The 57,076-nt window shown below is 72.7% G+C and carries 50 protein-coding genes (2 of these 50 cut by a window edge); 22 read left to right on the top strand and 28 right to left on the bottom strand.

Going from position 1 to position 57,076, the window contains the following annotated elements:
• The 11 genes from ASG88_RS21135 to ASG88_RS21085 all read left to right on the top strand — a co-directional run.
• On the top strand, positions 1–1,411 hold the 3' portion of the coding sequence (locus ASG88_RS21135; protein ID WP_056889430.1) for an FAD-dependent oxidoreductase. It extends 617 nt beyond the left edge of the window; only the last 1,411 of its 2,028 coding nucleotides appear in the window; its start codon lies beyond the left edge, outside the window; its stop codon occupies positions 1,409–1,411.
• Positions 1,408–2,787, top strand: a complete 1,380-nt coding sequence (locus ASG88_RS21130; RefSeq protein ID WP_056889429.1) for a class I SAM-dependent methyltransferase — start codon at positions 1,408–1,410, stop codon at positions 2,785–2,787. The genes ASG88_RS21135 and ASG88_RS21130 overlap by 4 nt, the downstream gene beginning before the upstream one ends.
• Positions 2,787–4,097 carry an SAM-dependent methyltransferase gene (locus ASG88_RS21125; protein WP_056889428.1) on the top strand — a complete coding sequence of 437 codons (1,311 nt, stop codon included), beginning with the start codon at positions 2,787–2,789 and terminating at the stop codon, positions 4,095–4,097. The genes ASG88_RS21130 and ASG88_RS21125 overlap by 1 nt, the downstream gene beginning before the upstream one ends.
• Positions 4,091–4,855: a DUF1295 domain-containing protein gene (locus tag ASG88_RS21120; protein WP_056889427.1), complete on the top strand. Its 765-nt coding sequence runs from the start codon at positions 4,091–4,093 to the stop codon at positions 4,853–4,855. The genes ASG88_RS21125 and ASG88_RS21120 overlap by 7 nt, the downstream gene beginning before the upstream one ends.
• 319 nt (positions 4,856–5,174) lie before the next feature.
• Positions 5,175–5,789, top strand: coding sequence for an RNA polymerase sigma factor (locus tag ASG88_RS21115; RefSeq protein WP_082600870.1), 615 nt, complete (start codon positions 5,175–5,177; stop codon positions 5,787–5,789).
• Entirely contained in the window at positions 5,786–6,700 is a 915-nt protein-coding gene (locus ASG88_RS21110) for a hypothetical protein (protein ID WP_056889426.1), read from the top strand. Before ASG88_RS21115 ends, ASG88_RS21110 begins: the two co-directional genes overlap by 4 nt.
• A 70-nt stretch (positions 6,701–6,770) precedes the next feature.
• Positions 6,771–7,343: a protein-L-isoaspartate O-methyltransferase family protein gene (locus ASG88_RS21105; protein WP_268791811.1), complete on the top strand. Its 573-nt coding sequence runs from the start codon at positions 6,771–6,773 to the stop codon at positions 7,341–7,343.
• A gap of 153 nt (positions 7,344–7,496) precedes the next feature.
• Complete coding sequence (locus ASG88_RS21100; protein WP_157559874.1) at positions 7,497–8,423, top strand: hypothetical protein; 927 nt, start codon at positions 7,497–7,499, stop codon at positions 8,421–8,423.
• Positions 8,420–9,382 (top strand): hypothetical protein, encoded by a 963-nt coding sequence (locus ASG88_RS21095; RefSeq protein WP_056889423.1) that lies wholly within the window; start codon positions 8,420–8,422, stop codon positions 9,380–9,382. Before ASG88_RS21100 ends, ASG88_RS21095 begins: the two co-directional genes overlap by 4 nt.
• A gap of 10 nt (positions 9,383–9,392) precedes the next feature.
• A complete protein-coding gene (locus ASG88_RS21090) occupies positions 9,393–9,839 on the top strand; it encodes a helix-turn-helix domain-containing protein (protein ID WP_235534948.1) in 447 nt (148 codons plus the stop codon).
• 10 nt (positions 9,840–9,849) lie between these two features.
• A complete protein-coding gene (locus ASG88_RS21085; RefSeq protein ID WP_056889422.1) occupies positions 9,850–10,308 on the top strand; it encodes a VOC family protein in 459 nt (152 codons plus the stop codon).
• Positions 10,309–10,340: 32 nt separating this feature from the next.
• On the opposite strand, the gene ASG88_RS21080 is transcribed toward ASG88_RS21085, so the two are convergent.
• Together ASG88_RS21080 and ASG88_RS21075 are read right to left on the bottom strand one after the other, a co-directional pair.
• Positions 10,341–10,715: an MmcQ/YjbR family DNA-binding protein gene (locus ASG88_RS21080; protein WP_056889421.1), complete on the bottom strand. Its 375-nt coding sequence runs from the start codon at positions 10,713–10,715 to the stop codon at positions 10,341–10,343.
• Positions 10,716–10,724: 9 nt separating this feature from the next.
• Positions 10,725–11,414, bottom strand: coding sequence for a winged helix-turn-helix transcriptional regulator (locus ASG88_RS21075; protein WP_056889420.1), 690 nt, complete (start codon positions 11,412–11,414; stop codon positions 10,725–10,727).
• 114 nt (positions 11,415–11,528) lie between these two features.
• On the opposite strand from ASG88_RS21075, the gene ASG88_RS21070 reads away from it, so the two are divergent.
• A complete protein-coding gene (locus ASG88_RS21070; protein ID WP_056889419.1) occupies positions 11,529–12,929 on the top strand; it encodes an FAD-binding oxidoreductase in 1,401 nt (466 codons plus the stop codon).
• Between the two features lie 27 nt (positions 12,930–12,956).
• Here ASG88_RS21070 and ASG88_RS21065 read toward each other — a convergent pair whose 3' ends face one another.
• Together ASG88_RS21065 and ASG88_RS21060 are read right to left on the bottom strand one after the other, a co-directional pair.
• Complete coding sequence (locus tag ASG88_RS21065) at positions 12,957–13,391, bottom strand: hypothetical protein (protein ID WP_157559873.1); 435 nt, start codon at positions 13,389–13,391, stop codon at positions 12,957–12,959.
• Positions 13,392–13,480: 89 nt separating this feature from the next.
• Positions 13,481–18,100, bottom strand: coding sequence for a S8 family serine peptidase (locus ASG88_RS21060; protein ID WP_157559872.1), 4,620 nt, complete (start codon positions 18,098–18,100; stop codon positions 13,481–13,483).
• Between the two features lie 406 nt (positions 18,101–18,506).
• Between ASG88_RS21060 and ASG88_RS21055 the strand changes: the two genes are divergently transcribed.
• Positions 18,507–18,764 (top strand): hypothetical protein, encoded by a 258-nt coding sequence (locus ASG88_RS21055; RefSeq protein ID WP_056889416.1) that lies wholly within the window; start codon positions 18,507–18,509, stop codon positions 18,762–18,764.
• 17 nt (positions 18,765–18,781) lie between these two features.
• Here ASG88_RS21055 and ASG88_RS21050 read toward each other — a convergent pair whose 3' ends face one another.
• The 12 genes from ASG88_RS21050 to ASG88_RS23655 all read right to left on the bottom strand — a co-directional run bounded on the left by ASG88_RS21050 (position 18,782) and on the right by ASG88_RS23655 (position 34,267).
• Positions 18,782–19,957, bottom strand: coding sequence for an acyl-CoA dehydrogenase family protein (locus tag ASG88_RS21050; RefSeq protein WP_200956537.1), 1,176 nt, complete (start codon positions 19,955–19,957; stop codon positions 18,782–18,784).
• On the bottom strand, positions 19,954–21,939 hold the full coding sequence (locus ASG88_RS21045) for a biotin carboxylase N-terminal domain-containing protein (RefSeq protein ID WP_056889415.1): 1,986 nt from the start codon (positions 21,937–21,939) through the stop codon (positions 19,954–19,956). Before ASG88_RS21045 ends, ASG88_RS21050 begins: the two co-directional genes overlap by 4 nt.
• The gene (locus ASG88_RS21040; RefSeq protein ID WP_056889414.1) at positions 21,936–23,603 is read right to left on the bottom strand and encodes an acyl-CoA carboxylase subunit beta; all 1,668 of its coding nucleotides are present in this window, start codon (positions 23,601–23,603) and stop codon (positions 21,936–21,938) included. Before ASG88_RS21040 ends, ASG88_RS21045 begins: the two co-directional genes overlap by 4 nt.
• Positions 23,600–24,085 (bottom strand): SRPBCC family protein, encoded by a 486-nt coding sequence (locus tag ASG88_RS21035; RefSeq protein ID WP_056889413.1) that lies wholly within the window; start codon positions 24,083–24,085, stop codon positions 23,600–23,602. The genes ASG88_RS21040 and ASG88_RS21035 overlap by 4 nt, the downstream gene beginning before the upstream one ends.
• Positions 24,082–25,215 carry an acyl-CoA dehydrogenase family protein gene (locus ASG88_RS21030; RefSeq protein WP_235534947.1) on the bottom strand — a complete coding sequence of 378 codons (1,134 nt, stop codon included), beginning with the start codon at positions 25,213–25,215 and terminating at the stop codon, positions 24,082–24,084. Before ASG88_RS21030 ends, ASG88_RS21035 begins: the two co-directional genes overlap by 4 nt.
• 60 nt (positions 25,216–25,275) lie before the next feature.
• Positions 25,276–27,036, bottom strand: a complete 1,761-nt coding sequence (locus ASG88_RS21025; RefSeq protein WP_200956536.1) for an acyclic terpene utilization AtuA family protein — start codon at positions 27,034–27,036, stop codon at positions 25,276–25,278.
• Positions 27,033–27,827 carry a TIGR03084 family metal-binding protein gene (locus ASG88_RS21020; RefSeq protein ID WP_056889411.1) on the bottom strand — a complete coding sequence of 265 codons (795 nt, stop codon included), beginning with the start codon at positions 27,825–27,827 and terminating at the stop codon, positions 27,033–27,035. The genes ASG88_RS21025 and ASG88_RS21020 overlap by 4 nt, the downstream gene beginning before the upstream one ends.
• Positions 27,828–27,951: 124 nt before the next feature.
• The gene (locus ASG88_RS21015) at positions 27,952–28,632 is read right to left on the bottom strand and encodes a TetR/AcrR family transcriptional regulator (protein WP_321163839.1); all 681 of its coding nucleotides are present in this window, start codon (positions 28,630–28,632) and stop codon (positions 27,952–27,954) included.
• An 87-nt stretch (positions 28,633–28,719) separates the two neighbouring features.
• Positions 28,720–29,943, bottom strand: a complete 1,224-nt coding sequence (locus ASG88_RS21010) for a BTAD domain-containing putative transcriptional regulator (protein ID WP_056889410.1) — start codon at positions 29,941–29,943, stop codon at positions 28,720–28,722.
• Between the two features lie 273 nt (positions 29,944–30,216).
• Positions 30,217–32,904: an FtsX-like permease family protein gene (locus ASG88_RS21005; protein ID WP_056889409.1), complete on the bottom strand. Its 2,688-nt coding sequence runs from the start codon at positions 32,902–32,904 to the stop codon at positions 30,217–30,219.
• Positions 32,901–33,626 carry an ABC transporter ATP-binding protein gene (locus ASG88_RS23660; protein WP_056889408.1) on the bottom strand — a complete coding sequence of 242 codons (726 nt, stop codon included), beginning with the start codon at positions 33,624–33,626 and terminating at the stop codon, positions 32,901–32,903. Before ASG88_RS23660 ends, ASG88_RS21005 begins: the two co-directional genes overlap by 4 nt.
• A complete protein-coding gene (locus ASG88_RS23655) occupies positions 33,623–34,267 on the bottom strand; it encodes a PadR family transcriptional regulator (protein WP_056889407.1) in 645 nt (214 codons plus the stop codon). Before ASG88_RS23655 ends, ASG88_RS23660 begins: the two co-directional genes overlap by 4 nt.
• Positions 34,268–34,472: 205 nt before the next feature.
• On the opposite strand from ASG88_RS23655, the gene ASG88_RS20990 reads away from it, so the two are divergent.
• Both ASG88_RS20990 and ASG88_RS20985 read left to right on the top strand, forming a co-directional pair.
• Positions 34,473–35,117 (top strand): RDD family protein, encoded by a 645-nt coding sequence (locus ASG88_RS20990; RefSeq protein ID WP_056889406.1) that lies wholly within the window; start codon positions 34,473–34,475, stop codon positions 35,115–35,117.
• 74 nt (positions 35,118–35,191) lie between these two features.
• Positions 35,192–35,746 carry a hypothetical protein gene (locus tag ASG88_RS20985; RefSeq protein WP_056889405.1) on the top strand — a complete coding sequence of 185 codons (555 nt, stop codon included), beginning with the start codon at positions 35,192–35,194 and terminating at the stop codon, positions 35,744–35,746.
• A 16-nt stretch (positions 35,747–35,762) separates the two neighbouring features.
• Here the strand turns inward: ASG88_RS20985 and ASG88_RS20980 are convergent, their stop codons facing one another.
• Both ASG88_RS20980 and ASG88_RS20975 read right to left on the bottom strand, forming a co-directional pair.
• Positions 35,763–37,283 (bottom strand): hypothetical protein, encoded by a 1,521-nt coding sequence (locus tag ASG88_RS20980; protein WP_056889404.1) that lies wholly within the window; start codon positions 37,281–37,283, stop codon positions 35,763–35,765.
• Positions 37,258–37,968, bottom strand: a complete 711-nt coding sequence (locus tag ASG88_RS20975) for an ABC transporter ATP-binding protein (protein ID WP_056889403.1) — start codon at positions 37,966–37,968, stop codon at positions 37,258–37,260. Before ASG88_RS20975 ends, ASG88_RS20980 begins: the two co-directional genes overlap by 26 nt.
• A gap of 201 nt (positions 37,969–38,169) precedes the next feature.
• Here ASG88_RS20975 and ASG88_RS20970 point away from each other — a divergent pair, with 201 nt between their 5' ends.
• Genes ASG88_RS20970 through ASG88_RS20955 form a run of 4 tightly spaced genes read left to right on the top strand, consistent with a single transcriptional unit; the run spans position 38,170 to position 42,103 of the window.
• Positions 38,170–39,315 (top strand): RNA polymerase sigma factor, encoded by a 1,146-nt coding sequence (locus ASG88_RS20970; protein WP_056889402.1) that lies wholly within the window; start codon positions 38,170–38,172, stop codon positions 39,313–39,315.
• Positions 39,312–39,872: a SigE family RNA polymerase sigma factor gene (locus tag ASG88_RS20965; RefSeq protein ID WP_235534946.1), complete on the top strand. Its 561-nt coding sequence runs from the start codon at positions 39,312–39,314 to the stop codon at positions 39,870–39,872. Before ASG88_RS20970 ends, ASG88_RS20965 begins: the two co-directional genes overlap by 4 nt.
• Positions 39,865–40,713: a hypothetical protein gene (locus tag ASG88_RS20960; RefSeq protein WP_157559871.1), complete on the top strand. Its 849-nt coding sequence runs from the start codon at positions 39,865–39,867 to the stop codon at positions 40,711–40,713. Before ASG88_RS20965 ends, ASG88_RS20960 begins: the two co-directional genes overlap by 8 nt.
• 10 nt (positions 40,714–40,723) lie before the next feature.
• Positions 40,724–42,103, top strand: coding sequence for an RNA polymerase sigma factor (locus tag ASG88_RS20955; protein ID WP_056889400.1), 1,380 nt, complete (start codon positions 40,724–40,726; stop codon positions 42,101–42,103).
• Between the two features lie 71 nt (positions 42,104–42,174).
• On the opposite strand, the gene ASG88_RS20950 is transcribed toward ASG88_RS20955, so the two are convergent.
• Both ASG88_RS20950 and ASG88_RS20945 read right to left on the bottom strand, forming a co-directional pair.
• Positions 42,175–44,397 carry a 3-hydroxyacyl-CoA dehydrogenase NAD-binding domain-containing protein gene (locus ASG88_RS20950; RefSeq protein ID WP_056889399.1) on the bottom strand — a complete coding sequence of 741 codons (2,223 nt, stop codon included), beginning with the start codon at positions 44,395–44,397 and terminating at the stop codon, positions 42,175–42,177.
• A gap of 21 nt (positions 44,398–44,418) precedes the next feature.
• Positions 44,419–45,630, bottom strand: a complete 1,212-nt coding sequence (locus ASG88_RS20945; protein WP_056889398.1) for an acetyl-CoA C-acetyltransferase — start codon at positions 45,628–45,630, stop codon at positions 44,419–44,421.
• 110 nt (positions 45,631–45,740) lie between these two features.
• On the opposite strand from ASG88_RS20945, the gene ASG88_RS20940 reads away from it, so the two are divergent.
• Together ASG88_RS20940 and ASG88_RS20935 are read left to right on the top strand one after the other, a co-directional pair.
• Positions 45,741–46,367, top strand: coding sequence for a helix-turn-helix domain-containing protein (locus tag ASG88_RS20940; protein WP_056889397.1), 627 nt, complete (start codon positions 45,741–45,743; stop codon positions 46,365–46,367).
• Positions 46,368–46,469: 102 nt separating this feature from the next.
• The gene (locus tag ASG88_RS20935) at positions 46,470–47,786 is read left to right on the top strand and encodes a cation:proton antiporter (protein WP_056889396.1); all 1,317 of its coding nucleotides are present in this window, start codon (positions 46,470–46,472) and stop codon (positions 47,784–47,786) included.
• Here ASG88_RS20935 and ASG88_RS20930 read toward each other — a convergent pair.
• A complete protein-coding gene (locus ASG88_RS20930) occupies positions 47,779–48,414 on the bottom strand; it encodes an alpha/beta hydrolase (RefSeq protein ID WP_056889395.1) in 636 nt (211 codons plus the stop codon). The genes ASG88_RS20935 and ASG88_RS20930 overlap by 8 nt on opposite strands.
• Positions 48,411–48,929 (bottom strand): VOC family protein, encoded by a 519-nt coding sequence (locus tag ASG88_RS20925; protein WP_056889394.1) that lies wholly within the window; start codon positions 48,927–48,929, stop codon positions 48,411–48,413. Before ASG88_RS20925 ends, ASG88_RS20930 begins: the two co-directional genes overlap by 4 nt.
• A gap of 92 nt (positions 48,930–49,021) precedes the next feature.
• Between ASG88_RS20925 and ASG88_RS20920 the strand changes: the two genes are divergently transcribed.
• Positions 49,022–49,924, top strand: coding sequence for an NAD(P)H-binding protein (locus ASG88_RS20920; protein ID WP_056889393.1), 903 nt, complete (start codon positions 49,022–49,024; stop codon positions 49,922–49,924).
• A 28-nt stretch (positions 49,925–49,952) separates the two neighbouring features.
• Here ASG88_RS20920 and ASG88_RS20915 read toward each other — a convergent pair whose 3' ends face one another.
• The 6 genes from ASG88_RS20915 to ASG88_RS20890 all read right to left on the bottom strand — a co-directional run.
• Positions 49,953–50,639, bottom strand: coding sequence for a CPBP family intramembrane glutamic endopeptidase (locus ASG88_RS20915; protein WP_157559870.1), 687 nt, complete (start codon positions 50,637–50,639; stop codon positions 49,953–49,955).
• Between the two features lie 35 nt (positions 50,640–50,674).
• Positions 50,675–52,183, bottom strand: coding sequence for a DEAD/DEAH box helicase (locus tag ASG88_RS20910; protein ID WP_056889391.1), 1,509 nt, complete (start codon positions 52,181–52,183; stop codon positions 50,675–50,677).
• 832 nt (positions 52,184–53,015) lie between these two features.
• Positions 53,016–54,050 carry a LacI family DNA-binding transcriptional regulator gene (locus ASG88_RS20905; RefSeq protein WP_056889390.1) on the bottom strand — a complete coding sequence of 345 codons (1,035 nt, stop codon included), beginning with the start codon at positions 54,048–54,050 and terminating at the stop codon, positions 53,016–53,018.
• 5 nt (positions 54,051–54,055) lie between these two features.
• Positions 54,056–55,561 (bottom strand): GH1 family beta-glucosidase, encoded by a 1,506-nt coding sequence (locus ASG88_RS20900; RefSeq protein WP_082600850.1) that lies wholly within the window; start codon positions 55,559–55,561, stop codon positions 54,056–54,058.
• Entirely contained in the window at positions 55,558–56,376 is an 819-nt protein-coding gene (locus tag ASG88_RS20895; protein ID WP_082600849.1) for a carbohydrate ABC transporter permease, read from the bottom strand. The genes ASG88_RS20900 and ASG88_RS20895 overlap by 4 nt, the downstream gene beginning before the upstream one ends.
• Positions 56,373–57,076 carry the 3' portion of a carbohydrate ABC transporter permease gene (locus tag ASG88_RS20890; RefSeq protein ID WP_235534945.1) on the bottom strand. Its footprint extends 295 nt past the window's final position, so only the last 704 of its 999 coding nucleotides appear in the window; the start codon falls outside the window, past its right edge — the gene reads right to left on this strand; it ends in the stop codon at positions 56,373–56,375. The genes ASG88_RS20895 and ASG88_RS20890 overlap by 4 nt, the downstream gene beginning before the upstream one ends.

The following is a 57,076-nucleotide window of genomic DNA, read 5'->3' as shown; positions in this document are numbered from 1 at the left end:
CCACGGCATGCTCGGCATCTTCGGCTCGCCCGAGTGGCGCACCGTCACCGGCGGCTCGGGCACCTACGTCGCGGCCGTCGCGGAGCACCTGCCGGAGATCCGGCTGGGCACCAAGGTCACGTCCGTGGTCGAGACGACCCACGGCGTCGACGTGACGGACGGCAACGGCGTCACCACGTCGTACGACGCCGTCGTGGTCGCCACGCACCCGTCGCAGGCGCTGAGCATGCTCGAGTCCCCCACCGCGCTCCAGCGCGAGGTCCTCGGCGCGATCCCCTACTCGCCCAACACCGCCCTGCTGCACACCGACACCTCGCTGCTGCCGGGTGCGAAGGCCGCACGCTCGTCGTGGAACTTCCAGCGCCCGGTCGACGAGACCGGTGCGGTGACCGTGACCTACGACCTCACCCGCCTGCAGCGGCTGCCCACCGACACGCACTACCTCGTGACCCTCGGCGGCGAGCACCTCGTCGACCCGGCCACCGTGATCGACCGGATGGAGTACGAGCACCCGCTGTACACCCCCGAGTCCGTCGCCGCGCAGGGTCGCCTGCCGGAGATCGACACCGACCGGATCGCCTTCGCCGGCGCCTACCACGGCTGGGGCTTCCACGAGGACGGCGCGCGCTCCGGGCTGGCCGCGGCCACCCGGCTCGGGCTGCCGTGGGTGCGCCCCGCGCAGGCCGCCCCCGTCCGGCCCGGCCGCTTCGAGACCACGATCCGGCACACGCGTCGTACGCCGTTCACGCGCAGCTTCGAGCACCGCTCGACCTTCTGGGTCGTCGACCTCGACGACCTGCCCGACCACGGCCTGCTCGCCCGCTTCGAGGCGCGCGACCACCTCGGCGACGCGGGCGGGACGCTGCGCGGCAACGTCGAGTCGTTCCTCGCCGACAACGGCGTGACCCTCGGCCCCGGAGCCGGCTCCGGCCGGATCCTGATGGCCGCGCACCCGCGGTCGCTGGGCCACTGCTTCAACCCGATCAGCGTGTTCTGGTGCTTCGACGAGACGGGTGCCCAGGCGGCCGTCGTGGTCGAGGTGCACAACACGTACGGCGACCGGCACGCCTACCTCGTCCACCCCGACGAGCAGGGCCGGGCCCGCACCGACAAGGCGATGTACGTCTCGCCCTTCCACGGCGTCGACGGCTGGTACGACGTCGCCGTGCCGGTGCCGACCGACCGGCTGCACATCGCCGTCACCCTGCGCGACCACGACGACAGCGAGACCTCCACCGCCGCGGCCTTCAGCGCCTCGCTCACCGGCACCCGCTCCGACGTCCCGATCCGCCGCACCCTCGGTGCGGCCCTGCGCGGCAGCGCGCTCATCCGCGTCCACGGCATCTGGCTGTGGGCCCGCCGCCTGCCCGTCCGTCCCCGTCCGACCCACCACCAGGAAGGTGTCCGATGACGCTCGACAACTCGCCCGCCACCGGGACATCCAGGCCCACCCACGCCGAGCAGGCCCGCGCCGTCGCCGACCGCCTCCCCGATCTCGAGCCCCTGCGCAGCGGGCCCCGCACCGCCGTGTCGGCCGCGGTCGCCCGCAAGCTCTTCCGCGCCGCCGTACGCCGCCTCGCGGTCACCGTGGTCGAGGAGCCCACCGGGCTGACCTTCGGCCAGGGCGGCCCGGTCATGCGGGTGCACCGCCCCGACGAGTTCTACGCCCGGCTCGGTCGCGACGGACTCATCGGCTTCGGGGAGTCCTACCTGACCGGCGCCTGGGACGCCGACGACGTGGCCGGCTTCCTCACCGTGCCCGCGGCCCGGATCGCCACACTGGTCCCCGGCTCCCTGCAGAAGCTGCGTGCGCTGGTCACCCACCGCACCCCGAGCCACCAGGTGAGCACCGAGGACAACAGCCAGGCCAACATCTCGCACCACTACGACCTGTCCAACGACCTCTTCTCCCTCTTCCTCGACGAGACGCTCAGCTACTCCTCCGCCCTCTTCGACACCTCGCTGGTGGAGACGCGCGACACCGACGCCGACACCGACCACTTCCTGGTCGCGGCCCCGCCGGAGGGCGCCGAGGTCGGCGACCCCCGCCACCACACGCCCGACTTCGCCGAGGCACAGGGACGCAAGATCGAGCGCCTCCTCGACGAGGCCGGCGTCACCGACGGCTCCCGGGTCCTCGAGATCGGCACCGGCTGGGGCGAGCTGGCCATCCGCGCCGCCCGCCGGGGCGCGTCCGTCCACTCGATCACCCTGTCGGTGGAGCAGCTCGAGCTCGCCGAGCAGCGCGTCGGCGAGGCCGGCCTCACCGACCGGGTGCGGATCGAGCTCCTCGACTACCGCGCCCTCGGCGAGGACGGGGCGACGTACGACGCCGTGGTCTCCGTCGAGATGATCGAGGCGGTCGGGCACGAGTTCTGGGGGACCTACTTCCAGACCATCGACCGGGTGCTGGCGCCGGGCGGCCGGGTGGCCATCCAGGCCATCACCATGCCCCACGACCGCATGCTGGCCACCCGCGGGACGCAGACCTGGATCAACAAGTACATCTTCCCCGGCGGCTTCCTGCCGAGCACCGAGGTCATCGACCAGATCACCCGCGACGAGACCGGGCTGCGCCTCACCGGCCGGCTCTCGATGGGCAGCCACTACGCCGAGACCCTGCGCCGGTGGGACGAGACGTTCCTCGCCCGCCGCGAGGACGTGCTCGACCTGGGCTTCGACGACCTCTTCATGCGGATCTGGCACTTCTACCTCGCCTACTCCCGCGCCGGCTTCGCCAGCGGCTACATCGACGTCCAGCAGCTGACCTTCGGTCGGGAGGCCTGATGACCACGACGGCCACCCCCACGCAGACGACGACCGGGATCGCGCAGCGCCTCGCCGAGGCCGCGCGCCCCTTCCTCGCCGGCGACCTGCCGGTCCGCCTCCAGGTCTGGGACGGTTCGGTCGCCGGCCCCGAGGACGCCCCACTGGTCGTGCTCCGCTCGCCCGACGCGCTGCGACGGCTGCTCTGGCACCCGGGTGAGCTCGGCGCCGCGCAGGCCTACGTCACCGGTGAGCTCGACGTCCCCGAGCAGGACGGCTGGGACCTCGACTCCGCCCTGACCCACGCCTTCGCCGTGGGCGCCGAGCGCGGACTGTCCGGCCCGCGCCTCTCGCCCCGCGCGCTCGTCGACGCCCTGCGCACCGCCTCCGGGCTCGGTGTGCTGAGCCGCCCGCCCGCACCGCCCGCCTCCCAGGCCCAGATCAAGGGCCGGCTGCACACGCTGGGGCGCGACCGGTCCGCGATCAGCCACCACTACGACCTCTCCAACGAGTTCTACTCGTTGATCCTCGAGCCGCAGATGGCCTACAGCTGCGGCTACCACGCCACCCCGGACACCCCGCTCGAGGAGGCGCAGCGCGCCAAGCTCGACCTCGTCTGCACCAAGCTCGGCCTCGAGCCGGGCATGCGGATGCTCGACGTCGGCTGCGGCTGGGGCTCGCTGTCGCTGCATGCCGCCGAGCACTTCGGGGCCCGGGTGACCGGCGTGACGATCGCCGCCGAGCAGAAGAAGTTCATCGACGCCCGGATCGCCGAGCGTGGCCTGCAGGACCGGGTCGAGATCCGGCTGCAGGACTACCGCGAGGTGCCCGAGCGCGACCACTTCGACGCCGTCGGCTCCCTCGAGATGGGCGAGCACGTCGGGCAGGCCAACTACCCGACGTACGTCTCGGTGCTGCACCGGTCGGTCCGGCCGGGTGGGCGCGTGCTCGTCCAGCAGATGTCGCGCCAGGGCCGCAACGGCGGCAAGCACCCCGGCGGCGGGCCGTTCATCGAGTCCTTCATCGCCCCCGACATGCACATGCGCCCGGTCGGCGAGACCGTCCAGATGTTCGAGGCCGGCGGGCTCGAGGTCCGCGACGTGCACGCGATGCGCGAGCACTACGTGCTCACCGTCGCCGGGTGGATCGAGCGCTTCGAGGCCAACCTGCCGCGGCTCACCGAGCTGGTCGGTGAGGAGGTCGTGCGCGTCTGGCGGCTCTACCTCGTCGGCGGCGCCATGGCCTTCCGCGACGGCCGGATGGGCGTGGACCAGATCCTCGCCGTCCGCCCCGGCGCCGCACACACGTTGTCACCCGTACGCACATGGTGACAGCGACCCTGATCGGGCTGACGACCATCGCAGTGGTGATGGGGGTCACGATGGTCGTCAGCCTCAGGGTCGGTCGGGTCGCGGTCGTGGACGTCGCGTGGGGGCTCATGTTCGTGGGCGTCGCGATCGCCGTCGCGATCTGGTCGCCCGACTGGCACTCGTGGCTGCTCGCCGGTCTCGTCACCGTCTGGGGCGGCCGGCTGGCGTGGCACATCTTCAAGCGCTCGCGCGGCCACGGCGAGGACCCGCGCTACGCGGAGCTCCTCGGCGAGGGTGGCTTCTCGCTCGCCGTCCGCAAGGTGTTCCTCGTCCAGGGGTTCGCCGCGTTCGTGATCTCGCTTCCGATCATGGTCGCCGGTGCGTACGACGTCCGCTGGACGTGGCTCGTGGCCCTCGGCGCCGTCGTGTGGCTGGTCGGGCTGGTCTTCGAGTCGGTCGGCGACGCGCAGCTGGCGGCCTACCGGGCACTCCCCAAGGACACCAAGCCGCCGGTCATGGACCGCGGCCTGTGGCGCTACACGCGCCACCCCAACTACTTCGGCGACGCGTGCGTCTGGTGGGGCATCTGGCTGGCCGGCGCCCTCGCGACCGGCTGGCTGCCGGGACTCCTCACCGTCGTCGCGCCGATCGCGATGACCTACTTCCTCGCCTTCGCCACCGGGGCCCGGCTCCTCGAGCGCACCATGATGAAGCGGCCCGGCTACCCCGAGTACGCCGCGCGGACCTCGATGTTCGTGCCCCTGCCGCCTCGCGGCTGATCGGTCGGAGCCGCCCCACGGCTGATCGGCCACTGCGGCGCGGCGGAACTGGCGGCGTACGACAGATCGACTTCGGGTCGCCGCGGAACTGGCGGCGTACGACGGCTCGACCGGCGACCCGGATGTCACCCGCCGCCAGTTCGCTGCGCCGCCCGGGGGTCGGTTCGGAGGTCCCGCCGGACTGGCGGCGTACGACGGCTCGACCGGCGGTCCGGATGTCACCCGCCGCCAGTTCGCTGCGCCGCCCGGGGCCCGGATCGGCAAGACACGGTCAACTTCCACGGCCGGTCACCGCGCATCGGGTAGAACCGTGGCCGACATGCCTGAGCCAGCCGACCCCCTCGATCCGCACGTCGCGCGGATGCTGTCCGGTGACGACGCGGCCCTGCGGACGGTCTACCGACAGGTCCACCCCCCGCTGCTGCGTTACCTCACCGTGCTCGTCGGTCCCGACGACGCCGAGGATGTGGCGAGCGAGGCGTGGGCGCAGGCGTTCCGCGACCTCGACCGGTTCGCCGGGGGTGGCGACGGGTTCCGCGCGTGGCTCACGACCATCGGCCGCAACCGCGCGCTGGACCACCTGCGTCGGCGCCAGCGCCAGCCCCGCGCCGACGTCGAGCTGGACGACCTGCTGGACCGGCCCTCCGACATCGACGTCGAGTCCACCGTCGAGTCGGCGCTGGGCACCGAGGCGGCACTGGCACTGGTGGCCGGCCTGCCGGTCGACCAGGCAGAGGCGATCGTGCTGCGGACCGTGCTGGGCTTCGACGCCCCCGCCGCGGCGCGGATCCTGGGCAAGCGCCCCGGGGCGGTGCGGAGCGCCACCCACCGGGGGTTGCGGGCGCTCTCACGCCAGCTGGACCAGACCGCTCCGGACAATTTCTCGCTCACCCGTGACACTTCGCGGTCCCTCGACGCTGAGGGTCCGAGATGAGCCACCACCTGTCCCGCCGCGACGCCGACCGCATCCTCGATGCGCCCGGCGAGTCCGACCATCCGGTCGGCCGCTCGATCCAGGCACTCCGGGCCCCGGGCAGCACCTCCGAGCTGCACCGCGAGGACGCCACCGTCGCGGCCTTCCACGCAGCGCGCCTCTCTCCCACCTCCCGGCCGATGAGCGGCGTAGCCCCATCGGCCCGCTCGGCCGCCGTCCGCGCGGTCGCCGCCACCGGCATCGTCGTCGCCCTGTCCTCCGGTGGCTTCGCGCTCGCCGCGTCCGGCAACCTGCCGACCCTGCCGGACCAGGCCTCGAACACGGCCACCGAGGCCGTCGCCGCACGCACGGCCCAGCAGACGACCTCGCCCGGAGGGACCACGACCGAGGTCCCCACGGAGGCACCCACCGAGGTCGGGACGACGACCGTCGCCTCGGGGACGACCTCCGAGACAGCGACCTCCGAAACAGCCGTCGAGGCCACCGCGGCCGCGTCCGACGCGGCCGCGACCGCCCCGGTCCCCAGCTTCACCGGTCTTTGCACGGCCTACCAGGCCGCCGACAAGTCGGCCCACGGCAAGGCCCTCGACAGCGCCGCGTTCACCGCTCTGATCACCGCCGCGGGCGGAAAGGACGCCATCGCCACTTACTGCGTCGGCCTGATCGGCGAGCCGAAGGCGACCGGCAAGCCCACGACCAAGCCCACCCAGGCCGCCACGGCCAAGCCGACCCAGGCCGCCACCGGCAAACCCGCCACCAAGCCGACCCAGGCGGCGACCGGCAAACCGACGACACAGACCACGACGACCGGACAGCCCACCGCGGTCCCGGCACCGACGGACCAGGGCAAGCCGGCCGAGGCCGGCGAGCCCGCGGGCACGGGCAAGCCCGGGAAGACCGGCAAGCCCTAGAGACCTTTCTCCTCCCCCCGAAAAAGCCGAGGCGGCCACCCCTTCCCCCGAGGGGTGGCCGTCTCGTGCCATCCGGGCCAGACTCAGCGACATGGACGCCGTCGAGGCAGCCTTCGACGCCTGCCCGCGGGCGGGTTTCCTTCCGGCGTCCGTACGACGTCGCGCGGCGTTCGACGGCCCGCTGCGGATCGCCGCGCACCAGACCAACTCCCAACCCCGCACCGTCGACGCCATGCTGCGCCTGCTCGAGGTGCGACCGGGCCAGCGCGTGCTCGACGTCGGGTCCGGATCGGGCTGGACCACGGCCCTGCTCGCCCACCTGGTCGGCCCGACGGGTGAGGTGATCGGGGTCGAGCTGGAGCCGGAGCTGGTCACCTTCGGAGCCGCCAACCTGGCGGCCACCCACCAGTCGTGGGCGCGGATCCAGCAGTCGGCCCCGGGGGTGCTCGGGGACCCGGACCACGCGCCGTACGACCGGATCCTGGTCTCGGCCGAGCCACGCTCGCTGCCAGCGCAGCTCGTGGAGCAGCTCGGCCCCACCGGACGGATGGTGATCCCGGTGGCCGGCTGGATGACGCTCGTCGAGATGCCCGGACCGGTGGTGAGCGAGCACGGCGCCTACCGTTTCGTGCCGCTGCGCTGAGCGCGCACGCCCCGGGCAGTTCGCGGCGCCAGGAGGCCCGATCAGGCCTGTCGTGTCTCGCTGCGGTCACGAACTGCCCGGACGGTGTCACGATTCGGCGGCAGAGCGCGCGGACCTATGGTCGTCCACCGCTGGCGCGCCCAGCATGCAGCCATGGGGGTCCGGTCGGTCGTAGCTGCAGCAGCCACGGCGCTGCTGCTCGCCGGCTGCGGCTCCGGCGGCCCCGAGTCCGTGTCGTCGGCCCGGGTGCCCGCGGGCCTGGAGGCCGGCTGCCCGGCCCCCACCACGGAGCTCCGGCTCCCCGGGGGTGACCTGCCGAGGGGTGCCACCCGCGTCCGGCTGTGCCCCGGTCCGTCGTTCGTCGACAACCACGGCTCCCCTGTCGCGCCGGACGTCCAGGGCCCCGCGGACATGCTCACGGCCGACGTCGACGAGCTGGTGGCACTGGTCAACGAGCAGGACGACCTCGACGGCGAGCTGCTGTGCAACTCCGACGCCGGCCCGGAGCTCGTCTACTGGTTCGGCTATCCCGGGGGTGACTGGCGCGCCGTCCAGCACGGCTCCTACGGCTGTGACGTGGTCCGCGTCGGAGCGCGCTCCCGCAGGCTCGGCGGGGTGGAGCTCTCGCTCGCCTTCACCGAGGCACTCCTGGCCCAGCGTCCCTCCGCCGAGCCGCCGGTCGGCGTGCCCGCGGCGCGCTGCCTCGCGCCGTACGAGACCCCGCGGTCGGCCCTCGCGAGTGCTGACCTCGACCTCGCCTCCGCCACCTTGTGCGTGTCCCCGCGACCCGACACCGTCCGGAGCGCTCCGCTGCCGCTCGACCTGCTGGAGCGGGTCGACACCGGGCTCTGGCCGGGCGTCGCCGAGCGCAGCCGGTGGCCCTGCACCACGGGTGGCAGTGAGTGGATCGAGGGTGTGACGCCGTGGGGCGACCGGGTCGCCTGGGGGATCGATGCCTGCGGCCTGCTCTACCCGCTGCACGGGGCGTCGGTGCTGCCCTACGAGCGCCAGTACCTCTCACCCGAGCTCGACGCCGCCTTCGCCGCGCTGCCGCTCGGACCGTCGGAGCAGCTGGGATGAGGCGGCTGGCGGCACTGCTGGTCGCCGGCCTGCTGGCCGGCTGCAGCCCGGCAGGGTCGGGACCCTCCCCTCCACCGGAGCGGGTCGTCGAGCCCGCGCCGGTGCCGGCTGGCTTGGAGAGTCGTTGCCCGGACCCGACGACGGACCTCCGCCTCCCCGAGGGAGACCTGCCGACGGGTGCGACCAGGGTCCGGCTGTGTCCCGGTCCGCCACAGCTCGATGGTCAGGGTGATCAGCTGGAGCCCGGCATCCAGGCGGTCCCCGAGCTCCTCACCACCGACATCGACGTGCTGGTCGCCGCGGTCAATGACGAGGAGGACCTCACTGAGGACGTCGAGTGCACCTTCGACGGCGGGCCGGAGATGACCTACTGGTTCGGCTACCCGGACGGCGACTGGCGGGCGGTCCGGCTCGGTGCCTACGGGTGCCACCAGCTCACGGTCGGCACCGGGAGGGTGCGCCTCGGCGGCACCGACCTGGCCACCACCTTCGTCGAGGCGCTCACGAGCCAGCGACGAGCGTCCACCCCGCCCGACGTACGCACCCGGGCCACCTGCGGGGCCTTCTTCGGCACGGCCTCCCCGTCACCCCTGCCGGGACACCCGGTCGAGCTCGCGACCGCGGTGCTGTGCCGCCCTGCGGGCGCCTATCGCTACCGACAGGCGGACGTCACCGCCCCGCTGCTCGCCCGGATCAACGACGACCTCCTCGCCGGCCCGGCCGAGCGACCCCGCAGGTGCGTGGGCGCACAGTGGACGACGGTCGAGGGCTACTCCATCTGGGGAGACCGCCACACCTACGTCATCGACGGGTGCGGCGGCGTACAGGCACCCGTCGGGGAGGGACTCCACCTCGCCGGTCAGGAGCCGGCGTCCGACCCGACGCACCTCGACCGCGACCTCGCCGCGGCGATCGACCGCCAGGGCTACGGGCCCGTCGTCGACTCCCGCGACGAGTAGGTTCGTCCCCGTGGAGCTCAGCCCCCGCGAGGACCTCAACCGCCGCATGCTGCGCGCCCGTGACGAGATGGACCGCCGCTACGCCGAACCCCTCGACATCCCCACGCTCGCGGCGGTCGCGCACCTGTCGGCGTCGCAGTTCGGCCGGGTCTTCAAGGAGACGTACGGCGAGACGCCGCACCGCTACCTCCAGCGGCGCCGCGTCGAGCGGGCGATGACCCTGCTGCGCCAGACCGACCGGCCGGTCACCGACGTCGCGTGGGACGTCGGCTTCGCCAGCCTGGGCACCTTCAGCCGGACCTTCTCCACGGTGGTCGGCTGCTCGCCCTCGGAGTTCCGCGCCCGGCACGAGCCGGTGCACGTGCCGTCGTGCATCATCGCCGCGTGGACCCGACCGCGAGAGAGCGCCACAGGGACAGCGGTTTCGGAGAAGCGGAACACCCCCGGCGCTGGCTAGCGTCCTCGTCATGACCACCAACCACATCACCTCCGTCCGCATCAAGGCCATCCCCGTCCTCGACCAGGACGAGGCGCTCGAGTTCTACTCCACGCACCTCGGCTTCGAGGTCCGCGACGACATCGACCTCGGCTTCATGCGCTGGCTCACCGTGGCGCTCCCCGGCGGCGAGCAGCTGCTGCTCGAGCTCGTCGGCGGGCCGCAGCACGACGAGTCGACCGCCGCGCAGGTCCGCGAGCTCGTCACCAAGGGCGCGCTGGGCGGGCTGTTCCTCGTCAGCGACGACGTCCACGCGACGTACGCCGCGCTCCGCGACGCCGGCGTCGAGATCAGCGAGGAGCCGGTCGAGCAGCCCTACGGCACGGACTTCGGCATCCGCGACCCCTTCGGCAACCACGTGCGGATCAGCCAGCCCAACGAGGCGCCCAACGAGGTCATCCAGGAGCGGTACGACGCTGCGAGGGCCTGACGGTCGGGTCCGGGCCGACGTGGTCCCGGCGATCACCCCGGCCGCGCCACCTGCTCGGCGAGGTGCGCCGGCGCCTGCACGCAGTAAGAGTCGGTCAGCAGCTCGCCGAGCTCCTCCCAGTCGGTGTCGTCGTCGAGGACCAGGCCGATCGCGTTGCCGCCCCACCCGGAGCGGAAGTAGGGATCGCCGAGGTGCTCGAAGGCCGCCACCTCGTCGGGCTCCCCGCGGAAGGTGATGCGGAAGACCTGGTCCTCGCCGCCGAACACGTGGGCGACGGTCGCGCTGCCGACTCGCCACCGGGTGCCGGTCCACGCGGACTCCTGGCGACAGCGCGGCAACCGCCCCAGGATCGCGTCGATGCGCTGCACCCACTCCTCGGGCACGAGCGGTCGGTCGACGAGGGCCACGGGGACAGGCTAGGACGCGTCACCGACAGCGGCCGGCGGCAGCGGCACCGGGGCGAAGGCGCTGCGGCTGAACCACGTCGGCAACCCGGCCACCAGCGCCCGCGGTCCCGCGACCACCAGGTCGCCGGCGCGCACCGCACCCAGCAGGTCCACGCGTCCCAGCCAGTAGTCGACCATCGTCCCCACGTGACCGGCCACCTCGACGTCGATGTCGTGCCCCGGGTCGGTGAGGCACAGGTCGACGGCCGGGGCATCGAGCACCAGCCAGAAGTGGCTCTTCTTGTCGGCCGAGCCCCGCAGGTGGAAGTGCACCACCACGCGCTCCTCCGGCAGTGTCTCGACCACGACGTTGCGGTGGATGTCCCACATCAGCAGCGAGGCGTCGTAGTGCTTGGACACCACGTCGCCGCGCGCCCAGCGCTGCCCCCACACCCCCATCGCCTCGATGACCGTCCGCAGCTCCTCGCCGGCGGGCGTCAGGTGGTAGGACGCGCCGTGCTTCTCGACGACGCCGACCCGCTCGAGGGTCTTGAGGCGCTTGGACAGCAGGGCCGGCGACATCAGCGGTACGCCGCGTCGCAGGTCGTTGAAGCGCGTGCTGCCGCAGAGCAGCTCGCGCACCACGAGCGGGGTCCACCGCTCGGTCAGCACCTCGGAGGCCATGGCCACCGGGCAGAACTGCCCGTACGTCGTCGTCATGCACCGACGCTAGGACCGGTATGGGTTCTGTACCAGTACTGGATCAGTACTGGAGGGTCGGCGACGGCAGGCCGGACTGTGGACGGACCAGACCACGACCGAGGGGAACCCGCCATGACCACCATCACCGCACCCGACACCAGTGCCTTCGAGGCGCTCGACGCGTCCCTGACGGGCGACGTCGTCGTCCCGGAGTCGCCCGAGTACGACGCCGCGCGACGCGTCTGGAACGGCGAGGTCGACCGTCGCCCGGCCGCCATCGCCCGGTGCCGGGGGGTGGCGGACGTGATGGCCGCCGTCCGGCACGCCCGCGACCACGACCTGCCGGCGTCCGTCCGCGGCGGAGGACACGCGGTCGCGGGGCACGCCGTGCTCGACGACGGGCTGGTCATCGACCTGTCCGGGATGACCGGCGCGCGGGTCGACCCGGTGGCGCGCACCGTCCAGCTCGAGGGCGGCGCCCTCAACGCCCACCTCGACCGGGAGACCCAGGCCTTCGGGCTGGCCGCGACCGGGGGCTTCGTGAGCCACACGGGGGCCGTCGGGCTCACCCTCGGCGGAGGGATCGGCCACCTGATGCGCAGGCTCGGCCTGGCGGTCGACGCGGTGCGCGGAGCCGACGTCGTCACCGCCGACGGGACCTTCGTCCGGGCCAGCGCCGAGGAGAACCCCGACCTGTTCTGGGCGCTGCGCGGTGGAGGCGGCAACTTCGGCGTCGTCACCAGCCTGACGATGGACCTGCAGCCGCTCGGCCCGCAGGTCCTGGCCGGGCTGGTCGCCTGGCCGGCCGCCCAGGCGGACGCCGTGCTCGCCTTCATGCGCGACTTCGTGGCCGACGCCCCCGACGAGCTCGGGCTGATGGCCAACCTGCGGCTCGCGCCGCCGCTGCCGCTCTTCCCACCGGAGGTGCAGGGCACGCCGATCATCGCGTTGGTCGTGACGTGGTCGGGCGACATCGAGGCCGGCGAGCGCTTCCTGCGGCCGCTGCGCGCCTTCGGCACCCCGGTCGCGGACGCGATCACCACCAAGGCCTACACCGCCCACCAGAAGATGCTCGACGCCGCGGTGCCGCACGGGCGGCACTACTACTGGAAGTCGCACCGGCTCGGCCCGCTCACCGGGGAGGTCATCGACGTCATCTGCACCCACCTGGGGAGCATCACCTCACCGATGAGCTCGGTGCCGATCTTCTGCTTCGGCGGGGCGATGGCGCGGGTGCCCGAGGACGCCACCGCCTTCCCGCACCGCGACGCCGCGCACGACATCAACATCGTGGCGTCGTGGCTGCCCGAGCAGGCCGGGGAGTCGGACCGGCACCGCGCGTGGGTCCGGGGCTTCTTCGACGCCCTCGCTCCCCACTCCCGCGGCGTCTACGTCAACTTCACCTCCGACGACGCGCAGTCCCGGGTGCGCGAGGCCTACAGCCCGACGCAGTGGGACCGGCTGCGAGCGGCCAAGACGGTCTGGGACCCGACCAACTTCTTCGACCGCAACGCCAACATCCCGCCCGCCTGAGCCCGGTCCGAGGGCCGCGGCGGTGGCCTACTGGGTCGGCTTCGCGCACCGGAAGGGCGGCTTGGATCCACCCTGGTGGTACTCGTGCTCCGCACCGTCGGCCCGCAGGACGATCCGGGAGCCGGCGACGAGGGCCTGGGTGTAGGCCATCCCGGGCTGGGCGCAGCCGAGGCTGCCGTCCCGCCAGGTGACCTCCTCGACGGAGACGACCTCCACCGCGGCGGGCTCGATGCCGAGGCGGGTGGCCAGGTCGGCCACCGCGACCTCGACCCGACCCGCGGCGGGGGTGGTGGGCGGGCTGGTCGCGGGGCTCGTGGGCTCGCCCTCGCTCGGACTGCTCGACGGGGTCTCCACGGGCGCTCCCTCTCCACGGTCGGACGACGACTCGCCGCACCCGATCGCCAGCGCGGCGACCGCGACGACCACCACGACCCGGGCGGCCGAGGGCAGTGCTCTCGTCACGGCGTACCTCCTGTCGCCAGTATGCGTCGGACACGCGAACGGGGGGCCGGCCACCAGGCCGACCCCCCGCTCGTGATCACGTGCTCACGTCATCGCACGACGCGGAACTTCGCCTTCTCCTTGGACGGGAGCGTGGCGGCGTCGCCCGCGTAGTTGACCCTGACGGTGACCTTGCCGGTCTTCTTATACTTGGGCAGCTTGACCTTGCCCTTGCCGGCGGCGTCGAGGTCGACGGTGACCTTCTTCTTCTTGCCGGCGCCCTTGATCACGACGGTCGCCTCGCCCGACGGCGTGACCTTCGGGGCGGTCACCACGAAGGTGACCTTGCCGCGGCCCTTGCCGACCCTGACCTGCTTGGGCGTCTTGATGACGACGTCGGACTTCACCTTGACCGCCGGCTGGCCGGCGGTCGTGACGACCACGTTGACCGGCGGCGAGGTGCTGCCGAGCGTGCCGGCGTCACCGGAGTAGCGCGCGATCACCGGGTAGGTGCCCGCGGCTGCCGGACCGGTCAGCGTCGCCGTGGCGACACCGGTCGCACCGACCGGGGCCGTCGTGGCCACCGCGCCGTTGACCAGGAACTCGACCGTGCCGGTCGCCGGGGTCTCGCCCGCCGTGAAGACGGTCGCCTTCGCGGTCATGGTCCCACCGGAGGCGACGGTGGTCGGGTTGATCGCCAGCGCGGTCTGCGAGCGCTCCTTGGTGCCACCGACGGTGACGCTGGCGGAGGCCTCCGCCGGCTTGGCACCGGCGTTGGAGGTCGTGTGGTCGGCCGTGTTGGTCAGCACCTGGCGGTTGTGGACACCCTCGCCCACGGTCGCCTGGTAGGTGAACGACACCGGGTCGCCCAGCGGGTCCTCGTACGTCGCGCAGACCACGGCGCCGTCGGTGATGACGTCGCTGGCGTCGCCGGCGTTGACCAGCGTGTCGGCGGCGTCACCGGCGGCGTTCTCCGTGCCGATGGTGACGTTGTCGAGCGGACCGGTCACGTTGTCGTAGGCGAAGACCAGGTCGTTGCTCCCGGCGATCGCGAAGACCTCCATGTCGTAGGACCCCGCCTCCTCGTCGACGTCACCCCAGAGCCGGATGTTGTCGAACTCGATGACCTTGAGGTCGCCCGCCTGGGCGATCGACACACCGTGGTTGGCGGCCTGGTCGTAGAAGATCTCCATGTCCTGCCACAGCATGGCCGCGACGTTGTTGGGCGCCGCCGGGTCCGGCAGGGTCTGGTTGACCCACGGCTCACCGTCGTAGTTGGTGGCGGCGTCGTAGACGAGGAACCCGTCGTCGGTGAACGTCAGGCCCTGGTACTGGTTGCCCAGGAACCCGAAGCTCGACGAGGTGAAGGCGTTGAACGTCTTCGTGTCACCGGAGACGGCCGCGACCGTCTTGATGCCCAGCGACTCGAGGTCGACGTACTCCGTGTCACCGAAGGGGGTGACGCAGGTGTCGTCGGTCGCCGCCGTGGTGAAGGTGTAGGAACCCTCGTCGCCGGCCGTGGTCGGGAGCGTGCTGCTCCAGGACACGGTGTTGCCCGACGCGGTGGCGCCTCCGGTGGCCGACCCCTCGACGTACGTCATGCCCGCGGGGAGCGTGTCGGTGATCGAGTAGGTCTGGTCCTCCGGCGTGACGTTGGGCTGGACCGTGACGGTGTAGGTGACCACGTCACCCGGGGCCGCGGTCGCGACGTCCGCCGTCTTGGTCACGTCGTCCGCGACGCGGTGGACCGTCACCGGGATGACGCCGATGTTGCCGGCGTTGCCGGGACCGGTGCCGAGCGAGAGGGAGCCCTGCCAGGTCTGGCCGGCCTCCATGTCGGACTCGTCCCAGAAGGTGCGGAGCGAGAACGGCTCACCGGCCGCGATCGCGCCGGCCGGGCCCTGGGCGCTGAGGTTGCCCTCGTCGCCCGCGACCACGGCGGTCACCAGGTCGGTGGTGTCGGTGCCACCGGCCGTGCTGGCCTCCCAGTTCTGGACCAGCACCCAGTAGGTGCCGGCCGTCGGGTCGGCGATCTCGCACTTCTCGGCCGAGCCACCGCTGGCGCTCGTGCAGAGCACGTTGGCCTCGGAGACGTCCCCGGTCCCGACGTACAGGTCGAAGTCGGGGGCGGTCGGGTTCTCGAGACGGGCCAGCATGCGCGTCGCGCCCGCGGGCACCACCACGTTGGTGACGACGGCGCCGTCACCGTTGAAGGCGTCGGTGTTGGTGCCGTCCTCCGGGATGGAGAGCGCCGTGCGCTTCTCGGGGACCAGGCCCGAGGCGCTGATCTGGAGCTGCGAGACGTCGGCGGCCTTGAGGCCGTCGGTGACCTGCGAGCCGGCGTCACGACGGGTCGTGATGTCGACCGCCGAGGGCAGCACGCCGTTGGACGGCAGGACCGCGATCGGCAGGTGTGCCACGGAGGCCTCCGAGCCGGCGGGCGGCGTCAGCACCAGGGTGCCGAACAGCCACTCGTCGGTCGGGGCACCGGCCACATCGGCCGTGACCGTGACGTCGGCGGACTCGCCGGCGGCCACGGTGAAGCTGGCCTGGTCGAGGCTCAGGGTGAGGCCGTCGGAGAGGTTCTCCACGGCGGCCGTCCAGGTGCCCGCACCAGTCGAGGTCGCCTCGAGCGAGCGCGTCCACGAGCAGGTCGCGAGGCACTCGTTGTCGGCCATGCTCGCGGTGTTGAGGTCGCGCACGTCGCCACCCTTGGCGGGGTCCGCGGCGACGTACTCGGCGGGGGTGACGTCGAGGACGAGGCCGGCCTTGGAGGCCTTGGTCAGGTCGACGCGGCCAGAGCCCATGTCGAACCAGTCGGCCTCGGTGCCGTCGTTGTCCTCGATGTCGCGGACCGCGGTGGTCATCAGCGCGGACTGCGCCTCGGCCGGGGTCCAGCCGTCGTTGGCACCCTTGAGCAGGGCCAGCGCACCCGCGGTGTGCGGGCTCGCCATCGACGTGCCGGAGATGAAGCCCCACTTGGTCTCGTTGTCGACGCCCTCACCCGCGAGGATGTCGACGCCGGGGGCGGAGAGCGAGGGGCTGATCATCGAGACGGCGCGGTTGGCGCCGCGGCTCGAGAAGGCCGCCATGATGTCGGCGACGTCGTCACCGATGTGGCGCAGGCCGCCGGAGAGGGAGGCCTCCTCGCCGGTCACGGTGCCCATCCAGGCCCGCAGCGACTGGGCCGCGGCGTAGGTGATGTGCACGGCCGCCAGCTCGTGCGGGTCGGCGTTCAGCGAGTCGCCGCTGGCCTCGTCGTTGGCGAGGATCATGCCCTCGGCACCGAGGTCGGCGACGACGCCACCCTTCTCGACACGACCGGTGTTGCCGCGCGTGCAGATGATGATCTGACCGCTCAGGTCCTCGCCGGCCAGCTCCTCGGCCAGGCACTGGGGGCTGCCCAGCGCCGTGGCGTCCACGATCGGGTAGGAGCCGTCGGTCGCCTTGGCGAAGGCCACGCCCGCGATGTCGGGCAGGGTCGCCCCACCGTCGGCGGTGATGCCCTGGACCTTGGCCTGCCACTGGCGGTTGTGCTGGGTGGCGCCCACGGAGGTGATCCACGGGACGTCGGCGGGGCTGCCGACGGTCTCGGCGCCCGGACCGTCGTTGCCGGCCGAGGTGGCGACGTGGATGCCCGCGGCACGCGCGTTGAGGAAGCCGACCGCGTCCGGGTCGCTCCACGGTGCCGACGCCGCGGCGCTGCCGATGGAGTAGTTGATGACGTCGACGCCGTCGGTGATCGACTGGTCGATGGCCGCGGTGATCGCGGAGATCGAGCAGCCGCCGTCGCACACGTCGTACGCGATCAGGTTGGCGTGCGGTGCGACGCCCTTGATCTTCTCGGTGGTGGAGAACTCGAACTCGGTGCCCTCGGCGGCGTACGTCGTCGCGTCGACCTGGTTGCCGACCGACGTGCTGGCCGTGTGGGTGCCGTGGCCGTCGTCGTCGTAGGTGCTGCCGTCATCGGTGAAGTTCCAGTAGCCGACCAGCTTGTCGTTGCAGCCCCAGTTGACGACGTAGACGTCGCTGTCGGGGTCGCACATGCCGACGTAGTTGCCGGAGCCGAACGGGTTGGTGTGGTCGTAGCCGTCGCCGCCGTCCGCCTCGGACACGCTGTCGGCGAAGGACGGGTTGGCGGGGTTGATGCCGCTGTCGAGGACGCCGACGAGCACGCCCTCGCCCTTGGTGCCGACGCCGTCGGCGGTCTCGGAGCCGTCCCAGATGCTGGGGGCACCGATCCACTCGGGGCCGACGTCGGTGGTCAGCTCGCGCTTCTTGTCCACCTGGACCGCGGAGACGCCCTCGATGCGCGAGACCTTGAGGGCCTGCGCACGGGTCAGCTCGACCGCGATGCCGTTGATGGCGTCGGTGTAGGTGTAGCGGACGTCGAGCGGAGTGCGCGTGATCGCGCGGATCGAGGCCTTGAGGTCGGCCTGGGCGTCGACGAGCTCGGCGCGGTAGGCGCTCTCACCGCCGGCCTTCTGCAGGCTCCGGTCGCTGCTCTTGACCGCGCGGGCCGGAACGGCCGCCGCCTCGAGCTGGACGATGTAGAGCTCGGAGCCGGCCTTGGTGCCGAGCTCGAGGACGGTCCCCTTGTCGAGGGCCTTGCCCGGGCTGGCGGTGGCCGCCTCGAGCTCGGGTGTGTCTTGGTCTGCCGACCACGCGGGCGGCGCCACGGTGGCCACGAGGCCGGCGACGGCCACGGTGGCGATCGTTCTACGGATCACGAATTCTCCGATTTCGATCGGGCACGCAAAAGCAGGCCCGGGAATGAATGAGTTGCGCTGAATTAGATTTGCCGCAGGACTTCCTGTCAACGGGTAGGACAGTCAAAGTCCTCGCGGGTTTTGAATCGTGACCCGAATGCGTCGGCTCCTTCACCTGTTCACCGCCCCAGGGGTGGCCCCTCGGTGGCCCCGTAGGCCGCGCCACAACTGGCGGCGTACGACATCTCGCGAGGTGCAGCCGGTGCAGCTGGCGGCGTACGACATCTTCCTCAGGAATCCCTGCGTCTTCCGCCGCCAGTTGTCGTCGCGGCCCTAGGGTCCTCGGCGTGAGGTGGGTGCTCGTCGTCCTGGCGCTCGTGGTCGCGGGCGCCGTCGCACTGTCCCTGACCGGCGGTCGCGACGAGTCGTGCCCGGGAGCGTCGTCGGGACGGCCGGCCCGCTCTACGACGAGTCGTACGCCGGCGAGGCCAGCCCCGACGCAGCCCTCGGGACCACGCTGGACGAGGCCGTCGACGTGACGCAGGAGCGGGGCACCGCGACGCGCTTCGAGACGGTGATGTTCCGCGGCTACGACGCGGACGACGAGCTCGTCGGCCTGGTGGTCGTCGAGCACAGGGGTCGCGGGTGGTTCCGGGGCCGGAGCGAGACCTGCGACCGGACCTGACCCGCGTCGACGTCCGCTCAGTACGACTTCGGCAGTCCCAGGCTGTGCATCGCCACGAAGTTGAGGATCATCTCCCGGCTCACCGGCGCGATCCGGCCGGCACGCGTAGCGACGAGCAGGCCGGCCATGCCGTACTCCTGGCTGATCCCGTTGCCCCCGTGCGTCTGCACGGCGCGGTCGGCGGCGTCGCAGGCGGCCTCGGCGGCGGCGTACTTGGCCATGTTGGCGGCCTCGCCGGCCCCCATGTCGTCGCCGGCGTCGTAGAGCGCCGCGGCCTTCTGATTCATCAGCCGGGCCAGCTCGATCTCGATGTGCGACTGCGCCAGCGGGTGGGCGATCGCCTGGTGGGAGCCGATCGGTGCCTGGAAGACCACCCGCTCCTTGGCGTACGCCGCGGCCTTGCCGAGGGCGAAGCGCGCCAGCCCGGTCGAGAACGCCGCCGCCATGATGCGCTCGGGGTTGAGGCCGGCGAAGAGCTGGACCAGTCCACCGTCCTCGTCGCCGACGAGCGCGTCCGCGGGCAGCCGGACGTCGTCGATGAACACCTGGAACTGCTTCTCGGGGGAGACGATCTCCATCGGGATCGGGTGCGCCTCGAACCCGTCGGCGTCGGTCGGGACGACGAAGAGGCAGGGCTTGAGCTTGCCGGTGCGGGCGTCCTCGGTGCGCGCGACGACCAGCACGTTGTCGGCCTCGTCGATGCCGGAGATCCAGATCTTGCGGCCGTTGAGCACCCAGCCGTCGCCGTCGCGGCGGGCAGTGGTGGTGATGTTGTGCGAGTTGGTGCCGGCGTCCGGCTCGGTGATCGCGAAGGCCATCGTGCCGGTGCCGTCGCAGATGCCGGGGAGCCAGCGCTGCTTCTGCTCCTCGGTCCCGTAACGCGTGATGATGGTGCCGCAGATGGCCGGGCTGACGACCATGAGCAGGAGCGGGCAGCCCTGCGCGGCGAGCTCCTCGCAGACGGCCGCGATGTCGCCGATGCCGCCGCCCCCGCCGCCGTACTCCTCGGGGATGTTGATGCCGAGGTAGCCCGCCTTGCCGATCTCGAGCCACAGCTCGGTGGTCTTCTCGCCGGCACGGGCCTTCTCGGTGAACCAGTCGCGGCCGTACTTGCCGGCCAGCTTGGCGACCTGGGTGCGCAGCTCGCGGCGCTCCTCGGACTCGGTGAACGGGATCTCGGTGGACGTGCTCATGCATTGTCTCCTTCGGGGGATTCCACGGGTGGTTCCACGACGGCGAGGACCTCGCCCGCGGCGACCTGCTGGCCGGTGGTGACGTTGACGGTGACGGTGCCCGCGGACGGGGCGGTGACGGAGTGCTGCATCTTCATGGCCTCGAGGACGAGGACGACGTCGCCCGCGCCGACGTCCTGGCCGTCGGCGACGGCGACCTTGACGACCGTGCCGGGCATCGGGGCGAGGAGGCTGCCGCTGGCCACGGCGTCGGCCGGGTCGGTGAAGCGCGGGACCTCGCGCAGGCCGACGGAACCACCGGGCCCGTCCACCCAGACCTCCCGCGTGCCGGCGGCCGCGCCGGGGGCGATCAGTCCGTCGGCCCGCACGGCGACGCCGTCCACCTCGAGCCGGACGTGGGTGGGTGACACCTCGAGCACGACCATCCCGTCGACCGCGAACCCGTCGCGGGTCCCCCACCACTCGACCGGGTCGTGCCCGTCGAAGGTGGTGCGCTGCGGCTGGCTGACGACGTTGCGCCAGGCCGCGGGGATGCCCTGCTGGACCGTACGCCGCGCCGCGTCGTCGGCGGCCAGCATCAGGGCCCCTGCCACCACCGTCGCCCGGTCGACCTCGACGGCGTCCGTCGGCCGGGACTCCAGCCAGGTCGTCGTCATCCGGGCGGTGGTGAAGACCTCGTCGGTGAGGATCGAGACGAGCTGGTCGCGGTTGGTGGTGATGCCGTGGATCCGCGCACCGCGCAGGGCGCGCACCAGCTGGCGCAACGCCTGGTCGCGGTCGGGCGCCCAGGAGACGACCTTGGCCAGCATGGCGTCGTAGTGCGTCCCGACCTCGTCGTCGGACGCGAAGCCGGAGTCGAGGCGGATGCCGCGGTCGCCGCCGAGACCGAAGGCCACGTCGTGGCCGACCTCCAGCGCCAGCAGGCGACCGCTCTGCGGGGTGTACGTCGCGTCCTCGGCGTAGAGCCGGACCTCGACCGCGTGCCCCGCGCCCTGGAAGACGGTGTCGGGACCGGCGCCCGGCCCGCGCTGCCCGCCGAGCGAGCGACCCTCCGCGACGGCCACCTGCAGCTCGACCAGGTCGACGCCCCAGACGAGCTCGGTCACCGGGTGCTCCACCTGGAGCCGGGTGTTCATCTCGAGGAAGAAGAACCGGTCGGCGGCGGCGTCGTAGAGGAACTCGACGGTGCCCGCACCGCGGTAGCCGATCTGCTGGGCGAGCCGGCTCGCGGCCTCCTCCATGTCGGCGCGGGTGATGACCGGCAGCCCGGGGGCGGGGGTCTCCTCGACCACCTTCTGGTGCCGGCGCTGCACGGTGCAGTCGCGGCAGCCGAGCACGAGCACGCCGGTCTCGCCGTCCTCGAGCTCGTCACAGACCACCTGCACCTCGACGTGGCGTCCCTGCTCGACGTACGGCTCGACGAAGACGGTGCCGTCGCCGAAGGCGGACGCCGCCTCGGCCTGCGCGGCGGCCACCTCGGTGGCGAGGTCCTCGAGACGTCGTACGACGCGCATCCCGCGGCCACCGCCGCCCGCGGACGCCTTGACCAGCAGGGGCAGGTCCGCCTCGGTCGGGTGCTCGGGCGCCTCCAGGGTCGGCACCCCGGCGGCGCGGGCGATCTCCTTGGCGCGGACCTTCGAGCCCATCGCGTCGATGGTCTCGGGCGGCGGACCGACCCAGGTCAGGCCGGCCGCGACGACGGCGCGGGCGAAGTCGGCGTTCTCGGACAGGAAGCCGTAGCCGGGATGGATCGAGTCGGCGCCGGTCCGCCGGGCCGCGTCGAGGATCAGGTCGGACCGTAGGTAGGTGTCGGCGGGGGCGTTGCCGGGGAGCCGGACGGCGACGTCGGCCTCGGCGACGTACGGCAGGCCCGCATCGGCGTCGGAGTGCACGGCGACCGTCTCGATGCCGAGGCGGCGGCAGGTGGCGAAGACCCGGCGGGCGATCTCGCCACGGTTGGCGACGAGGAGTCTGGTGATCATGTCCGGAACACCCCGAACCGGTCGGTGCCGACGACGGGTCTGTTGGCGATCACCGACAGGCAGATGCCCAGCACGGTGCGGGTGTCGCGCGGGTCGATGACGCCGTCGTCGTACAACATCCCGGAGAGCGCGTAGGGCAGGCTCTGCTCCTCGATCATCTGCTCCACCATCGCGCGCATGCCGGCGTCGCCCTCCTCGTCGTAGTCGCGACCCTTGGCCTCGGCGGCCGCGCGCGCGACGATGCTGAGCACGCCGGCGAGCTGCGCCGGGCCCATCACCGCGGACTTGGCGCTCGGCCACGTGAAGAGGAAGCGCGGGTCGAAGGCGCGACCGTTCATGCCGTAGTTTCCGGCGCCGTACGACGCGCCCATCAGGACGCTGATGTGCGGGACCGTGCTGTTGCTGACCGCGTTGATCATCTGCGCGCCGTGCTTGATGATGCCGCCCTGCTCGTACTCCTTGCCGACCATGTAACCGGTGGTGTTGTGCAGGAACAGCAGGGGCGTGTCGACCTGGTTGGCGAGCTGGATGAACTGCGTCGCCTTCTGCGCCTCCTCGGAGAACAGCACGCCCTGGGCGTTGGCCAGGATGCCGACCGGGTGGCCGTGGATCCGCGCCCAGCCGGTGACCAGGCTCGCGCCGTAGAGCGGCTTGAACTCGTCGAAGACCGCGCCGTTGGCCTCGCTGCGGCCGTCGGCGATCCGGGCGATGACCTCGCGGGGGTCGAAGGGCTCCTTGAGGTCGGTGGGGATGAGGTCGAGCAGGCCTTCGGGGTCGGCCTCGGGCTCGGCGTAGGGCCTGGTTTCGAGGCTCGTCGCTGGCGCTCCTCGCACCTCAACCAACGGATCGGTGGTTGAGGTGCGAGCGGAGCGAGCCTCGAAACCGCCGGACACTCCGGCCTTGCGCCAGTTGAGCCGGGCCACGATCCGCCGCCCGATCCGGATGGCGTCGTGCTCGTCCTCGGCGAGGTAGTCGGCCAGGCCGGAGGTGCGGGCGTGCATCTCGGCGCCGCCGAGCGACTCGTCGTCCGACTCCTCGCCGGTCGCCATCTTGACCAGCGGCGGGCCGCCGAGGAACACCTTGGCCTGCTCGCGCACCATCACGGTGTAGTCGGACATCCCGGGCACGTACGCCCCACCCGCGGTCGAGTTGCCGAAGACCAGCGCCACCGTGGGCACCTTGGCCGCCGACGAGCGGGTGATGTCGCGGAAGAGCTTGCCACCGGGGATGAAGATCTCCTTCTGCGTCGGCAGGTCCGCGCCGCCGGACTCGACGAGCGCGACGGTCGGCAGCCCGTTCTCCTCGGCGATCTGCGAGGCGCGGAAGATCTTGCGGACGGTCCAGGGGTTGCTGGCGCCGCCCTTCACGGTCGGGTCGTTGGCGGTGATCATGCACTCGACGCCCTCGATGACCCCGATGCCGGTGACGACCGAGGCGCCGACGGTGAAGTCGGACCCCCAGCCGGCCAGTGGCGAGAGCTCGAGGAACGCACTGCCCGGGTCGACGAGGAGCTCGATGCGCTCGCGGGCCAGCAGCTTGCCCCGGGCGTGGTGGCGCTCGACGTACCGCTCGCCACCGCCGGCCACGGCGACGGCGTGCTGGGCGTCGAGGTCGGCGACCTTGTCGAGCATGGCCTCACGGCGCTCGATCGACACGTCGGTCATGCCTCGACCTCCGTCTCCACGACGGCCTTCATCCGCTCCAGCGTGGTGCGCATCCCGCCCACGTTGGTGCGCGAGCGCAGCGGGCCGAGGACCAGCCAGTAGAGCCGCATCGGCAGTGTGGGCTGGAGCCGGAAGTACTCCGTCACGTCGGTCCCGCCGTCGCGAGGCGCGAGGCGGTAGCCCCAGTTGTTGACCGTCACCGCGTCCGTCCCGACGGAGAACTCGAAGACCTCCTCGGCCTCGCAGGCCGTGACCTGGCACGGAGACCAGTACGTCGGGCCGACGCCGTTTCGCTTGACGTGACCGGCGAAGAAGGCGCCGACCTCGGGGCCGGTCGAGCCGCGGGTCCACTTCGCCTCGAAGGTCTCGGGGCTGAACTCCCCGATCCGCGTCACGTCGCTGACGAGGTCCCAGACCTTCGCGGGCGGGGCGTCCATCCAGACGGTGACCTCGGCGCCGAGGGGGCTGAAGGGGCCCCTCATGTCGAGTACCCCAGCAGTCGGGCCGCAAGATCCGTGAGCACGTCGGTCGCTCCTCCTCCGATGGGCAGGATCCGGGCGTCGCGGTAGTGCCGCTCCACCTCGGACCCGTGCATGTATCCGGTGCCGCCGTGCAGCTGCACCGCTTCGTGGCAGACGTGCGTCGCGCACTCGACGGCCGTCTGCTTGGCCAGCGCGGCCTCGGCGATCACGTTGTCGCCGGCGAGGTGCCGCCCGACGACGTGGTGCGTGTAGGTGCGCGCGACGTCGACCTGCCGGTGCATCTCCACCAGCCGGTGCCGCACGACCTGGTTGGCGATCAGCGGCTTGCCGAAGGTGGTCCGCTCCTTGCAGTACGCCGCCGTCAGCTCGAGGCTGCGGGCGGCGATGCCGTAGGCGTGCACCGCCAGCGCGATCCGCTCGACGACGAACTGCTCGGCGATCTGGTAGAAGCCTGAGTCGAGCTCACCGACGACGTTGGACAGCGGCACCCGCACGTCGACGTACGACAGCTCGGCGGTGTCGCTGCAGTGCCAGCCCATCTTGCTGAGCGCCCGGTCGACGGTGAAGCCGGGCGTGCCCTTGTCGACGACGACCAGCGAGATGCCGGTGTGGCCGGGGCCGCCGGTGCGGACCGCGGTCGTCACGAAGTCGGCGCGTACGCCGCTGGTGATGAAGGTCTTGGCGCCGTTGATGACGAGGTCGTCTCCGTCGACAACACCCCGCGTCATGATGCCGGCGACGTCGGAGCCGCCGCCCGGCTCGGTGACCGCGAGCGAGCCGATGAGCTCACCGGCCAGCGTCGGCCGGACGTAGCGGTCCACGAGGTCGGGGTCGCGGGACGCCGAGATGTGAGGCAGCGCGATGCCGGCGGTGAAGAGCGCCGCCATCAGCCCGCTGGACGCACCGGCGGCGAACATCGCCTCCTGCATGGCCACGCTGTCGGCCAGGTCGCCGCCCGAGCCGCCGACCTCCTCGGGGAAGGCCACGCCGAGCAGCCCGAGCTCGCCAGCCGTGACGTGCAGGGCCCGCGGCACCTCGCCGGCGTCCTCCCAGTCCTGGAGGTGGGGCACGACCTCGCGGCGCACGAACTCCGCGGCGGTCGCCCTCAGGGCATCTCTCTCAGCACTCACAGCAGTCCGTCCTCGGTGCATCGTTGGTTGAGGTGCGAGCGGAGCGAGCCTCGAGACCCGTCACAGCAAGCCGTCCTCGATCGACACGTGTCGCGACCGGACCCACTCGCCCAGCCCCTTGGCCTGCGGGTCGAACCGCGTCGACGCGGCCACCCCGTCGCCGAGCAGGCCGTGGATCACGACGTTGACGCCGCCCAGGTTGGGCAGCAGGTAGCAGTCGACCTCCAGGCCGACCGCCTCCGGCACCAGCTCGCGGATCCGCCGCGGGGTGATCAGCTTGCTCAGCCACTCGACCCGCGCGTCGCGGTGCTCGGAGCCGTCGTGCGCGACCCACAGGCCGAGGTTGGCGTCGCCGCCCTTGTCCCCCGACCGCGCGTGGACGAAGGTGCCCAGCGGCAGCCGGCGGGTGAGCACGTCGGCGGTCGCGGGGTACGGCGACGGGCGGATGCCGATGTCGGGTTCGTAGCCGGCCGTGGCAACGGGCGGGTCCACCACGATCTCCCGGGTCCCGTCGGCGTGGACGACCGTGTGCTCGACCTGCGACCGGTCGACGTACCGCGCTCGGTAGACGCCGTACGGCGTGGGCGGTGACGGCGGAGAGGTGAGGGTGAAGCCGGGGTACGACGCGAGCGCGAGCTCGACGGCCGCGGCCGTGAAGGGCTTGCCGACCGGGGCGGGGTCGGCGTCCTTGACGGTGCAGCGCAGCAGGGTGGAGGCGCCCTGCTCGGTGTCGGCGTCGGTGGCCGGGAGGACGAGCTCGGACCAGGTCGTCTCCTGCGGGGGCCGGGCGGCGAGCGCTGCGGTGAGCTGGTCGCGGACCCAGGCCGCCTTGGCGTCGACGTCGAGGCCGGTGAGCACCAGCTCGACGGAGTTGCGGAAGCCCCCGAGCTCGTTGACGCACACCTTGAGCTGGGGTGGCGGAGCGTCGCCGCGGACGCCGGTGATGGCCACCCGGTCGGGTCCCTGCTGGCTGAGCCGGACCGAGTCGAGGTGGGTGGTGACGTCGGGACCGAGGTAGCGGGTGGACTGGATCTCGTAGACGAGCTGGGCGGTGACGGTGTCGACGGTGACCGCGCCCCCGGTGCCGTCGTGCTTGGTGATGACGCTGGACCCGTCGGCGGCGATCTCGGCCAGCGGGAACCCGAGGGGCCGGTCCCGGTCGGGCAGGCTCAGGAAGCCGCTGAAGTTGCCGCCGGTCGCCTGCGTCCCGCACTCGAGGACGTGGCCGGCGACGACCGCGCCAGCGAGCTCGTCGTACTGCTCGGGCGTCCAGCCGTGGTGCGCGACGGCGGGCCCGACGACCAGCGAGGCGTCGGTGACCCGGCCGGTGACGACCACGTCGGCGCCGGCGCGCAGGGCGGCGGCGATGCCGAGGCCGCCGAGGTAGGCGTTGGCCGTGAGCGCTCCGTCCCAGAGGCCGAGCGGGCGCAGGTCGTCGCCCTCGACGTGGGCGATCGCGGGGTCCAGGCCCAGCCCGCGGGCGACCTCACGGAGGCGGTCGGCGAGGCCGGCGGGGTTGAGCCCACCGGCGTTGGCGACGATCCGCACACCGCGTTCGAGGGCGAGCCCGAGGCAGTCCTCGGCCTGGCGGACGAAGGTGCGGGCGTAGCCGAGCGAGGGGTCCTTCATGGTGTCGCGACCGAGGATGAGCATCGTCAGCTCGGCGAGGTAGTCACCGGTGAGGACGTCGAGCGGCCCTCCCTCCAGCATCTCGCGCATCGCGGTCAGCCGGTCGCCGTAGAAGCCGGAGCAGTTGCCGATCCGCAGCACCTGCGCGGCGTCGGTGGTCGAGGTGTGAGCGGAGCGAGCCTCGAGACTCATCGCGCCGCCCTTCCCTCGCCGGGCGGACCGGCGAAGGCCTGGGCGATGTCGAGCCAGCGGTCGGCTTCGGGCCCGCTGGCGACGAGGTCGGTGTCGGACCGGTGCACCCGCTGGGTGACCAGCCGGCAGAAGTCGACGGCCGACCCGGTCACCGTCTGCGCGGCGTCCTCGGGCCCCCACGTCCAGACGTCGCCGTCGGGAGCGGCCAGGTCGATGCGGAACTCCTCGGCCGGCTTGTCCAGCCCGTGGGTGGCGAAGGCGAAGTTGCGGGTGCGTACGCCGAGGTGGGCGACGTGGCGGATCCGCGTCGACTCCTCCGGCTCGACCCCGAGCGCCTCGTGCACGTCGAGGCCGTGGGCCCACGTCTCCATGAAGCGCGCGGTCGCCATCGAGGTGGGTGACATCGGCGGGCCGAACCACGGCAGCTTCTCGCCGTGCGGGACCTCCGCGAGCGCGGTGGCGAGCTCCTTGCGCCCCCGACGCCATCGGTCGAGGAGGTCGGGGTCGCGGGAGATCTCCAGGGCGCTGGCGTCGACGAAGCCGTCCGGGTCGGCGATGGCGGCGAGCACCACGTCGTCCCACGCGGCCTTGCCCTCCGGCGTACCGGCCCGCGCGGCCAGCGTCGCGACCTCGTCGGTCCACGTCAGGTGGGCGACCTGGGCAGCGACGTCCCACCCGGCAGCCGGGGTCGGCGTGTGCCAGCCCGCGTCGTCGAGGTCGGTGACGAGCGCGTCGAGCCGGTCCCCCTCGGCGGCGAGGTCGGCGAGGACGGTGCGGAGCACGTCGGTCATGCAGCTCTCCTGAGGAGGGTCGGCCGGGGTCGGTCCATGGACTTCCACGCAGGTGCGTGGAGGTCCAGGCTCGCGGACCCGCTGGTGGGTGGATCTCCACGCAGGTGCGCGGAAGTGTCGGCACTCATGTCGGGGTCCCCGCGGCGGTGTCGGACGGAGGAGCGGAGCGGGGGAGGACGGGAGCGTCGTGGGGTGGCTCGAGCTCCCGGTCGAGCACGTCGGCCCAGTGGTCGAGGATGCGACGGCGCCGGCGGGCGTCGTCGGAGATGGTGTTGGCGAGCCCGAGGCCGCGGACGAGGTCGAGGGTGGCCTGGACGAGCTCGCGCACCCCGGGGCGGGACTCGTCGGCGCCGAGCGCCTCGACGGTGAGCCGGTGCGTCTCGCGGCCGACCCGCAGCTCGAGCGGCGCGACCGCGGCGTACAACGCCTCGTCGGTCCTCGCCGCCACCCACAGCTCGAGGGCGGCCGCGAAGACCGGCGAGCTGAAGTGGTCGCCCAGCACGGCGAGGACCGCACGCGTACGCCGCCGCCCGCCCGGCAGGGCCGCGACGGCGGCCGCGAGCTCGGCGCCGCGGATCTCGGTGAGGTGCTCGACGGCGGCGACGACCAGGTCGTTCTTGGTCGGGAAGTGGTGCAGCTGCGCCCCGCGGCTCACGCCAGCGCGCTCGGAGACGAGCGTGGTCGACGTCCCGGCGAAGCCGTGCTCGACCAGGCACTCGACCGTCGCCTCCAGCAGCCGCAGCCGCATCGCCCGGGTGCGCTCCTGCTGGGGCACCCGGGCGATGGGCGTGGACGGGGGGGTCACCTGCCCATCGTGGGGGCTCACGAACAAACAGTCAAGCCTGACTTTTATTGGTGGTCAGGAGCAGGTCCGGAGGCCGGCGCGGGCGACTCATCGGCCACCCTCATCCGTCCGCTCACAGGCCTGGCGGTCGGCGATGTGACCTCCCATCTGTAGGCGCCGGGCTCGAGTCCGTCCAGCACCAGGCGGCGGCCGCCCAGGCTCCGGACCACCACGCTGCGCACGACGCTGCGTTCCGCCGGTCCGCGCACCACGATGCGGACAGCGGCCGGTCGCTGCGTGGCCGTGCCGGCCCGCTCGGCCACCTCGGCGGCGGCCCCGCACGACCAGCGCGGCACTCCCCAGCGCGGCCTCGGACGGGCGCACCACCAGCTGGCGCGCGTCCTGCGCGGCGGCGGCCGAGCGTGACCGGGTGGACGGGCCGAGAGGGGGCGGCGCGGGGACGTCCCACGTCGGCGCGGACGCCGGCCGCCGGACATCCGGGTCGCCACCGGCGCCGAGACCGCCACCCACGACCGCAGCGGCGACGACGAGGGCCACCGCGGCCGTGGTCCACACCCCCGCTCCGGAGCCTCGGACGTCCATGGTCTCGGCGATACCCTCCGGCCGCCGCTCCCGCAGCCCCGTGGGCGGCGGTGGTGTCGGTGCCGGCGCTGGATCGGACGACGAAGCCCTCTCCGTCCGGTCCGGAGCCACTGCCAACCCCCCCAGGGCCAGGATCCTCGGCGACGGCGGGACGCCGCACGCGGGATCGAGGAGCGGCCCGATGGCGAGGGCGGCCTTGGCGGCGTCGAGCGCCTGGACCGAGTTGCCCACCGTGAAGGCATGCCGGGCGATCCGCTCGAGCGCGCGGACCCGCAGCTGCTCGATGTGCTCCCGCTCGGGAAGGACCCAGTCGTCGGACCACGCGGGCAGCAGCGGCTCCCCCACCAGCGCGGCGAGCGGCGCCCCGGCATCGACCCCGTGCATGGGCTGCTCGGTCAACCGGGCTGCCCGCCGCACCTCGTCCACGTCCACCACGACGTCCGGATGGAGTCCGATGTCGGTACGGTCGGCCAGGAGCAGGCCGGGACATCTCCGCTGGGTCTGCAGGACGGCGCGCCGGAGGCGGGCCAACGCTCGAGCGTGGGTGCTCTCGGGCCACAGGATGCCCGCGACGTGCGCCCGGGCGCTGCGTCCGGTCAGCCCCAGGAGCGCGGTCAGGCGTTGCTCGCGGTGTTCGAGCGGGACGTCGAGCCCATCGACAGACAACTGCCAGCCCCCCAGGAGACGCAGGCGCGCGCCGCCCGTGCCTGCTTCGCTTGCGTTCGGCATGTCTCCCACCGGAGCTCCGATCCTTCCCTGGGGTCTGCACCAGGTCTCCTACGTCACGGCCCGTCACAGCTGTGTCACGACGGGCTCTCCACCCCGACAACTCGGACGGTCGACACCCGTGCCCTGATACCCAGGCGTCGCGGACGGCGCCGGCTGTCTAGACCAGACCCGCGCGCCGACCAGGCGGTTCCTGGGCGCGCCAGCTGGGCTCGATCCAGCGTCACCGAGGTGCCCGGTCGGCATCACCCAGCGGCACAGAAGTGCCCGGTCACCTCAGTCGAGACGGGTGACCAGCGGCAGCCGGGAGCGCGCGGTGAGCCCCACGACGGCGGCGGTGACGAGCGGCAGCGCGACCACGAGCCCGAGGACGAGCAGCCAGGGCACGTCGAGGTAGGGCCCGCTGGCCTCGCCGGACGAGCCGAGCTGGTTGTCCGGGATGTAGGTCAGCGGCCAGGTGATCGCGATCCCCGGGATGAAGCCCACGACCGCGCCGAGCAGCGCGCCCACGAAGCCGACGACCAGGGCGTACGACGCCGCGATCCCGCGCCGCGTCCGGGGCGCGGCCCCCACCGCGGCCAGGGTGGCCAGGTCGGGCCGGGCGTCGGACAGCGCCAGGAACGTCGCGGTCAGGGTGCCGCCGAGCATCAGCACCCCACCCAGCGCGGCCAGGATCAGCTGGACCACCACGACCTCGTCGGGCGCCTGGTAGCCGCGCTCGACGTAGAGCGACGCATCCGCGGTGATCCCGCCGAGCGCCTCGTCGAGGTCGGTCTGGGCGTCCTCGTCCAGCCCGGCGTCCGGCAGGTAGATGCCGGAGGTGACGACGGGCCGGTCGAGCTGGTCGGCCAGGGCGGTCGGCACCAGGGCCTGGACGACCGGAGTGTCGTCACCGACGTTGACGTAGGTCGCCGGCCAGTCGAGCCGGCGGACCGTGCTCCCGCCGTCATCCGTCGCGTCGTACGAGTCCAGCCGGACCCGCACGGTGTCCGCGTCCGCGGGCCGCTGGGTGAAGACCACGGCCGAGCCCGAGGCGAGGGCTGACCCCGCGGCGGCCAGCGCGTCCCCCTCGAGGCCGGCGACGCCCGGCACCGTGTCGGCGACGACCAGGCTGCCGTCGAGGCGGCCGCCCCAGGACTCGAGGAGCGGGGTCCGGTCACCGGGCTCGCGGAAGTCCGTGCTGAGGTACGACCCGTCGGGGCCCTGCTGCTGCACCCCCCGGACCACCTCGACGTCGTCCACCCGCGCCCGCACGGCCGCCCCCACCTCGTCCCAGGTCGCGGCGGACACGGGCTCGGGCGAGCCGTTCATCGGGGCGCTCGGGAAGACGTTGACCATCGCCGCACCGAGGGGCAGCGACGGGGAGTACGACGCCTCGCTCTGCGCCTCGTCGGAGCTGACCGCGATGCCGAGCGTGACCACGCCGGCGACGGTCGCGGCGACGGCGGCGACCGCCGGGACGGTCCGGGTGCGGTGCCGGGCGGCGTCGCGGGCGGCGTACCTCAGTGCGAGCGGCAGCCGGCGGGCGAGCCGCGCGACGAGGGCGACCACGACCGGCACCACGAGGATCATCCCGAGCACCGACACGATCGCGGCGATCGCGATGAACCAGTGCCCACTGCTGGAGGCGCGCACGCCGTACGCCGACAGCGCGACGCCGGCGGCCAGGAGCAGGACCCCGAGCACGGGTGTCCGGGCGGACGGCGGCCGGTCGCCACGACGGCCGGCCAGCACCGCGACGACGTCCTGCCGCGACGCGATGTGCGCCGGCACCACGGCGGCCAGCAGCGCCGACAACAACCCGAAGACCGCGACCACCGCGACGATCCGCCAGTCGACGTCGAGCGGGCCGAACCACTCCCCCGACCAGCGCTGGGCGAGCGGAAGCAGCGCCCACCCGACCACCACGCCGAGCACGGCGCCCGCGAGGGCGGCCAGCGAGCCCAGCACGATCCCGGACGCGAGCACCACCCTCCGGGCCTGCCGCGGCGTGCCGCCGGTCGCGGCCATCAGGGCCAGGGAGCGAGCCTGTCGCCGGGCGCTGACGGCGAACGCCGGCCCGGCCAGCAGCACCACCTCGAGCAGCGCCATGGTGACGACCAGGGCGATGATCGCGAGCGCGTCGCCGTAACCGGTGTCGTAGCCCATCTGCTCGGCCATCTCGTGCACGGGCGGCGGGTCCGCCAGCACTGCGCGTGAGGTCACGAGCATGCCGGAGCGGTTGAGGGCGAGCACGTCCGACCACATCACCGCGTCGCCGTCGACGAGCCAGTCGACGTCGGGGGTGTAGTCGGCGAAGGCCGGCCCGAGGGCGTCCGGCAGCACGTCCACCGTGGCGGTGTCGCGGATGGTGGCGTGGACCCCGGAGCCGACCACCTCGAGCTCGCGGTCCCCGACCGTCACGGTGTCGCCCAGGCCGACCCCGCGCTCGACCAGCACGTCGTTGACCACGGCCTCGTCGGCCGCCTTCGCGGCCCGTCCGGCGGTGATCGTGAAGAGTCCGGCGGCGAGCGGGTCCCGCAGGTCGACCTCGCGGGCGTTGATGCTCACCCGCTTGTCCCCCAGCGGAATCTCCGTCCAGCCCTCGCGCAGCGTGATGGCCCGGACGTCGCCGAGGACGGCGGTGACGGCGTCGTACGACGGCACGGGGCCGGCGCTCTCGCCCTCGGTGCCCCATCCGCCGGCGCCGTAGTCCTCGGGGTCGGGCGACTGGAAGACCGCACCGCCGACCGGGCGGATCCTCGCCTCGGCGGCACCCATCCGCCGGTCGGCGCCCTCGATGCCGCTGACGTCGGCGGTGGCCTGCACGACCGCGGCTGCGCTCACGGCGAGCACCGGTAACGCGATCATCAGCAGCACCAGCAGGCTGCGACCGCGGGCCCGCAGCGCGTCGCGCCGGGCCAGCCGCAGCGCCGGCCGCCAGCCGGCGAGCCAGCCGCCCGACCGGCCCCCCGAGCGGCTCACCGGGCGACTTCCGGCGCGAGCAGGTCGTCGACCGGGTCGGCGCCCGACTCGTCGACCACGACGCCGTCGCGCAGGAAGACCACCCGGTCTGCCCACGCCGCGTGCCGGGCCTCGTGGGTGACGAGCACCCCCGCGGCGCCGGCGTCGCAGCGCGCCCGCAGCAGCCGCAGGATCTCCTCCCCGGTGTCGGTGTCGAGGGCGCCGGTCGGCTCGTCGGCGAGGATCAGCCGTCGCTCGCCCACGACGGCGCGCGCGATGGCGACCCGCTGCTGCTGGCCGCCGGACATCGTGTCGGGGAAGCGGTCCGCGAGGTCGAGGATGCCGACCTCCTCGAGGGCGGCCATCGCCAGCCGCCGGGCGGCGCGGGACTTCTCGCCGTCGAGCTCGCGGGGCAGTGCCACGTTCTCGACCGCGGTGAGCGCCGGGATCAGGTTGAAGGCCTGGAAGACGTAGCCCACCGACGTACGCCGCATGCGGGCGCGACCCGCGTTGCCGAGGGCGCCGACGTCCTCGCCCTCGATCCGCACCGTCCCGCGGGTCGGCTGGTCCAGCCCCCCGGCGAGGGTGAGCAGGGTGGACTTGCCCGAGCCGGACGGGCCCATCACGGCCACCAGCTCGCCGGCGTGGGCGCGGAAGGAGACGCCCTGCAGGGCGTGCACCTCGGTGTCGCCCTCGCCGTGGATGCGGGTCACGCCGTCGAGGTGCAGCACGGGCGCGCTCACCGGGTGCTCCCCGGAGTGGTCGTCGAGGTCGTTGTCGAGGTGGCGGCGACGTCGGGCGCCGCCGTCCCGCGTCGTACGCCGCTGCCGTCGACCGCGGCGCGCCGCAGCCGGGCCTCGCAGTGGTCGAGCCACCGGATCTCCGCCTCGGCGTCGAAGACGAGCGCGTCGAGGACCAGGCTCCAGGCGAGGTCCTCGGGCTGGTCGGGCTTGGCGGCCCGGCCCGAGCGCTTGAGCCGGGTGTAGTCCTGCAGGGCGGCCATGGTGGCGCTGCGCTGGCGCTGGATGAGGGTGCCGACGTCGACGCCGCTGACCGTCACGGCGAGCGCGAGCTTGATGGCCAGCTCGTCGCGCGGGGGCTGGGTGCGAGGCACCGGGGTGGTGAACCACTCCGACACCTCGACCCGCCCCGCCTCGGTGACGCGGTAGATCACGTGTCCGCCCTCGTCGGCAGCGCGGTCGGCCCCCTCGCCGTCCACCTGCCCGACGAGGCCGTCGCGCTCGAGCCGGGACAGGGTCGTGTAGACCTGCCCGACGTTGAGCGGCCAGGTCGAGCCGGTCCGTTGCTCGAACTCGGCGCGCAGCTGGTAGCCGTACATCGGCCCGTCCTCCAGCAGCGCCAGCATCGCCTGCCTGATCGACATCGCGTCTCCTCGCGGTGCGCCATCGGCCCCCGTGACCGATGGATACCGGGTATGTATACCACGTATGCATGGATCGTCGATCGGTGTGGACCGGAGTTTCGACTCGGGGCCGATGGGCAGGACTCGGGGGCGACTCCTCCCTAGGGTGTCGCCCAACCGACCCGCGGCGACCGACCGCGGGCCCAGACCAGCAGGGGGAAGAACCATGTCCAACTACGGCAACCCGCCGTCCGACCCGTACGGCCAGGGCACACCCGGCCAGGGCCAGGACCCCTACGGCCAGCAGCCGCAGCAGCCCTACGGCCAGCAGCCGTACGGCCAGGACTCCTACGGCCAGCAGCCCGGCTACGGCCAGCCCGCGTACGGCGCCCCGGCGGCGTACGCCTCGTGGTTCCAGCGCGTCGGCGCCTTCCTCATCGACCAGCTCATCGGCATGGTGGCGCTGATCCCCTACTACATCGGCCTCGTGATGACGGCCGGCTCGGTGCAGACGACCACCGATCCCACCACCGGCGCCGTCACCACCACGGGCGGTGGCGCGAGCGGCCTCGCGCTGCTGCTGATGTTCCTCGGCGGCGCGCTCTCCATCGCCTACTACGTGTGGAACTACTGCATCAAGCAGGGGCGCACCGGCTACACCATCGGCAAGGGCATCCTCGGGATCAAGCTGATCAAGATGGACACCGGCCAGCCGATGGGCGCCGGCCTGTCCTTCGTGCGCCAGCTCGCGCACATCGTCGACGCGATCCCCTGCTACCTCGGCTACCTGTGGCCGCTGTGGGACTCCAAGCGCCAGACCTTCGCCGACAAGATCATGAGCACCGTCGTCATCGAGCAGCCCAAGGGGTGAGCCGCTCCCCGCGGTCGTCACTAGGCTCAAGGCCTGACGGCCGCGGGGCGGTCACCACCCGAGGGAGACCACGCATGCGCGTCCACACGCGGCCCGGACGCCTGTCCGCGATCGTCCTGATCGCCGCGACGACCCTGCCCGGCCTCGCCGCCTGCGCCGCCGAGGCCGAGGCCGAGGTGGTCTCCGCACCGGCGGTGCGCGAGGCGCTCGTCGACCTGTACGCCGGGGGCCGCGCCGCCGGCGACGACCCCCGGGACGCCGAGTGCTTCGCCGACGAGCTCCTCGAGCGGGTCACCCCCGAGGAGCTGCGCGACGGCGGGGTGCTCGACGAGACCTTCGCGCCGCGTGCCGAGAAGACCGCCCTCGACCGTCCCGTCGCCGAGGCGTGGACCGAGGCGCAGATGGCGTGCTCCGACTTCGTCGAGCAGTCGACCCAGGCTCAGGAGGTCCTGACCAAGGGCCGCCTCGACGCCGGGGCCTACGAGACGTGCCTCGACGGTCGCCTGGACGAGAAGACGATCCGGGAGGCCACGACCGCCACCCTGATGGCCCGGCTGGACGACCCGGCCGTCGGCGAGCTCAGCGTCGCCCAGTCCGAGTGCTCGGTGCTGTCGGTCCCGCGCGGCTGACCCTGCCCGGCACCGCTCAGGCGGCGACGGCCACCACCACGCGCGCCCGCTGTGGCGCGTCCAGCCAGCGTCTCCGCGCACGTCGCAGCCGGACCCACGACCACACGAGGAACGGCACGGCCAGGGCCGGCACCAGCCACCAGGCCGGGGCCTGGGCCGCGGAGGAGAAGAGCATCGCGGTGAGCGTCGTGCTCACCGCCAGGCGGGCGGAGTAGCCGACCATCACGATCGGCGGCGCGGGGGTCGCCCGCGCCGAGGCCAGCTGCACCGGGAACGGGCGTCGGCCCGACCACGACATCGACACCGCCACCACCTGGAGCAGGACCACGACCAGGGTGGCCACCAGGGCCATCACCTCGGTGGCGCTCGGCACCCCGGCCCGCAGGGCGGCCAGCGCGACGGTCACCAGCGCGGCGGCCCCGAGCCACTCGGCGAGGGTGAGCGCCCGCGCCGCGAAGACGGTCTCCGGACCGACCGGCAGGCTCTCGCGCCACAGCGCGCCGCGCCCGTCGAGGCACCAGGCGTTGACGCCGAAGAGCAGCGCGCCGCCGCTGATGACGAGGGCCGGGAGGACCAGCACCTGCGTCCAGTCCATGCCGCCGCCCAGCGCGACGAGGCCGGGGCCGACCGCGAGGACCACGAGCCCCCGGCGCATCGGCACCGCGCGCCACACCGACGCCCGGTCGATGCGGCGCAGCACGGCGAGGTCGCTGGCGGGCAGCGGACGGGCCGGGTGGCTGCCCGACTCCACCGTGAGCTCCTCGCGCGGCGTACGACGCAGCGCGACGCCGGCGGGCAGCGCACCGACCACGACCGCGGCCGCTGTCAGGGCGACCAGCACCAGCACGACGGGCAGCGCACCGTCCCGGGCGGTGACCGTGTCGGCGAGGACCCGGGTGGGCGAGGCGTCCAGCAGCGGGAGCAGCCGGTCGGTCGCCTGCAGGCCGACGCCGACCGTGACGAGGACGACCGCGAGGCCGCGCACGACGGCGACGCCGTGCGGCGTGCGGCGGACGGTCTCGACGACCCAGCCGAGCACCTGGGCAATTGCGGTGGCGCACACGATCCAGGCGGCGACGACCACCTGGCCGCCCACCCAGCCGTCGGGGCCGGTGACCCGCGCGGTGATCCCGAGCAGCAGCCAGGCCTGGAGGAGCCACGCGAAGTTGAGGGGGGCCAGGGCGAGCGCCCCGAGGTGCTCGGTGCGGTGGCTGATCGGGTGGATGGCGGCCTGCTCGCGCGGGATCAGCTCGCGCCCGCCGCCCGAGGCCATCGACGACGCGACCGCCAGGGCCAGGAAGCCGGCCAGCATCGCGCCGAGGTGGTCGTCCAGGAAGGTGGCCCGGCCGGAGCCGTCGACGAGAAGCGGTCCCACGGCCGCGACGAGGGTGACCCCGAGCAGGACCAGGAGGGCGACGCCCGCGGCGCGCGGGCGGCGTACGGTCGCGGCGCGGAAGCGCAGCAGGTGCCGCAGGTCGGCGACGGCGTCCACCCAGCCGGCGAGACCCGGCTCAGTCGAGGAGCGCGCGGTAGGCATCGGCGCCGGCCTCCCCGCTCAGCTCGTCGGCGTCCATCGCGGCGACCTGGGCGCCACCGCGCAGGACCACGGCGGTGCTGCAGGCCTGCATGGCCAGGTCGCGGAGGTGGGTGGAGACGAGCACGCACGCGCCGCGGGCCCGGGCGTCCTCGATGACGGCGAGGGTGGCCTCGACGCCGAGCGGGTCGACGCCGTCGAAGGGCTCGTCGAGCAGCAGGACGTCGGGCTCGTGGAGGGCGGCGAGGACGACGGACAGCCGGCGCCCCATGCCGTGGCTGAAGCCGCTGGTGACCCGGTGCGCGACGTCGCCGAGCTCGAAGCGCTCGAGCAGGTCGCGGGCCCGGGCCTCCCAGACGTCGAGGCGGCGCAGGCGGGCGGCGAGCTGGAGGTGCTCCCACGGGGTGGCGCGCGGGACCAGACCGCCGACGTCGGGGCAGTAGCCGACCAGCCGCTTGACCGCGACCGGGTCGAGGGCCACGTCGACGCCGTCGACCAGGACCGTCCCCGCGGTGGGCGGGACGACGCCGGCGAGCACGCGCATGGTGGTCGACTTGCCCGCGCCGTTGCGCCCGAGCAGCGCGGTGGCGTGACCGGCGTCGGCCTGGAGGTCGATGCCGGCGACGGCCTCCACCTCGCCGAAGCGCACGTGCAGGCCGCGGACGTCGATGACGGGGGGCTGGCTCACCGGCTCATCCTCCCCGACCGGGCCGTTGTTGCGCGGCGAAATGCGGCGACCGGGCGCCTCCGAGCGCGCCGGCGGGGGCACTGGTCCGGACGGGCCAGTGTCACGGGGCGGGCAGAGGAGCACCATCGAAGAAGCAGGGAGACCGACGGAACCCAGGCCCACGCTGGGAGTCGTTGTGGTCATCCCACCGAGGAGGCCCTCATGGATCAGGACTCCATCACCTTCGGGCGGATGCCGGATCTCGGGGACCGCGTGTCCCTCCGCGACGTGTTCGACGCGAGCTACCGCAGGCTCGTGGTGCAGCTGTGCGACGTCACGGGCACCTTCGAGGAGGCCGAGGACGTCGTGCAGGAGGCCTTCGTCCGGGCGGCTGCGGCCGGCCCCCGGTTCCTGCGGACGGACACCCCCGAGGCACGACTGCGTGCCACGGCGTTCAAGGTCCACCGCCGCCGACGGCTCGCCGGGCAGCTCGGGCGGAGGACGTCGTCCCACGGTCGGAAGGACGCGTCACCCATGCCGCGGGTCGAGGAGCACATGCAGCCCGACATCGTGTGCCCCGACTTCCGCGAGATCCTCGGTCGCGGTGCACGCCGGCGGCTGCGTCGTACCCGGCTGGCCGGCACGGCGTACGGGCTCGCGGTCGTGGCGGGGGCGTCCGCACTGGCCGACCACGACACAGCCCCTCCGCCGTCCCCCGCGGCCCAGTCGGCCCATCCGACGGGCCTGCCGGAGCTGGAGGAGGTGGACGGCCGCATCCCACCCGGGCGCGCCGGCATGCCCGCGCTGGTCTCCGGCGCACCGACCACCGTGTCGGTGGCGATACCCGAGGACGGCCGCTGGCGGAAGGACCCGAACGGCGCCGGCATCTACTCGACCACCCGGAGCGGTGCAGCGTCGATCCACCTCGCGACCTTCCTCGTGGACGGCGTGGTCCGACAGCCGTGCCGGACGTCCGACGTCCCGGCGTCCCCCGGGATCCCTGCCGAGTTCGTGCGGCCCGGGGTGACACCGACCGCTCTCGGGGAAGCGATCGCCGGTCTTCCTCGCGCAGACGTGGTGGTGTCACCACACCCGGTGGCGGCGTGGGGCACGACCGCCGTCCACGTGCGCGTCCGGGTCCCACGCACGACGTGCCGCAACGGCAGTCCCCCGTGGACCTTCGACACCCGCCGCGGCGGTGAGCTCCTCGGCAACGCCCGCGCCCGGCTCGACCACTGGGTCGTGGAGGTCCGTGGGCACGCCGTGGTCATCGAGGCGGAGCTGCCGATGAGGCCGACTGCCGCCGAGCTACGCGCCATGACCGGGGTGCTCCACTCCATCGAGCTGCACACCGGGGAGGAACCGTGAGCGGGCACCAGGGCGTAGCCGCCCCGCCCCAGGACTCCGTCACCTTCGGGCGGAAGCCGGACCCCGAGGACTGCGTGTCCCTTCGCGACGTGTTCGACGGGAGCTACCGCCGGCTCGTGGTCCAGCTGTACGCCGTCACCGGCAGCTTCGACGAGGCCGAGGACGTCGTCCAGGAGGCCTTCGTCCGGGCGGCCGCTTCCGGGGGTCGCTTCCTCCGCGTCGACAACCACGAGGCCTGGCTGCGGACCACGGCCGTCAACGTCCACCGCAGCCGGTGGCGCAAGCTCCGCAACGGACGACGCGCGCACGAGCGGATGGTGCCGCCCCGGGACCCCGGGGACCTCGAGGACCACCTCGAGATCATCGCCGCGCTCCGGGCGCTCCCCGAGCCACAGCGCCAGGTCATCGCCCTGCACTACCTGGCCGACCTCCCCGTCCAGGAGATCTCCGAGGAGCTGGGCATACCGATGGGGACCGTCAAGTCACGACTGAGCCGAGGACGCGATGCGCTCGCCTCCCTGCTCGACCAAGCCGAAGGAGGCGCCGGCCATGTCTGAGCGACTGTTGACTGCGTTCCGCGAGGAGGTGGAGCGGACGACCCAGGTGCCAGCATTCGAGCTGATCGAGTCGGCTGGGCGTGCACGGCGGCGACGCCGCCACGCGATCGGCGGAGCGGTCGCCGCGTGCCTGCTCGCCGCCACCGGGCTCGTGGTGTCGCAGGACGGCGGGTCCCCGGACCCGCAGCCGGCCGGGGACCCCGACTCGAGCTCGAGCACAACACCCTGGCCGGGTCCCACGACGAGCACTCTGGAGGAAGGGACCTACGACCTCACGCCCTTCGCCGACGTGATGCTCCCGGCCGCGCGGGTCACCGTCCCGGACGGTTGGAACGCGGCGCAGTGGGGCCCGGACCGCTTCGCAGGCGTGGGACCGGCGGGGGCCGACAACGAGCAGGCCCTGCGTGACTCGCCGTGGTACGCCGCGTTGGCCACCACCAAGGTCGAGCTGCTGACCCGGAGCAACTGCGCCTGGGTCGACCTCATGGGGGCAGACACCGAGGAGGTGCTGGCGGCACTCGGGGATCTGCCCCGCCAGGAGGTGACCTTCGGCCCCGAGGACGTGACCCGGTTCGGTCGTCCCGCCGCCCACCTGAGCCTGCGGGAGACCAGCCGTGCGCCCCAGTGCCCCCGCGGCTCGATGTTGGATGGCACCGAGGGCCGGATCGGCCAGCTGGGCGTGGGTGGCATCTACGAGCTCTGGCTGGTCGACGTGGAGGGCGAGCACCTCCTGGTCGTGGCGGGCTGGACGCGGAGCACCCCGCGCAGCGTGGTGGAGGAGCTGCTGGACATGGCCGCCTCGATCGAGCTGCGCCCGCGCGAGCTGCCCTGGCGGGAGTAGGGGTGACGAGATGAGTGCCCACCCCCGCCGGAAGGACACCACGGACCCGGACGTTGTCAGCCTCGGCCGGCACTCGACGCTCGAGGAGCGCGTGTCGCTCCACGAGGTGTACGACGCGAGCTACCGCAAGCTCCTGGTGCAGCTGTACTGCCTCACGGGCGACCTCGAGGTGGCCGAGGATGTCGTGCACGAGGCGTTCGTCCGCGCTGCGAGCTCCGGGAGGCGCTTCCTGCACGAGGCCGATCACGAGTCATGGCTGCGGACGACGGCCATCCACGTGCACCGCAGCCGATGGCGCACGCTACGCGTCGGCCGCCGTGCCCGCGAGCCGCGCACGATCCACGACATGGAGCTCGGCTCGGAGCACCTCGTGGTCGTGACCGCCCTCAGGTCGCTCCCGGGGCAGCAGCGCGAGGTGGTCGCCCTGCACTTCCTGGCCGACCTGTCCGTACGGGCCACGGCCGGAGAGCTCGACCTCCGTGCCCGCGACGTCGGGCCACTGCTGGATCGCGGACGCGAGGCCCTCACCGTCCTGATGACCCCGCCGGACGGGACGCCGGTCCCGCCTGACCTCCTGTTGCGAGCGTTCCGCGAGGAGGCGGAGTGCGTGACCCCGGTGCCCGCCTTCGAGCCGGTCGCTGCGGCGGGGAGGAAGCTGCACCGACGGCACCACTCCGTCGCGGGCGCGGCGTGCGCGTGCCTCCTCGGACCCGTCGGGTTCCTCGCACTGGGCGGCGAGGATCCACCCGCCGATGTGTCCCGGAGGGACGACTCGAGGTGGTCGGAGGGCGTGATGGCCTACCCCCGACCCCTCACTGGCGCCCTTCCCCGCGGCAATCGGGAGCTGCACCCGGCCGTCGGCGACGACCGGCCGGTCGTGAGCTTCGCCCTCCCCGGGGAATGGAACAGCTGGGAGGTGGCCAACCGCGTGGAGGAGATGGCCCCGGGCGTCTCGGACAACGAGGAGCTGTTCGTGCGGGCGCCCTGGCACGTCGGCCTGCTGGTCCTCGAGGTCGAGCACATGGCCCGGCGCGGTTGCACCGTCGTCGACGTCAGCAACCACGACCCGGCCGGACTCGTCGACTCGCTCACCCGGCTCCCGCTCAGGGTGACCTCGGGACCGGACACGGCCAGCGGCTTCGGGGTGCCGGCGACCCACCTGAGGCTGCGCGACGGCCCGGCTCCCACCTGCCTGGACGACTACCTCTTCACCACCAGCAGGTACAGCACCATTGACGCCACGGGCCCCGACACGACGTACGACGCGTGGGTGCTGGACGTCGGCGGGCGCCCGCTCCTCGTGTGGGGCGTCTGGACGGACACCGCGCCCCGGGCCGAGGTCGACGAGCTGCTGGAGATCATCGACACGCTCGAGGTGCATGAGGACTGACCGGGCGGCGCCGCCCACGGGGGCCGACCTTCCCCTTCCGTCCCTCGTCGGGGCGGGAGGGGAAGGCGGTGTCAGGCGGGGAAGGACTCGCCCTTCGCGTGCAGGTCACGGAGGTACGCCGTGGGCCGGAACCGGTCGCCGTACGTGTCCGCGAGCTCGTCGGCCCGGGCGAGGAACGCGCCGAGCCCGATCTCGCCGACGGGACGACCCCGCTCGTCGAGCGCCTGGTAGCCGGTCATGAACTGCGCAGCGCCACCCGTGCTGGCCGGGAAGCCGATGCCCATGATCGAGCCGATGTTGGCCGCGGCGGCGGAGGTGATGACCCCCTCCTCGAAGCACTTCGCGGTCTCGATCGCCTCGATGAAGAGCATCCGGTCCTTCACGTCACCGAAGGGCACCTGCTCGTCCGAGACCGGGAAGGTCTCGGCGAGGCCGGGCCAGATGCGGGTGCGCCGACCGTCGTCGCCGTACTCGTAGAAGCCGGCGCCCTTGAGCCGCGAGGAGCGGCCGAGGTCGACCATCGTCTGCACCACGGACCCGGACGGGTCGTCGGGCAGCTCGACGCCGTCGCGCGCGGCGGCCTCGGCGGTGGCCTTGCGGATCTTGAGCATCAGCTCCATGTTGAGCTCGTCGCTGATCTGCAGCGGGCCGACCGGGAAGCCGGCCTGGGTCGCGGCCCGCTCGAGCGAGACCGGGTGCACGCCCTCGGCGAGCATCCGCAGCCCCTCGTTGATCTGGGTGCCGATGACCCGCGAGGTGTAGAAGCCGCGCGAGTCGTTGACCACGATCGGGGTCTTGCGGATCTGCTGGACGACGTCGTACGCCTTGGCCAGCGCGACGTCCGAGGTCTCCTTGCCGCGGATGATCTCCACCAGTGGCATCTTGTCGACGGGGCTGAAGAAGTGCAGCCCGATGAAGTCAGCAGGCCGGTCGATGCCCTCGGCGAGCTCGGTGATCGGCAGCGTCGAGGTGTTGGAGCAGAGCAGCGCGTCGTCGTTCACGTACGGCGCGACCTCGGCGAAGACCTTGGCCTTGAGCGCCGGGTCCTCGAAGACCGCCTCGATGACGAGGTCGCAGCCGGCGAGGTCGGCCGGGTCGGCGGTCGCGGTGATCCGGCCCAGGAGCTCGTCGGCCCTGTCCTGGGTGATCTTGCCGCGCTCGACGCCCTTGGCGTTGAGGGTGGCGGTGTAGGCCCTGCCCTTCTCGGCGTTGTCGGCCGAGACGTCCTTGAGCACGACCTCCATGCCGGCGCGGGCGCACGAGTAGGCGATGCCCGCGCCCATCATCCCGGCGCCGAGGACCCCGACCTTGCTGGCCTTCCAGCGCTCGATGCCCTCGGGACGCAGCGACCCGGAGTTGATCGCCTGGAGGTCGAAGAAGAACGCCTGGATCATGTTCTTGGAACCCTGGTTGACGATCAGGCTCGTGAGGTAGCGCGACTCGATCCGCGACGCGGTGTCGAAGTCGACCTGCGCCCCCTCGACCGCCGCGCTGAGGATCGCGCGCGGGGCGGGGTAGACAGCACCCTTGGTCTGCTTGCGCAGCAGTGCCGGGAAGGCCGGCAGGAACGCCGCCAGGGCGGGGGTCTTCGGGGTCCCGCCGGGCATCCGGTAGCCCGCGCGGTCCCACGGCTTGGTGGCCGCCTCCTCGTCGTCGCGGTGCTGCAGGATCCACGCCTTGGCGGCGGGCACGAGCTCCTCACGGGTCGGCAGCAGCTCGTCGACGAGGCCCTTGGCCAGCGCGCCCTGCGGGTCGAACTGGGTGCCGGGCATGAGCACGTCCATGAGGGCGGACTGCAGGCCGAGCATGCGTACGACGCGCGTCACGCCGCCGCCGCCGGGGAGCAGGCCGAGGGTGGACTCGGGCAGGCCGATCTTGACCGAGCGGTCGTCGACCGCGATCCGGTGGTTGGCCGCCAGTGCGATCTCCAGGCCGCCGCCGAGGGCGGCGCCGTTGATGGCGGCGACGACGGGACGGGGGAAGCGCTCGAGGCGGCGGAGGCCGGCCTTGATCGCCTCGCCGGAGGTGAAGATCCGCTGCGCGTCGTCGGCGGTCGCCTGCGACATCAGCGTGAGGTTGCCGCCGGCGAAGAAGGTCTTCTTGGCACTGGCGACGACGACGCCGACGACGTCGTCCTGCTCGTCATACAGGCGGTCGACGGCCGCGTCCATGGACCGCTGGTAGAGCTCGGTCATGGTGTTGGCCTTCGACGTGGGGTCGTCGAGGGTGAGGGTGACGATGCCGTCGGCGTCGCGCTCGTAGCGCACGGCCGTCTCGGTGGTGGTGTCAGTCATGGTGTGGGAAGTCCTTCGTGGTCAGACGAGCTCGACGATGGTGGCGATGCCCATGCCTCCGCCGACGCAGAGCGTGGCGAGGCCGCGCTTCTGGTCGCGGCGGGCGAGCTCGTCGACGAGCGTGCCCAGGATCATCGCGCCGGTGGCGCCGAGCGGGTGGCCCATGGCGATGGCGCCGCCGTTGACGTTGGTGATGTCGTGGCTGATGCCGAGGTCGCGCATGAAACGCATCGCGACCGCGGCGAAGGCCTCGTTGATCTCGAAGAGGTCGATGTCCTCGACCTCGAGACCGGCCTTGGCCAGCGCCTTGCGGGCCGCGGGTGCGGGCCCGGTGAGCATGATCGTCGGGTCGGCGCCGGAGACCGCGGTGGCGATGATCCGGGCGCGCGGGGTGAGGCCGAGGTCGGTGCCGACCTGCTCGCTGCCGATCGCCATGATCGCGGCGCCGTCGACGATGCCGGAGCTGTTGCCGGCGTGGTGGACGTGGTCGATCCGCTCGACCCAGTGGTACTTCTCCAGCGCCACGTCGTCGAAGCCCGCGTCGCGGCCGATCCCGGCGAAGGACGGCTTGAGGCCGGCGAGGCTCTCGGGGCTGGTGTCGGGGCGGATCAGCTCGTCGCGGTCGAGCACGGTGAGGCCGTTGAGGTCGGTCACGGGGATGACCGCGTCGGCGAAGTAGCCGTTGGCCCACGCCTTGGCGGCGCGGTGGTGCGACTCGGCGGCGAACGCGTCGACGTCGTCGCGGTTCCAGCCCTCGATGGTGGCGATCAGGTCGGCACCGATGCCCTGCGGGACGAAGCCGGTGGTGAGCGCGGTGGCCGGGTCCATCGCCCAGGCGCCCCCATCGGAGCCCATCGCGACGCGGCTCATCGACTCGACGCCGCCGGCGAGGATCAGGTCCTCGAAGCCGCCACGGACGCGCGAGGCGGCCTGGTTGACCGCCTCGAGCCCGGAGGCGCAGAAGCGGTTGAGCTGCACGCCGGCCACGGTCTCGGGGTAGCCCGCAGCGAGGGCCGCGGTCTTGGCGATGTCGCCGCCCTGGTCGCCGATCGGCGACACGACGCCGAGCACGACGTCGTCCACGCGGGCCGGGTCGAGGCCGGGGTTGCGGGTGCGCACCTCGTCGAGCAGGCCGACAACGAGGTCGACCGGCTTGACCTCGTGCAGCGAGCCCGCCGCCTTGCCCTTGCCGCGCGGGGTGCGGATGTGGTCGTAGATGAATGCCTCTGCCATGACCGTCCTTCGGTGTCGAGAGGGCGTGGGAGCCCGTGGCTCGATTGTGACACCATTACTGTCATCGTGGTCAAGGTGTGTGGCCCGCTTCACGCAGGAGGAGGACGAGGATGACCGATGCAGTGCCCGACGACGTGTCCGGCGAGTCGTACGACGACCCGGCCGACGGCACCCTCCTCACCCTCGACGAGCTGACCGACCGGGTCGGGACCAGCGTGCGCAACGTCCGCTTCTACACGTCCCGTGGACTGGTCCCGCCGCCCATCCGCCGGGGCCGGTCGGGCTACTACTCCGCCGACCACGTCGCCCGGCTCGAGCTGGTCCGTGAGCTCCAGGGCCACGGCTTCACTCTCGCCGCGATCGAGAAGTACGTCGAGCGCATCCCCGCCGACGCCACCCCCTCCGACATCGCGCTCCACCTCTCCCTGCTCGCCCCCGTCACCGGGGAGCGCCACGTCGACGTCGCCGAGGGACTGGCCAGCCTGGGCGTTTCGCCCGAGGCGGCCGCGGCCGTCGCCGAGGTCTACGCCGACCACGGCCGCCAGGTGGCCGCCGAGCTCTCCGAGATCGTCCGGACCCTCGTCTGGCCGCCGTTCCGCGAGGCCGGCGGGACCGCCGAGCAGCTGCGCGAGATGGTCCACCGCCTCAAGCCGCTCACCGTGGCCGGGCTGGTCGCGGCCTACGAGCAGGCCATGGACGACAGCGCCGCGGCGTACGACGGCAGGCGTCCGCACTGACCCGACCGCCCGACGGGGTGACGACGAAGCGACAGGGCGAGGGGTCGGCTGAGAGACTGGTTCCATGCTCAACCACCTGACGAACCCCGGTCCGCGGGCCCGATGACCGGGGCGGCGGTCTACCTCCTCCTCGGCCTGTCCCTGCTCCTCGCGATCGTCCTGCCGCAGGTGACGCAGCGGATCGCGCTGTCGCCGCCGATGGTGCTCGTCGCCGTCGGCATGCTGATCGGCCTGCTGCCGCTGCCGGACGGCGTCAGCCTCGACCCCGAGGCCAACCGCACGGTGGTCACCCACGTCACCGAGTTCACCGTGCTTGTCTCCCTGATGGGCGTCGGCCTGGCGATCGAGCGCACCCTGGACCTGCGGTCGTGGCGGTCGTGGCGCACCTGGTCGCCGGTCTGGCGGCTGCTCGTCGTGACCATGCCGCTCACCATCCTCGGCGTCGCGGTGCTCGGCTGGTGGGTCGCCGGGCTCGCGCCCGCGGTCGCGCTGCTGCTCGGCGCCGTCCTCGCCCCGACCGACCCGGTGCTCGCCTCCGACGTCCAGGTGGGCGAGCCGCTCACCGAGGACATCGACGAGCGCGAGGACCGCGAGGCGCCCACCGAGGACGACGACATCCGCTTCTCCCTCACCGCCGAGGCGGGGCTCAACGACGGCCTGGCGTTCCCCTTCGTGCACCTCGCCCTGCTCCTGCTGGCCGGCGGCTTCACCGTCCTGGACGTGGGCACGTGGATCGGCTGGTACGTCGTGGGCAAGATCGTGCTCGGCGTCGCCGTGGGCATCGCGACGGGCTGGATGCTCGGCCGCCAGGCCTTCCACTCGCGCAGCGACAAGCTGCGCCTGGCCGACCACGGCGAGCCGCTCCTCGCCCTCGCGGCACTGCTCGCGGCGTACGGCGCCGCGGAGCTGGTCGGCGGCTACGGCTTCCTGGCGGTCTTTGCCTGCGCGATGCGGCTGCGGGCGTCCGAGCGAGGGCACTCCTACCAGCGCGCGATGCACGGCGTCGTCGAGCGCCTCGAGCGGCTGATGACCCTCATGGTCCTGCTGGTGCTGGGCATGGCGATGACCCGCGGGCTCTTCGACCACCTCGACTGGCGCGGGGTCCTCGTCGCGCTCGCGCTCGTGCTGGTGGTGCGACCGCTCGCGGGGTACACCGCACTGTCGGTGCTGGCCCGCGACGAGGACCGCGACGGTGGTCTCGACCGCGGCGAGCGGGTGGCCGTGGCCTTCTTCGGCGTCCGCGGCGTCGGCTCGCTGTTCTACCTCGCCTACGCGACCAGCCACGAGCACGTGCCGGACGAGCCGTGGCTGTGGTCGACGGTGGCCTTCACGGTCATCGCGTCGGTGCTGCTCCACGGGGTCACCGCGACCCCGGCGATGGCACGGCTCGACGAGCGGCGCGGCACCCGCGTCAGCTGACCAGCCCGGTGATCCAGTCGCCGAGCACGGCGACCGTGCCGGCGCTCAGCGCGTGGCCGCCGGGGTCGCGACGCGATGTCACCACCGCGCCCGACCCGTCGTGCAGCCACGACCAGGTGCGGGTCTGCAGCTCGGCCGGGATGACGGTGTCGACCTCGCCGTGCACCACCAGGACCGGGCGCCCGGAGAGCCGCCCCTCCCCCACGTCGACGCCCGCATCCTCGAAGGGCAGCGTGCCGTGCAGGACCGCAGTACCCGCATAGCGCTCGGGGTCACCGAGCACCAGCCCGCCGGCGAACGCCGCACCCCCGCTGAAGCCGACCAGCACGACGGGTCGACCGCCCGGGGCCACCTCGTCGAGCCAGGCGCGGAACCACGCGGTGGTCGCGGTCAGGCTGTCGGCGAGCGGTCGGCCTATGCCGCGGTTGGCGAACCACGCGTAGCCGCCGCCCTCGGCGATCGGCGCGCGCACCGCGGCGTACGACGGTCCGGCGGGCAGGTGCGAGGCGAGCCCGAGGATGTCCTGCTCGTGCGATCCGCGACCGTGCAGCAGCACGACGAGCGGCCGCCCCGGGTCGTCGGCGCCGGCGGCCCAGGCGACGACCGGGTCGGCGAACGCGGCGCTCACGGGGCGTCCTCGACGACGACCCGACCGGCCGTGCGGACGCCGGACCAGCTGTCGACCTCGGCGACCAGGTCGAGGCGCTCGACCGGTGCCTCGTGCTCGTAGCGGCCCCACTCGGCGCGGGGCAGCATCCACATCACCTCGAACTCGTTGCCGTCCGGGTCCTTGCCGTAGACGCTCTTGGTGGCACCGTGGCTGGACTCCCCGGTGTAGGCGTCGGCGTTGGCCAGCGTGGTCCGGGCCTGCTCGAGCTCCTCGATCGTGTCGACCTGCCAGGCGAGGTGGTAGAGCCCGATGCCGGGCCGCTTGACCTGGTCGGCACCGATGCCGAAGAGGCCGAGGTCGTGGTGGTTGGCGCCGTGCGTCAGACGCAGGAAGGCCGCGCCGGCGCGGGGCTCTCGCGCGGCGACCTCCATCCCGAAGACGGACGTGTAGAAGTCGATCGACCGCTCGAGGTCGGCGACGAAGAGGACGGCGTGGTTGAGCCGGACTGCGGGGATGGGTGTGTGGGTCGTCATGGGGTGCTCCCTCTCGTTCGGTCACACTATAGTTGAAGGTTGAACCAATGTCGCGATCCGTCCATTCCCCACCCACGTGCGAGGCTGTGTCCATGTCCACCGTCCTGGTCACCGGGGCCACCGGCTTCATCGGTCGCCGCCTCGTCCCCGCCCTCGTCGACGACGGGCACACCGTCCGCGCGATGACGCGCCGCCCCGAGCAGTACGACGGCCCGGGCGAGCCGGTCGGAGCCGACGTCATGGACCCCGAGTCGCTCGTCGCGGCGCTCGACGGCGTCGACGTCGCGGTCTACCTGGTGCACTCCCTCGACGACCCCGACTTCGAGCGCAAGGACGCGGACGCGGCCCGCAACTTCAGCAAGGCGGCCGCCACCGCCGGCGTGCGCCAGATCATCTACATGGGCGGCCTCGGTGCCGACGACGGCGACCTGTCCGCGCACCTGCGCTCCCGCCGCGAGGTCGAGGGCCTCCTCGGCCAGGACGGCGTACCCGTCACGGTCCTGCGGGCCGCCATCGTCGTGGGGCACGGCGGGATCTCGTGGGAGATCACCCGCCAGCTGGTCAAGAACCTCCCGGCGATGATCGTCCCCAAGTGGGTCGGCACCCGCACCCAGCCGATCGCGCTCGACGACGTGACCCGCTACCTCGCCGGCGTCGTCGACAAGGAGGAGGCGCTCGACCGCGTCTTCGAGATCGGCGGCACCGAGCAGCTGACCTACCTCGAGATGATGACGGTCGCCGCGGAGCTCATCAACGGCCGCAAGATCCCCGTCGTCCCCGTCCCCGTGCTGACGCCGCGACTCTCGTCCTACTGGCTCGCGCTCGTCACCGACGTGGACGCCACGACCGGCCGCAACCTCATCGACTCGATGTCGACCGAGGTCGTGGTGACCGACACGTCGATCCGCGACGTGGTGCCGGGCGAGCCGCTGAGCTATGCGGAGTCCGTACGCCGCGCGCTCGCGGAGCGCGCAGCGGCCGCCGGGTCCGCGTAGGACGACCGCGTCGGGCGTCAGGCCCGCGTCAGCGGAAGAACAGCGGGAGCACCAGGAGCATCGACAGCGACCACGTGCAGTGCGTGATGATCGGCGCCAGCACCCCACCGCTCGCGCGGCGCTGGAGGCCGCAGACGAGCCCGATGAGGATCGCGGCGAAGGCCAGCATCACGTTGCCGGTGGCCAGCGTCGCGACGAAGTAGGCGAGCGTCGTCCAGGCGACCGGGTTGCGCGGGATCGCGGCGTAGGCGGCGCCCCGGAAGAAGAGCTCCTCGGCGATGCCGTTGATGAGCGTGATGACCACGAGGACCGGCACCGAGCCCTCGTCGGCGTAGGCCAGCACCGAGCTGACGTAGTCGGCCAGGGGCTCGATCTGCCTCACCACGAGCGAGCCGGCGACGAAGAGCGCCACCAGGGCCAGCCCGAGGGTGAGCGGCGCGACCACCGGTCGCAGGTGCGCCTCGCCCCGGGTGATGCGGCCGAGGTGCAGGCGGCCCGACGCGAAGGCGCCGACCACCCAGACCCCGGCCAGCACCATGGTCGAGACGTAGAACGTGGGACTGCCCGGCTCGATCCTCAGCGAGTAGCCGAGGACGCCGGCGCCGATGAGGACGACGGCGACCGTGACGACCTGGCGTCGACGCAGTGCGGCCGGGGTGTCGCGCTGGTCGCGCGGCACCACGTCCCACAGGGAGCGTCGCAACCAGTCGTACACGGTCCCGAGCCTAGAGAGCGGTCGAAAGCCCTCGGTCAGCGCCCGGCGCTGAAGGACGACGAGCTGTGCACGCGAGTGCTGCCGCCGCCCGAGGAGCCGGAGCCGCCGGAGCCGCCGCGGCGCTGGCCGCGGGGGCCACCGCCCTGGCCGCCACCCTGACCGCCGCCGCCGGAGCGACGACGCTGGCCACCGTTGCCGCCGCCGTTGCCACCCTGGCCGCCCGAGGAACGACCCTCGGAGGAGCCACCGGTCGGGTTGCCCCGACGCGACTGGCCGTTGGTCTGGCCGGTACTCCGGGCCCGCTTGCGCTGGGCGTTGGCGCCGTTGGACCGGCCGCCACCGCCACCCGAGGTGGGCACCTCGACGACGAGGCCGCCGGGCGTGCTGCGCTCACCGGGGGCGAGCTGGACCAGCATCGGGTGGTCGGAGCCGTGGACCTTGGTGGTCGTGGGCTTGATGCCCGCGAGACGGGTCAGGTCGCGCACGTCGCGGACCTGGTCGTCGGTCATCAGCGTGATGACGGTGCCCTCGGCGCCGGCGCGCGCCGTACGGCCCGAGCGGTGCAGGTAGGCCTTGTGCTCGGTCGGCGGGTCGGCGTGGATCACGAGGGCCACGTCGTCGACGTGGATGCCGCGCGCGGCGATGTCGGTCGCGACCAGGGTCGTGGCCTTGCCGGAGTGGAACATCTCCATGTTGCGCGTGCGCGCGTTCTGGCTGAGGTTGCCGTGCAGGTCGACCGACGGGATGCCCGACTTGTTGAGCTGGCGGGCCAGCGCCTTGGCGCCGTGCTTGGTGCGGGTGAAGACCACCGTGCGGCCGGGGGCGCTGGTCAGGTCGACGAGCACCGGCACGCGCTGGTCGCGGGAGACGTGCAGCACGTGGTGCGACATCGTCGAGACCGGCGACTGGGCCGAGTCGGCCTCGTGGGTGACCGGGTTGGTCAGGAAGCGCTTGACCAGCACGTCGATCGCCTTGTCGAGCGTCGCGGAGAACAGCAGGCGCTGTCCGGTGCGTGGCGTCTTGTCCATGATCCGGCGCACGCCGGGCAGGAAGCCGAGGTCGGCCATGTGGTCGGCCTCGTCGAGGATGGTGGTCTCGATCGCGGACAGGTCGGCGTATCCCTGGCCCATGAGGTCCTCGAGGCGGCCGGGGCAGGCGATGACGATGTCGACGCCCTTCTTGAGCGCGGTGGTCTGCGGGCCTTGGCCCACGCCGCCGTAGATGACGACGGTCGACAGGCCGGCGGCGTCGGCCATCGGCTTGAGCGCGGCGTGGATCTGGCCGACCAGCTCGCGGGTGGGGGCCAGGATCAGCGCGCGCGGCTTGCGCGGCATGGCCGGCATCTTGGAGGCGTCGAGGCGCGCGATGAGCGGCAGCACGAACGCGTACGTCTTGCCGGAGCCGGTGCGGCCACGGCCCAGGACGTCGCGACCGGCGAGGCTGTCGGGCAGCGTCGCGGCCTGGATGGGAGTGGGGGTGGTGATGCCCTGCTTCTCGAGGATCTTGATCAACGAGGCGGGCACGCCGAGGTCGGCGAAGTTCATGGGGAAAGTCTTTCGGTTGGCGTCTCGCCAATCGTGGGCCGGCCCAGAATCGGGCGGCATACGTCCTCAGAGTGAGGGGCGGATCGACCGACTGCGTGAGTCACGATCCGTGCGCCCGTTGCAAGACTTGACGGGCTGCGTGGGCACAACGGTATCGGTGTGGCCGATGTTCCTGTGAATCGTGGGACCAGAGGGGTGTCGCGGGTCACGCGGGGGTGTCGGAGTCCCCGCTCCGGCGGGGACTTTGGCGCTTGCTGGCCGACACATCGGCCGGGAAGCGGACGAGTCGGCCAGCACGTCCGGCCCGAGGCGGCAGCGGGCGGTACGACGGCGCGGTGGCTGGCGGCGTACGACAGGGGGTCGCCGTGACTGGCGGCGTACGACGGGTGGATCGGCTACGCGCATGTCGGCCCCCGCCAGTCAGCTGATGCCTCTCGGCCACCCATGTCGGACCCCGCCAGTTGCAGCGGCCCGGAGGAGGGCGGGCGCGGGAGGACGTCGTACGACACTCGCCTCGGGCGGGCGGAGCTCCGGGGGTCCGCCTCGTGGTGGGCGCAACTGGCGGCGTACGACGGGTGGCCGCCGTGACTGGCGAGGTACGACGGGTGGCCGCCGCGACTGGCGGCCTACGACAGGTGGATCGGTCAGGTGCATGTCGGCCTCCGCCAGTCAGCTGAGGCCCCTCCGCCGCACCTGTCGTCCCCCGCCAGTGGTCGACGCCCCGAGCACCGCACCTGTCGGCGCCCGCCAGTTGAAGGGGCCGGGAGTCGGCCTCGCGGAGAAGGTGCCCCGAAGAAGATCGCGCCCAGGAGGACGTCGTACGACGCCAGCGTCAGGCGGAGTCCCGGCGCACGAGCAGCGGCGGGATGATCACCCGCATCGCGTGGCCCCCGGTCCGGCCGTCGACCTGCTCGAGCAGCAGCCGGGTGGCCCGCTCGGCCATCTCCTCCACCGGCTGGCGCACGGTGGTCAGCGGCGGAGTGGTCCGCTCGGCGACGCCGAGGTCGTCGTACCCGACCACGGCGACGTCGTCGGGGACCCGGCGACCGAGCGCGGAGAGGACCTTGAGCGCACCGGAGGCCATCAGGTCGGAGGCGACGACGATGCCGTCGAGGTCGGGGTGCCGGGCGAAGAGCTCCTCGGCCGCGCGCTGCCCGCCGGCCTCGGTGAAGTCGCCGTGCACGACGGCGTCGTCGGCCAGGCCCGCGGCAGACATCGCCTGCCGCCAGCCGTCGAGGCGGTCCTCGGCGGCGGTCATGTCGGAGGGCCCGGCGATGGTGCCGATCCTGCGGCAGCCGCGCTCGACGAGCACCTCGGTGGCCATCCGCTCGCCGGCGGTGTTGTCGACGTCGACGTACGCCACCCGGTCGCCCGCCGACCACGGCCGGCCGCCGAAGACGCACGGCAGGTCGAGGCGGGCCAGCTGGTCGGCCAGCCCGTCGTCGCGGTGGTGGGAGACGACCAGGGCGCCGTCTACGTGGCGGTTGGTGAGGTAGCGCAGGGTGCGGGCGGTCGAGGCGCCCGGCCGGGCGAGGAGCAGCACGAGCTGCATGTCGCTGTCGCTGAGCACCCGCGTGACGCCGCGTAGGGTGCCGGCGAAGAACGGGTCGGAGAAGACCCGGTCGTCGGGCTCGGGCACGACGACGGCGATCGAGTCCGTACGCCGCGTCACCAGGCTGCGCGCGGCCGGGTTGGGGACGTAGCCCAGCGAGCGCACGGCCGCGTCGACCGATGACTGCGCTCGCGGGCTGACCCGCTGGCCGCCGTTGATCGCGCGGGACGCGGTGGCGCGGGAGACGCCGGCGACCCGGGCCACCTCGTCCAGGGTGGGCGAGGTGGACGTCGCGTCGCGCCTCGTCCCGTTCACCCTGCTCACGCTAGTGGTCCCGGTGATCCCACCGCGGGCAGCCCTCCCGACCGTGCCACCTCGGCGTACCAGCGGGCGCTCGCCTTGGGCGTGCGCTGCTGCGTCGCGTAGTCGACGTGGACGAGGCCGAAGCGCTTGGCGTAGCCGAAGGCCCACTCGAAGTTGTCCATGAAGGACCACTGGAAGAAGCCGCGCACGTCGACACCCTCCTCGATCGCGCGGTGCACGGCGTGCAGGTAGGAGTCGAGGAAGCCGATGCGGTCGAGGTCGTGGACCTGGCCGTCGCGACCGGGGACGTCGGGGTAGGCCGCCCCGGTCTCGGTGAGGTAGATCGGCAGACGCGGGTAGTCGTCGTGCAACCGACGCAGCAGGCGGTGCAAACCCTCGGGCTGGACCTCCCAGCCCATGTCGGTCAGCGGCAGCCCGCGGCTCGGGAAGGTGACGTGCTCGGATCCCACGAACGGCGACTTCGCGACCCGGTCGGGCTGGTCGCTGCCGATCCCGACGACCGCCTCGTGCGGGTGCCCCGAGACGGCGTTGCCGTGGTAGTAGTTCACGCCCAGCACGTCGATCGGCGATGAGATCACCGCCAGGTCGCCGTCCTGCACGACGTCGTGCCAGTACCCGCCCTGCCAGTCGAGGTGAGCGGTGTCGGTGAGCAGGTCCTCGGGGTAGGAGCCGCGGAAGATCGGGTCCAGGAAGAGCCGGTTGTGCAGCGCGTCGATCCGGCGGGCGGCGTCCACGTCGGCGGGGTCGGCCGGGTCGAAGGGGTCGGGCACGGTGAGGTTGAGGCTGACCCCCAGCCGGATGTCATCGCCGTCGCGGTCGGCGCGCCGCCGCAGCTCGTCGACGACGAGGCCGTGCCCGAGCAGCAGGTGGTGCGCGGAGACCAAGCCAGCGACGCCCTCCTGCCGCCCGGGGGCATGGTGTCCTGCGGCGTAGCCGAGGAGGGAGGAGCAGAACGGCTCGTTGAGCGTGGTCCAGGTGGGCACCCGGTCGCCGAGGACGTCGTACACGCTCATCGCGTAGTCGCGGAAGCGGAAGGACGTGTCGCGGTTGGTCCAGCCGCCCGCGTCCTCGAGGGCCTGCGGGAGGTCCCAGTGGTAGAGCGTCAGCCAGGGCGCGACGCCCTGCGCGAGCAGCTCGTCGACGAGCCGGTCGTAGAACGCGAGGCCGGCGCGGTTGACCGGCCCCCCGTCCGGACGCACCCGGGGCCAGGCGACGGAGAAGCGGTACGACGCCACCTCGAGCTCTCGCAGCAGCGCGACGTCGTCGGGCATCCGGTGGTAGTGGTCGCAGGCGACGTCGCCGGTGTCGGCGTTCATCACCGCGCCGGGGGTGTGGGAGAACGTGTCCCAGATCGACGGGGTGCGACCGTCCTCGGCCACCGCGCCCTCGATCTGGTACGACGCGGTCGCGACGCCCCAGACGAAGCCGTCGGGGAAGCGGGCGGACAGGTCGGGAGCGGTGACCGTGCTCCCGGCGGGGGTGAGAGTGCGCTGGACGGTCATCCCTTGACTGCTCCTTGCATGATGCCGGCGACGAGCTGCCGGCCGGTGAGGACGAAGAGGACCAGCAGCGGGATCGTGGAGATCGCGGCGCCGGCGAGGACGAGGCTGTAGTCGACGTAGTAGCCGCTCTGCAGCTGCTGGAGGGCGATCTGGACCGTCGGGTTGCTGGCCGGCAGCACGATCAGCGGCCAGAAGAAGTCGGTCCAGGTGGCCATGAAGGTGAAGAGCCAGAGGATGGCCGCGGCCGGACGGGCCGCCGGCAGAGCGACGTTCCAGAAGGTGCGCAACATCGAGCAGCCGTCCACCCGGGCGGCCTCGATGAGCTCGTCGGGCACGGCGTCGATGAGGTACTGCCTCATGAAGAAGACGCCGAAGGCGGTGACCATGCCGGGCACGATCAGCGCCCACATCGAGCCGACCCAGCCGAGCTCGGCCATCACGATGAAGAGCGGGATCACGCCGAGCTGGGTGGGCACCGCGAGGGTGGCGACGACGAAGACGAGCAGCGGTGTGCGTCCCCTGAAGGCGAGCTTGGCGAAGGCGAAGCCGGCCAGCGTGGAGAAGAACACCACCGACGTGGCGACCGTCGTGGAGACGAGCAGGCTGTTGCCCAGCGCCTTCCAGAACGGCACGGCCTCGAAGGCGCGTTGTGCGTTCTCGAAGAAGTGGCCACCGGGCAGCAACGGGGGGACCCGCTCGGTCAGCACGTCGCGGCTGTGCGAGCCCACGAGGAACGACCAGTAGAGAGGGAGGCACGAGCCGAGCACGAAGGCGGTGAGCAGCCCGTAGACCAGGAAGCCGGGACGACGGTTCATCGACGGCCTCCCAGGGCCCCGACCCGGCGGCTGACCACCAGGTTGACGAGTGCGAAGACGATGATGATGAGGAAGAGCAGCCAGGCCACGGCCGAGGCCATGCCCAGGTCACGCACCCGCCAGCCGAGCTCCCAGAGGTACATCGTCAGGGTCTGGTACTGCCGGTCCGAGCCGCCGAGGCCCTGGGTGTCGAAGAGCCGCGGCTCGGCGAAGATCTGCAGCCCGCCGATGGTCGACGTGATGATCACGAAGAGCAGCGTGGGCCGGATCATCGGCAGCGTGATGGAGAGGAACTGCCGCACCCGGCCGGCCCCGTCGAGGCAGGCCGACTCGTAGAGCTCGCGCGGCACCGCCTGCATGGCCGCCAGGAAGATCAGCGCGTTGTAGCCGGTCCAGCGCCAGTTGACCATCGAGGCGATGGCGACGTGGCTGGCCAGGGTATCTACGTGCCACCGGATGGGATCGAGCCCGATGGCCTGCAGCCCCTCGTTGACCAGGCCGTAGCGGTCACCGAAGACGTTGCCGAAGATCAGCGCCACCGCGGCCGGGGCGACCACGAAGGGGATGAGCACGCTCATCCGCCACAGGGTCCGACCGCGCAGCTGGGTGTCCAGCAGCGCCGCGAGGACCAGGGCGATGACCACCTGCGGCACCGAGGACAACACGAAGATGCTGACGGTGTTGCGCAGGGCGTTCCAGA

The sequence above is a fragment of the Nocardioides sp. Soil777 genome (genome assembly GCF_001428425.1).
Classification (GTDB): Bacteria; Actinomycetota; Actinomycetes; order Propionibacteriales; family Nocardioidaceae; genus Nocardioides; species Nocardioides terrigena.
The sequence above is the reverse complement of the archived record's forward strand: the minus strand, read 5'-3'. Positions and strand labels throughout refer to the sequence as shown.

What these genes read in the sequence shown, in the direction of transcription:
- ASG88_RS21045 (WP_056889415.1), bottom strand. Translation starts at nt 21,939, where the DNA reads ATGATCACCAGACTCCTCGTCGCCAACCGTGGCGAGATCGCCCGCCGG.
- ASG88_RS21025 (WP_200956536.1), bottom strand. Translation starts at nt 27,036, where the DNA reads ATGAGTCTCGAGGCTCGCTCCGCTCACACCTCGACCACCGACGCCGCG.
- ASG88_RS20940 (WP_056889397.1), top strand. Translation starts at nt 45,741, where the DNA reads ATGACCGATGCAGTGCCCGACGACGTGTCCGGCGAGTCGTACGACGAC.
- ASG88_RS20970 (WP_056889402.1), top strand. Translation starts at nt 38,170, where the DNA reads ATGGATCAGGACTCCATCACCTTCGGGCGGATGCCGGATCTCGGGGAC.
- ASG88_RS23655 (WP_056889407.1), bottom strand. Translation starts at nt 34,267, where the DNA reads ATGTCGATCAGGCAGGCGATGCTGGCGCTGCTGGAGGACGGGCCGATG.
- ASG88_RS20950 (WP_056889399.1), bottom strand. Translation starts at nt 44,397, where the DNA reads ATGACTGACACCACCACCGAGACGGCCGTGCGCTACGAGCGCGACGCC.
- ASG88_RS21125 (WP_056889428.1), top strand. Translation starts at nt 2,787, where the DNA reads ATGACCACGACGGCCACCCCCACGCAGACGACGACCGGGATCGCGCAG.
- ASG88_RS21095 (WP_056889423.1), top strand. Translation starts at nt 8,420, where the DNA reads ATGAGGCGGCTGGCGGCACTGCTGGTCGCCGGCCTGCTGGCCGGCTGC.
- ASG88_RS21070 (WP_056889419.1), top strand. Translation starts at nt 11,529, where the DNA reads ATGACCACCATCACCGCACCCGACACCAGTGCCTTCGAGGCGCTCGAC.
- ASG88_RS21100 (WP_157559874.1), top strand. Translation starts at nt 7,497, where the DNA reads ATGGGGGTCCGGTCGGTCGTAGCTGCAGCAGCCACGGCGCTGCTGCTC.
- ASG88_RS21050 (WP_200956537.1), bottom strand. Translation starts at nt 19,957, where the DNA reads ATGAGCACGTCCACCGAGATCCCGTTCACCGAGTCCGAGGAGCGCCGC.
- ASG88_RS20900 (WP_082600850.1), bottom strand. Translation starts at nt 55,561, where the DNA reads ATGACCGTCCAGCGCACTCTCACCCCCGCCGGGAGCACGGTCACCGCT.
- ASG88_RS21020 (WP_056889411.1), bottom strand. Translation starts at nt 27,827, where the DNA reads ATGACCGACGTGCTCCGCACCGTCCTCGCCGACCTCGCCGCCGAGGGG.
- ASG88_RS21130 (WP_056889429.1), top strand. Translation starts at nt 1,408, where the DNA reads ATGACGCTCGACAACTCGCCCGCCACCGGGACATCCAGGCCCACCCAC.
- ASG88_RS21115 (WP_082600870.1), top strand. Translation starts at nt 5,175, where the DNA reads ATGCCTGAGCCAGCCGACCCCCTCGATCCGCACGTCGCGCGGATGCTG.
- ASG88_RS20920 (WP_056889393.1), top strand. Translation starts at nt 49,022, where the DNA reads ATGTCCACCGTCCTGGTCACCGGGGCCACCGGCTTCATCGGTCGCCGC.
- ASG88_RS20990 (WP_056889406.1), top strand. Translation starts at nt 34,473, where the DNA reads ATGTCCAACTACGGCAACCCGCCGTCCGACCCGTACGGCCAGGGCACA.
- ASG88_RS20945 (WP_056889398.1), bottom strand. Translation starts at nt 45,630, where the DNA reads ATGGCAGAGGCATTCATCTACGACCACATCCGCACCCCGCGCGGCAAG.
- ASG88_RS21110 (WP_056889426.1), top strand. Translation starts at nt 5,786, where the DNA reads ATGAGCCACCACCTGTCCCGCCGCGACGCCGACCGCATCCTCGATGCG.
- ASG88_RS20960 (WP_157559871.1), top strand. Translation starts at nt 39,865, where the DNA reads ATGTCTGAGCGACTGTTGACTGCGTTCCGCGAGGAGGTGGAGCGGACG.
- ASG88_RS21010 (WP_056889410.1), bottom strand. Translation starts at nt 29,943, where the DNA reads ATGCCGAACGCAAGCGAAGCAGGCACGGGCGGCGCGCGCCTGCGTCTC.
- ASG88_RS20910 (WP_056889391.1), bottom strand. Translation starts at nt 52,183, where the DNA reads ATGAACTTCGCCGACCTCGGCGTGCCCGCCTCGTTGATCAAGATCCTC.
- ASG88_RS20980 (WP_056889404.1), bottom strand. Translation starts at nt 37,283, where the DNA reads ATGCCTACCGCGCGCTCCTCGACTGAGCCGGGTCTCGCCGGCTGGGTG.
- ASG88_RS20935 (WP_056889396.1), top strand. Translation starts at nt 46,470, where the DNA reads ATGACCGGGGCGGCGGTCTACCTCCTCCTCGGCCTGTCCCTGCTCCTC.
- ASG88_RS21040 (WP_056889414.1), bottom strand. Translation starts at nt 23,603, where the DNA reads ATGACCGACGTGTCGATCGAGCGCCGTGAGGCCATGCTCGACAAGGTC.
- ASG88_RS21075 (WP_056889420.1), bottom strand. Translation starts at nt 11,414, where the DNA reads ATGACGACGACGTACGGGCAGTTCTGCCCGGTGGCCATGGCCTCCGAG.
- ASG88_RS20925 (WP_056889394.1), bottom strand. Translation starts at nt 48,929, where the DNA reads ATGACGACCCACACACCCATCCCCGCAGTCCGGCTCAACCACGCCGTC.
- ASG88_RS21035 (WP_056889413.1), bottom strand. Translation starts at nt 24,085, where the DNA reads ATGAGGGGCCCCTTCAGCCCCCTCGGCGCCGAGGTCACCGTCTGGATG.
- ASG88_RS20955 (WP_056889400.1), top strand. Translation starts at nt 40,724, where the DNA reads ATGAGTGCCCACCCCCGCCGGAAGGACACCACGGACCCGGACGTTGTC.
- ASG88_RS20895 (WP_082600849.1), bottom strand. Translation starts at nt 56,376, where the DNA reads ATGAACCGTCGTCCCGGCTTCCTGGTCTACGGGCTGCTCACCGCCTTC.
- ASG88_RS21085 (WP_056889422.1), top strand. Translation starts at nt 9,850, where the DNA reads ATGACCACCAACCACATCACCTCCGTCCGCATCAAGGCCATCCCCGTC.
- ASG88_RS20985 (WP_056889405.1), top strand. Translation starts at nt 35,192, where the DNA reads ATGCGCGTCCACACGCGGCCCGGACGCCTGTCCGCGATCGTCCTGATC.
- ASG88_RS21120 (WP_056889427.1), top strand. Translation starts at nt 4,091, where the DNA reads ATGGTGACAGCGACCCTGATCGGGCTGACGACCATCGCAGTGGTGATG.